Here is a 57,671-nt window from a genome sequence, read left to right as displayed (position 1 = left end):
TGGAAGCGAGCCATTGTTTAGAACTGTTTCTGTAAAAGCCTTCTTATCAAACGCTTTACTGATTGCTAATCTTGCATATTTATTTTTTAACACTTCATTTTTTTGGTTCAAACGTAAAAACTGCATAGTTACTCCAGGGCGCTCCTTGAAGTCAGGACTCTGTCTATATTTGTCTACAAAATCTCCTGTTAACCCTACACGATCTATTTGACCCGATTCATATAAATTCACTTCTGTTGACTTATCTTTTATAATATCGAAATTAATTTCATCTAATTTAACTGTTTGAGCATCCCAATAGGATTTATTCTTCTTAAATTGAAAACCTTGTTCATGCTTCCAACTATCCAGCATAAATGCCCCATTATAAATTAACTGATCTGCTTCTAGACCATATCGATTCCCTTTTGATTTAAAATACTTCTCGTTTATTGGTAAAAACGTTGGAAACGTTGTCAAATTTACAAAGTAAGGGACGGGTTGTTCTAATTGCACTTCTAACGTTTTATTATCTACCGCTTTTACTCCTAGCTGATCTATAGGTAGCTCTTTACTATTTATTTTCTTTGCATTCTTTATGTCAAAGAATAGAAACGAGTATTCTGCTGCTGTATCAGGACTCACAGCTCTTTTCCAAGCAAAAACAAAGTCTTCAGCTGTAACTGGCGTTCCGTTTGACCATTTCGATTCTCTCAAGTGGAATGTGTAAGTTTTTTTATCTTCACTTACATCATAAGATTCCGCCACACCAGGAATTAATTTATTATCTTTCCCAAGTATATACAGACCTTCAAACACATTTCGCATTACATTCATTGATTCACTATCAGTTGCCTTTGTTACATCCATTGTTGGGATCTCCGCTATATACGGTAAATTAATGGATTGTTTTTTTCTTTCTTGTCAGTTGCCTTTGCTGTATTTTTAGTCTCTGTCTCTCCACTACTACAAGCGGTTAGTAGAAAACTAGCACATAAAACAAAAGCAACAACCGATGTAACCTTTTTAAACATCTTGCTTTCTTCCTCTCTACATGTACGGTTCATTTTATTAAAATATCTATATATCGGATTTTAAAGAATATTAGAAGAAAGTTTTTCATTCTCTAAACGTATTCCAGCACCTTTTCTCCTATATGTAGCATCTAAATAATAAACCTCATATTACTTTAACACTAAAAACGTAGCACTCTAGAGATTATTGTGTCAATCACTAAAACTTATTTTTAGTAAGGTATGTGAAATTATAGTTTAAAAAATCTATGAGGATATTAAAAAAATGTATAAAACCGAGACGGTCATGAACAATCTAATTATAAAGGAGTGATAATGATGATAAATGATGAGTTAAACTGGCAGAAAATATTAGAAATAGGAGCTAGTTCATTGGGTTCTTCAATAGGTGCAGCAGTAATTAGTGAAATGTTTCCATCAAAAGATAGTGCTACAGAAGCGGTGGAAAGAGCAGTAGAAGAAATTTGTGATAGGATACAAAAAATCATTGACCAAGAATTTTTAGATGACTATGTAGATAGGTGTAACAGTATTGCGAGACGTCTACAGGGCTATCCTGAGAGCCAAGATGAGAATATTTTACACTCAATATATGACGATGGTTCAGATTTAGTGGATCATTTAAAACGTTTTGATAAATTTGAAGGTATAACAGCCCTTGTTTACATTTGCACTTTGCATCTAACTGACATAAAAGCTCTTAGTGATATTATCCCTGGGTACAAAACTACTTTAAGTCGTTGTGGGAAAGAGTATGCTGATTTATGTGAACCACGTAGTGACAGATTAGTTGACTTTACAAATGTAAGTGTAGGCGAGGCAATGTTTGGTAATAGCGGCAACTACGATGTAATTACTGCTCCTACTACTTCTAATTCTTATCCTACACTCAAATACCGCTTTTATTTTGTAGATGAGTGGGATGAGAATTTAGATACTAGAGCTCATATTTATGATTCTGATCCCATATTATTAACAGATTCACTATGGTACACAGAATCTCCAGGTACCCCACGTTACAAATTAACCGAAGCAGGCAGAAATGCTCCATCTGTTCAAAGGATCTATCTTGATGCTAGATCTGATATACAATCACAGAGAGATAATTTCTTAAATGTCAGGTTAGATGTTGCAAATAGTATGCGTGAAAATATTCGTACAGCATGTGATGAGTGGCGAAAGCTTTAAATTCATAAGTATATACAGCAACCTATTAAATACATTCCTCATAAACGGATATAACAATTAATTAGTTTAAACCCAACAAAGAAAGTATATATTCCATTTTTAATAGAGAATGAGTGCACCGTTCAATGGGTGTACTCATTCCCAAAACTTCCACCATGATTTTTTCTTTGCTGCCGCTATTTCTTCCTGGGCTAATACAATAGTCCGTTTTGCTTCTTGGATCTCTCTGACCATCTTCATAAGGTTATCGTCCCTTAGCTCTAACCTCTTTTCTACCCTTTCTTCACGTTCCTTCCGATCCATCATATCTTCCATTATTAATTTATTTCTTTCTTTTATATCCTCTTCAATTAATTTGTTCTTTTGATCTATACGATCACCTAGTCTCTTTTCCATCTCTAATAAGTTTGCTTGCTGCACCTTATTAATTTCTTCAATCATAGCGCTATATTGTTGTTGGAATTGATATTGCATTTGATAAGGAACTGGATCTGTACCCTGGGATTCCTCTTTCTTATTAGCGATTCCAAACTGCTTTGCAATCATTTTCGCAGCTTTTTCTAAAGTCATGCCATCTTGCTTACTCAATTCTACTAACTGTTCAATAAGTACAACATCAAACTCTGTATATTCTCTTCTCCCTCTACTATTCTTTCTTACATCATAACCTTCACGCTCAAGGACATCCGAATACTTTCTAAGTGTGCTGCCGCTTACCCCTAAACGACTATAAACCTCATTGCTGGTATATACTATTTCCGCTTCTGACATAGCGCTACGCCACCTCCTATAAGTGGAATTCCATATTGAAGGAATAATCCCTTTTAAAATCCATCGACGAAGCTCGCACGGTCTTTGCTGTATTTTGTCAGAATCAAGATTAGAACACTTTCAAGATTGAAACACTTTATATAAGTTACCTTTATAAGAAACATATATAATTCTTCTTAACTATATAATGTTCGGATGAATAAGAATGTAGTAAGACAACAAATCTATTTAATTTTAGAAGTGCATACAAACATAACCCTGTTCTAAATTTAGAACAGGGTTGAAAATATAGCAGTTTAAAAATCTAAACTCCATACAATAATAGTTACCGATTATTTACTTAGTCTCAAAAAATATTTTACAATTCCCTTTATTATTATTTCTGAGCACTTGCCATTGACCATTAGCAAATCTTCGTGCTGCGTCAATATCTTCAAATCTATATTGATCATAGTTATGAACTTGTTGGGTGTCGTCCAACTTTGAAAAATAATAATCCATTACTACAAACATGTTAGAAGCGTTGATAATAGTAATTTGGCGTTCTTTATTATTAAAAACACCCCAGCCAATTAGTTCACCAGGAATAATTGGATATTTTTCTTGGTATATTTTAACTTGAATTGGACGAATAATTCCAATACCTATACCGATAATAGCAAATCCAGTAACAACTACATCCTTTAATCCGTAAATATGAGAAGATATAATAAGTGCTACCGAAAGTATAATTGCAATCCAATAAAAAATGTTATTTTTTTTAGGCGGTCCATCATCAAGTGCTATGATGATTGAAGAGGAAATACCTACACCAATACCTGTAAAATACAAAGCACCCCAACTATTATATTGTATTTTTGATTGGTCAAATACTCCAACAGCACCAATTACAGCTAGCATAGCCCCCATTCCTATGAGGAAAATCCCAATACTAACACCGTCATTGAGAGCCAACTTTACATATCCTTTTTTCATATCATTTAGTATTTTCATTTTCTATTAACCCTCCATTATATAGCCAGTTCTCATATATTAAGAACTCAGTGAATTATATCTTCTACTCTATAATTTTTTCAATACTTGATAGCATTTCTTTTTTATCTACGACTAAGGGCAGCGAAAACACAGCTGTATTTTCTAAGTCTTCTCTTCTATATCGTATTAATGATTGTACTTTTATCTTTGGAACACCTTGTTGCTTCAGGTAGCGATAAACCATAACTTTATACCGGAATTTTATATTAAGATCTTCTATACCATCTAATAGATCTTTGAGACTATATAACTTTATAGGAAACTCACTAACCACAAACTCTTTAACAACTTTATTCATTAATTCCGTTTTCGAATACAGAGTATTTGTCTGCTGTAGCGCTATAGTTTCAAACATCTTAGAAGTAGTAGTTTCTTTTTCTTGATTTCTGGCTAATTCCCCCAACTTCTTCCTGGCTTCGGTGTTTAACTCATTTAAATAATATCGTTCCCGATCAACTAATAAAACCGACTCTTTTAATATAAATTGTTGAAAACCATTTCGAGAAAACAATTTGCGTTTCGTGAACAAATCTATATATTTACTTTGCTCACCATGTGTAAATAACGCTTTATTTGCTACAGAGTTAATATATACATGATATATGTATGGCGCTATATTCCTTTGAACATAATCATAACTACAACAAAGATACACAGCCATTTCATCAATTGTCATATTAAAATCATCTTCTATCAATTCTAAGTATGAAAATGCTATTTCCTCCAATGATAGCCCCTTACCTGGGATACTAATTAAAAACTCACTTCCCATTCATCTTCCCCTCCCCTAAATAGTTATATAATCTAGCATAGCATATCAAACCTATTATATGTTACGTATAAAGGTAACTTAAAAGCACAGTTTACAAATTCTTAAAAAGGGATACCGATTAAAGCACCGAAAATATAAATTGAGAACCAACGAAATTCTATTAAAAATGAACATGAAGATTCTTATAACAAAGGGGATAGAATAATGTATTTTGCAAATGAAGAACATGAACGGAATTACATTAGATTATTAGATGCAAAAGGAATTGAACCTGGTGACGATCCTGAATATGAAGCAGCTTTCTATATTACTGCACATCCTGATATACACAAGTGTTTTGATTGGTCTTTATGTAGGATAGAATACTCTTCATTAGGTGAATTACTATCTCCTGAAGAGGATATTAAAGGAGTAAATCCTGGCGCACTTACTGGAACAACTCTACCACTCGTTAAGGCTGGTCAATCATTATTTAACGGATATAAAGTAGATCTATCAGATTTGCCCTTATATAATGAGGAGTTTTTCCAGGTGTTCTTCCAGGCGGCGTGTAACTTTATAAGATATAAAAACTCCATTTAATAAAAAATTGAATGGAGTTTTTATTAAAATGACATATATATTTATATACAGAAAATACGATTAATGTTTTTTTAAAAACCCGAATCCACTCATCATTTTCATTATTTTATCATTTTCACTCTGTGCTCGTTTCGAAGATACGAAATAAGGGTGAGAACTGTTCAGGGAATCTGTAGCTCGAATTATCACAGCAGAGTTTTGATTCTCCTTTAATATTGAATGAGGTAATATTTCAATTAACTCTTCTTCCTCTTTAGAATCCCATTTATTTTCTTTCCAACAAACTAGTATAAAAATCGCATTCATTAGCCTTAAATAATATGTTGCTTCAACATTTTCATTCTTGTATAATTCAAGATCTTTCCCAAACTGTTTACCTGTTAGAAAGATCGGTAGATTTGCTGCTACTTCAAACGGCAGCGCTCCAATGTCTGTCAATTGTACATATGAGCCCAAGAATAAGCTGTACTTACTTGTAGATTCCGAACTTTCTCCTATCATATATTTTGCATTCCTCCTCAACCAATTAGAACTCTCTTCCTTCCGCATTCCATTGTATAAAATTTTCATTACCCATTTACTTAATATAAGATGATTATACTCAATACTTTTTTCTTCATTTTTTGAAATATCTTCAGAAAAATATTTAAGAATAAAATCATTTCCATAGTCATCTAATTTTCCGAGAATATCATTATTACACTTTTCACATACATCATTAACGACCTGTTTGCTAGGAGATAATGGTATAGCCTTTTTTTCTCCTGGTTCACCCTTTTTATCTTCCAAAAAAGCATGGTCAAATTCAGGGAATTTAGAGATGAGACCATTCGGATATATATGTTCTCCCGTTAATTTCCCAGAACTAGAATTACAATAAGCACAAACTTTTACCATAGAATTCAACCCCTTATTTTTGTTGCAACCAATAATTAACATTGCAACTTCTCACTTAATTATAAACTTTTTTATTATATTTAAAATCCCCCTTCATAAAAGAACGTAAGTTCGTGTATAATAAGAACATACGTTCTTTATTTAAGGAGGAATCACAGTGTATGACTATTCAATCCTACCGAATAGAATCATCTTATGTGTGGATCTACGGAGTTTTTACGCTTCAGTTAGTTGCATCAAAATGGGATTAGATCCTATGCATACAAAATTGGCTGTAGTAGGTGATGTGAATAGAAATGGTTCAATCGTTCTAGCGGCAACCCCACCATTAAAAGCATTAGGTGTAAAGAAGATGGCAAGATTATACGAGATTCCTCGCAGAAAAGATATTCTTGTTGTAAATCCAATTATGAGTACTTACATTAAATGCTCCAATTACATAACAAAATTAGCTTTGCAATACGTTCCTATTGAGGATTTCCACCAATATTCCATTGATGAATTCTTCATGGATATTACGGACAGTATTCATTTATTTGCCCAAGAACCTCATGAATTCGCAATGAAATTTAAGCGTGAAATATACGATCATACACGAATTGAATGTACCATCGGAATTGCTCCTAACCCACTCATGAGTAAGGTTGCCCTAGATATTGAAGCTAAGAAAAACAAAGATGGAATTGCTTTTTGGCAGTACGAGGACATACCTACAAAACTATGGAGCATACGCCCCCTTAATAAATTTTGGGGCATATCATATAAAACAGAAGAAAAGTTAAATAGAAAGGGAATATACTCTATTGGAGATTTAGCCAATTATCCCCTTAAATACTTAAAACAGAGCTTTGGCAAGATTGGGGAAGAATTACACTTACATAGCCACGGAATCGACTTTAGTCGCATTTCAGAAAAATATGTTCCTTCCACAACTTCAATTGGGAAAAGCCAAATTTTAATGCGTGACTACACAATAGAAGAATTTCCGATTATTTTACTGGAACATATAGAAGAAGTTTGTTATCGGCTTAGAAGACAAAATAAACTTGCCCAAACCGTTCATTTTTCTGTCGGTTATAGCAAGAGTTATACCGGTGGCATTAGAAAAACACATACTTTAAACCGCCCAACAAATTTAACAATGGATATATATCATATCTGTACATACTTTTTACATCAACAATATACTGGCGAACCCATTCGCAGCATAAACATATCCTTAACAAACCTAATTCAAGAAGGAGAAGAACAAATTTCTCTTTTTGATAATGTCACGAAACGAGAACAAGAAGTTAAGTTAACAAAAGTAATGGATGAAATACGAACAAAGTTTGGGAAGAACAGTATTTTACGAGGGATTTCCTACACGCATAGCGCTACAGCTAGACATAGAAACACACTAATAGGAGGACACAGATCATGAATAATGCTACTATGCCAAAAGGAAGAGGTATGGTCAAATGGTCTCCATTCGCAGCGATGCCTGAACAGTTTGCTGGCATCCGTGAAATCATCAAGGAGAAAAACAAAGTAACTCGGCCAATCTTAACAGATGACGAAAAAGAATTAATTGAGAACATGTTGTTATGTTCCTTATTATCTGAAGAAGAAATACTAATTACATACTACGAAGATGGTTATTTACTCTCTAGCTATATGACTGTTGTTGATATAGATCCATCAAATAGTGCTGTTATATGTACCGATGCTTTTTATAACAAGATAAAACTACAATTTTCTAATATAATAGGTGTAAAATAGAACACATTAACGTTATCAAGTTAGGTTCATTTAAGGGAGTGTAAAAATGCAAGGGAATCAATTAAAGAAGAACACAGCAGGAGTCGTTATTCATAATGATATTAAAAAATATCCCTTCCTAAATATACCTATGATTATTAATGAGGAAGACGGAATGGTTTATGAGGTGTTAAACGCTGGTTTTTACACTAATGATGCAGTAGCAATTATAACAACAGATGATTTTACTACAACCAGGGTAAATGCACCAATTATAACAGTAAAAAATAACGATGGTAGTATTCAAGTATATCGTTTACCTTTAGAACTAGAACATTGGGTACTTTCTTGTATGCGTGCTGCTTCAGTAGAAAAAAATCCATTTCCGTGTAAAGTTGCTTTTGGAATCATTGACACTAAATTTTATGTAGAATTCATGTGAAAAGGAGCAAATGATTTTGCTCCTTTTAGTATTACTGATGTCGAAGGCACCCTAATGAATAATCTAATTTAGTTCATATAATTTTGAATGTATTACTTTAGCATCTATATTGAATTTTTCAAGAATAACTTCTACTACGCTCGCAAACCAAGGAGGTGCATCAGGTGAAATATATATACTTTCAATTAATTCATTAAGATCCACTTTGAGATTTATTCCATGTATATCTTCATATTTTGTTGCATCATCCCAAAAACCTTTTTCATCAAGAGCTGAATAAACTACTCTTACCTCTTCTTCATGCTTGAATGATAGTCTTTTTGTAAAGAATGGCAGAATCTTATCTCCAATATAATTTTCTTCCTTTAAATGATCTATGTATCCTACTTTCCCAATATATATATCCTTCCCACAACAATTCAAACTTCGTTTAACTCTTCCGAAAGTAGTTTGAACAGCTATCCCTTCACCACTTTTAACATATAAATCCCACATTGCAGCTGATTGTTCTTCATTTAAATGCCAACAATTTACAAATACATTCTTTCTTATGAATTCCGCTGTTTCTAGTTTTACTTTTGAATAGTCATCATAACTTCCAAATACAAGACTCCTACATCCACCTAAATCATCATTTCCCAAGAAGTAACTGTTATCCATTATCAAATTCTGATTCTCTATAACTTTTTTCACATTTTCCAAGCCAAATAGACGCCCTTCGAATACATCTCTAAATTTATCTGACCTACATAAATATAATGATTCATTAGATAATAAACTCACTAATTTAGCAAAATCCATATAGCGCCATAGCTTGGCATCCTCTTCTATATTTGAATTAACATCATCATGATCTACTAACAAAGACTTTCACCTTCCCCTTAACATTACTTTTTTCTTCTATTATATAAAAACAATAATATAACAAGCTATTTTTTTGGAAAAAGAATATTCATAGCTTCTATTGTTAAAATCCATTCTCCTCGTTGTTTCTCTTCAGGTTTGTAGTATTTCAACTTTCCCTCAACAATCAGTTTACTCACCAAACCATCCTGTTTAGATCTCTTTAACTTCATCCTCAATGCATCTTGTGTTATCCCCAGCGATTACACGCTTCTCTCGGTGTCATAATTTCATCTAGCATAAATAACATCCCTATCGCCTCATTTCATTGCTTATAAGTAACATTCAACCAAATACAGTAAAAATATGGTACGATTGTTTACAAAATATATACAAGAAGGAGAATCAAATGGATAACCAATTAATGTCACTATCTTTCTCAATGGAAGCAAATAAAGGTGTGTACGCTTTGCTATTAGGTTCAGGAGTATCCTATTCAGCTAATATTCCTACTGGGTGGGGAATACTTAAAGAATTATGCAGAAGAATAATGGAGTTAAAAAAAGAGAATCATGATGATCCAATTCAGTGGTATGAAAATTTTTTCAAGAAAACACCAGCATATGATGAAGTAATTGAATTTTTATCTAACACTGCAACTGAAAGAGTAAGTTTATTAGAAGAATTTTTCGAACCAAACGAAAACGATGAAGATAATACGAAAAAACCAACAATAGCACATAAACAAATTGCAAAGTTAGTTAAAGGTGGCTATATCAAAGTAATAGTAACAACAAACTTTGACCGATTAATGGAACAGGCTTTAGATGAATTAAAAATTCCATACCAAACTTTATATCATGATTCGGACATAAAAGGAATGAAACCCTTAGCACATGCAAATTGTACTATTTTAAAAATTCATGGAGACTATAGGGATACTCGATTTAAAAACGTTAGCAACGAGTTAGAAAAATACTCTAAACCCCTTTCAGATTTATTACAACAGGTATTTGATGAATATGGAATCATTACATCTGGTTGGTCTGCTGAATGGGATACTGCATTAAGAGATACTATAAAATCAGTGCCATCACGCCGCTATTCTTGGTATTGGCACGCTTATAACGAAACACTAGGCGAGCAAGCTGAAGCATTATTAAAATGGCGAGATGGAATCAAGATAGTAGATGGTAATGGAGCAGATAGCTTTTTCAATTTACTTGCTGAAAATGTGGAAAGCATCTCTAAACTAAAAAAAACTGACCATCAAAATATTCAAGTTAAGATAAATAAATTAAAAAAATATATAACAAATGATTTAGAAATAGAACTCCGTGAGATGCTTACAGAAGAAACACAGAACCTAGTTCAATTTGTAAAATCAGTTACTCTTCCCGATAATCCTACGACTGAAGATATGAAAGAACACATTGAAAACATCAAAGAAAAAGCATGTACGTTAGCAATAATGTTAACAACACTTACGTATTATTCAAAAAAAGAAACACACGAATCAATTATTTGCGAAACTTTACAAAGACTCACTACTGCACAAAGTATATCAGGCACAAATTTTTATCTTTGTTGCTCTAAATTACCAGCAGTTATCGGACTTTATAGTACCGGTATTGCCGCAGTCATGAAAAAAAACTACAAATTATTAAACAAATTATTTACAGGAGTTAACATCAGAACAAATATATATTATCCAGAAACTTTCTTAGAATTCACTAACTCGTACGGTGAAATACATAGAGCTTTCGAACCTCTATATATAGAAGAGAACTATACACATCTTTTCGAAGAAGCATTTATATACCCTCTCATGTCTGAAACCTATAATAATAGTAAGCTTGTTTTTGATGAACAAGAACTAAATGAGTATTATGATATCTTCGAATTATTACTAGGCTTAAAACGTAGATTTGTAAGCAATATCGGATTTCCTATTGGAATTTTAGCTACCAAACATGATATATCACACATTCAACAATTCTTAAAATTAGGATCGGCGGAGAAAGAAAACTGGTTAGTCCTAGAACTATTTGATAACAACATGGAGAATTTCCGGAATTCTTTAGAAAAACTAAATTATAGAAGCGAAAGATACATTAATTTCGATATAAATGAATTACTAAAATTCTATCCTAACACTATGCAGTCATAGTATTTTTAAATAAGTAAAGAACCCTTTTTTAAAAGGGTTCTTTACTTATACCTAAGTGTTACTATATTAATCTTTAAATATCCAAATCAAAATTCTTACTGCTATTTCACCAAGTCGGATTCCTCGATCAATTTTACGATTTCTTTTTTCCTCCAATCTCTTTTTTTCTTCTTTCTCACACTTCTTTTTTGGAAATGTTTTTTTGTGATTTTCTTTTTTCATAAATCTCAGCCCTTTCTTTCCAACTATATTCCATCTATGTATATCCACTTCCCCACCAGAGAAATTATCAGACACAGTGTTGCTTTTCTCTTATTTGTATTAATTTCTAATATAAGAATCTAATTTAGGGAATTCAAAAGGTACAAGTTATAAAATTTCGTGATAGAATTATTTGTAAATAAAAACCACAGGGGTGAGGTTAATGGAGGAAAAACAAAAGGAAAATAAAATAATCGAATTTAGCAATATACTAAGTGAAAAAGCAAAACTAACTTTTGATAATCTTAATTTTTTTAAACATTTTACTGAATTAGATAAAAAGGTTTCCGAAGATGAAAAAGAAAAAGCAATCAAATTATTAGACACTATAAATAATATGAAAGACGATAAAACAAAAGCTGAAACATTAAAAAATTATATTGATTCAAATGACCGGAAAGAAATAATCCAGAAGATAATTTACGCCGCAAAATATTTGTGCAGTTCAGTCGCAATAATTGTAGTTGCTGTACTTTTAAATCAAAATAATAATAAAAATCTTTAGTTTCCTTCGATTAAAAAAAGACTGTTAATTAGACGGTCTTTTTTTAATCGAAAGTCCCGAAAGGTACAGCTTTAGATATAGTATATTCTTTGCAGCGTAAACTACTTCAAAAGGTATCAAAATATACATAAGACATACTTCATAAGTACACATACTTTTTGAGGTGTGTTTATTGAATGATTTCATGCTTATTGGAGGGAGAATAGTGCCCTATCAGTTGGGTACACCGCAGAGAATCTCCTTATTGTGATGTTTATTTGTTTATATATAATCTGGTATGTGAAATTTTACAATTGAGTTCTCCTATACTATTCCTTTAAAATTCTTATAGCATTCTATACGAATCTTATGGTATTATAGGGATAGAAAATTTGTTTCCATTGTTTATACTCTATTGTACGTAGCGTGAAGGACAAACCTTACGCCCAGTTAACTCGGGCGAGGTTTGTCCTTTTTTTTACTTTAAGGAGGAATTTACTATGAATAAAGGCTACAAAATTGGAGCAATTATTACCACATTATGCGTTGCTTGTGTCTCTATCTTTACTTTAACTAAAAATGAATCTGTTAACCCAGAGACTGTAACACCAAACAAAACAATTGTATCAGCTGCAGAAACAAAAGGATCACCCGAAAATATTAAAGATATTTCAAAAGAAGAATTAAAGCAAAAAATACAATCCCATGAAGAGTTTATCGCGTATTACTATCAACCAACTTGTCATTATTGTAAAAAGGCAGCACCAGATATCAATAGTATGTCAAAAAAGCATGATAGAACCATCTATCGTATTGATATCTCTACGCCAGAAAATCAAAGTGCCTTTCAAGAGTTCGACATTCCTGGTACTCCAGTTGTTGTAGCTTATAACAGAGGCGAAGAAATTGAACGCCTAGAAGGTGCAGTGTCAGCAGCTACATATGACGGATTCTTTGCGAGACGTAATTCGAGCGCTAGTTAATATAGTGCTCGTTTTTCTTTGTAAGAAAGGAGAATTTAAATGCAACAAAGCGCCCGTATTTATTCTTTAGACATAATAAGAGGTATTGCCATACTATGTATCCTATTTGCTAATCTACCTACTATGACGGGACTAGATCCCTTTAATCAAGTGGGTTACTCCGGTACAGATAAAGTGATTCGTTTATTAATAGATTTATTTATACAGGCAAAATTCTATACTATTTTTGCGTTCTTATTTGGAGTAGGGTTTTATATCTTTATAAAAAATGCTGAAGCAAAAGGCTATTCTATGTATAAGCTGTTTAGCCGTAGATTGTGTATCTTACTACTCTTTGGTTTACTCCACTTTATATTTCTATGGTATGGAGATATTCTACACGCATATGCCTTAGCTGGATTTATCCTATTGTTCTTTTATAAGCGATCTACAAAGCTTATTTTTATAGTTGGCTGCATCTCTCTATTTGTTAGCTATACACTACATGCTATTTTATTTACACAAGCAGGTTCTTCTATTTCTGCCGTACCAAGTTACTATCAATATATGTTTACAGGCAACACTACCAATCACACTGTAAATCTATTTACACATTATTCACATCAAGTAAAAGCTCGTCTGTTCTTTTTAATGATCGAGGAATTTCAACAATTACTAGTAGGAATTCCGGAATATATAGGCTTATTTTTAATTGGTTTATGGGCTGGTAAGAAGGATATTTTTAAAAGGGTACCAGAATTAATAAAAGAAATTAGTTTTATCCAGTGGAGTTCGTTATGCATTTCATGTCTTCTCTCTTGTCCTATTATCTACTATTTTATAAAAACGGATGTCTATTACTCTCAGGATATTAAACTATGGATTCTATTTGGAGGGAAAACGCTAGCTATATTCTATGTTTGTACTCTACTTAGGGTTTGTGAGAATAAAAAATATATAGAGCGGCTGCAACCCTTTATGAACATAGGCAAGTATGCTTTAACGAATTACATTAGCCAAAGTATACTAACTCTTGTCATTCTTTCGTTGTACTTTAAAGATGTCTCACAGGTATATTACTGGCAACTATGTATCTTCGGGATTTTAATTATCTTTGCGCAAATTATATTCAGCAAAATTTGGAGTAAATATTTCCGCTATGGTCCCATTGAATGGATATGGAGAAAAGGAATTTACAAAAAATAACCTATTTTTCACCAGTTTCATGCAATTAACTGAAAAAAATGATAAAATATTATATGAAAGATTAAAGATATATTTGTGATTGTAAAATGATGCTATTAAAATGGTTCAAGTCAGAGAAAGGCACCTTAAGGTGCCTTATCTTTATGGGGGAGCAACACATACCCATAAAAATAACGGAACAGCTTGCCCATATCCATCAACTTAATAATTTAGAATTAGCCCAAAACGGAAATTACACATTACTTGTTACTATCATTGCTATTATTTATAGTGGGAGCAATTAGCTCAACAACATAGGCATGTATAGTAACCTCTAATAAGATATTTTATTTAAAAACGCAGTCTATTTTTTCTCTATCGTAATCTAGAATCCAGTTATTATATTTTTCATAAATACCTTGGATAGAATCAATTGAAGCGGCTATCAAATCCGCGCCTCTATCATCGTAAATATGAAAAATAGTACCTTTTTTGATATTTATAAAAAAGACATCGTGGAGAATCTTTGGTTTTATTCCCATATCTTGATTACAAATTGCTTTTATCATTGTTGCGTGTTTAATATCAGATACTTTACATGTAAGAACAAACCTATGTGTTTTATATTTACCTTCTTCATCATCTTCCGGAAAAAGATAAGGGACTGTTATCCCATTTAATTTATACAAAACTTTTTTAGTTTTAATATAAGGAGAAAATATTTTTAGTTTATGTTTGAAAACTGATTTATCCCCAAAATCATCCACATTAGATACGATAATAATGTCATCTTCAGGAGCATGCAAGGAATTAAATAAACTAACTGCTCTTTCGTATACCTTTAGTAAATATGGACTTTTTGCATAGGCATATTTCACTTCATAATTTACACCCAACTCAAATCTAATTCCAATTTCCCAATTATAAAACAACGACGGTTTTAACTCCAATTTAGGGAAATGTTCATTCATATAATCTTTTAGTAGCATATTTGCACCTCATATTATTCTATATTTCTATAATAAAAGTACCGTAGTAATAGAGAGAAAGTAGGTAACCTTCAGATTACCTACTTTCTCTAAAATAATCAATCTCTAAGGATCTTTCCATTTTTATCTAAAGTCGCTATTCTTTTACCTGCTTTATTTAATAATTTGTAAAAACTTCCACCGTGAGGATTATTACCTCGGTCTCTAACAATCATCCAACCTGATTTAGGATCTTTTAATCTTCCAGCAGTTTTAATTGTAAATTTCGATAGATTTACAGATTGTTGCCCTAATCTTATAGCAGCAGGTACTATTCGTAAAATTGCCAAAACAATCGCTGGAATTACCGGTGCTAGGTACATTACATGATCTTGAACAACTTCAACTTCATTTGGATCAATATTTGCCATAACTTCTTCATAGGTTAATTCTACTTCATTAGTGTAATTATATTCATCAGCATATCCTTTCGTAGGGGCTAATGACGTAATACCTAATGATAAAACTGAAGCCATAAGTATAGATTTGATAAATTTTTTCATTTATATTTCCTCCAATTACTTTTTTTTACTATACACCCAAATATTAATTTTAATAGAACTTAATTACAAGTCTAGTTATCTATTCATTTTTTTGTTATGATTTATATGTAGAAAAATGGAAATTTAACCAAGTTTATAATTACAAATATTCAGAAAATATATTTTAAAAGAGTAATTATCTTTTTCTTATACTTGGCTTCACCATACATGCCAACCACCCTAAAGTTTCGTATTACTCCCAAAATGTAAGTGTTCTTACTCTACAGTTAATTATTAGGGAAAATCAGCTCTTTTTTACAAATTAACACAAATTTTCGTTCTGCGAATACTATAAAATTTTTGCTTGATGGCAATGTGAGACGGTATCCTTATATATATAAAGCCTCACATCATCCTATGTTGAGAGAACGGCGCTCCTAAAAAATAAGTTAAATTCCCATAGATATTAATCTAATAGTTAACTATTTACCCACTCCATAGTATAATAATATCTATATATTAAACTTAAGAGTTAACAAAAATTCATACGCTAATAAGCAAAACACAAAATCCCTTATAATAGCTCCATTTATCTTTTTTCATTTTTGTCGTAACTGCTATACAGAATTTCACAAAACCAAATTTCTTTTACATAAATTTAGGAGGTATAGCCTTCAACAGTTTCATGTTATTTGTAGCAGCTAAAGTATTAATCAAAAAAATTAAAAGCTAAGTATATACAACGATAAAATAAATTTCAGCTTATTTAAGGGTATCGCTACCTCACGATTATACTAATAAAATCAAGATGGAGGATTCAACATGAATAAACTAAAAAATTTCTTAAACGAGAACCTTTTCATTAAATATTCTGTATATATAATATTAGGATCTATAATAATAAGAACAGGTTATGAATTTGGCTATTTCATTACAAAACTCATGTTATAAAACAAATAAGAGAATCATCTGAGATACGTGTATAAATAGGCTATAGGCTGAAATTTACTTCCATAATATAAACTGTTTATTTTTATACAGGCACAGTTTTTTCTAGACGTACCGTCATATACCCAACAAGCAAATAAAAACAAATACCCCAAAACAAGAAAATTAACATCTACAGTTGAAAATCTACAATTTTTCTGTTTTAAATTCTATAAAATTTTTGCCAAATATTAATGGGAGATATTCCAAATTGCAAGTACCTGATGAGTATAAGCGTTTCTATAACTCTACTAATGCATGTCCTACAATAGAAAAAGCTCTCACAATTGATGTGAGAGCCTTATAACTGAATTATACAATTTCATTCTATTTTCAATCTCATCCCTGGAATTGTACAATTCGTTAATCTGTTGGCATTTCTTCTTGTTCATATAAAGGGGCGCCTGCTCTGTCTAATCCTGGCGCAACGGTTTATATAAATTGCTCTCTCTTTCTCTTATTCCGTTGTACATAATGACTCCTAAAACAATGACTAGAATTCCCAATAAGATCATGAACTCCTTCAACGTATTCTTACTCATCTTTGTTTGCCCAGCTCTTCTTTACTCTCTCCTTACGTACAAATTTTTCATCAAGACATTTGAAGCATAACCACAATTAAGTTCATACTAGCATGAACAACAAATGATACGATTAAACTATTGGTACGCACATATACTACAGCAAGTATAATTCCAATTAGAAAGTATCCAAATATAAATGGAAAGTCAAAATGCATAATAGAAAAGAAAAATGAACTTATTAACACACTCCAGGTTTGTTTAAACTTTCGATTTAAAATATTTATGGCCGCGTAACGAAAAACAAACTCTTCAACTAAAGGGGCAAGAAGCACAATTGAAATAAGAGCTACCGGAGATATAGTTGTAGCAGCGACTGTACTAGACGTATTTGCTGATTGCGTAGTTAGCTGGAATACAGTCTTATCTAAAAGACTACCAACCATCTGCGCAAGGAATACAAATACGGTTCCAATTAAAATCCATACAAATGAACTTCTTGATAATTTAATCGATAATTTTGTATCATTCATTAATTCTTTTCTATATATAAGAAAAAAGATTATCAATGTAAGTGAATATCCAATTAGCTCCCAATGTACAATCAATTGTTGGATTGCCGGCTGCTGGTTTCCCTGAATATCATACCATCCTGTCTTAGCTAGTAATTGCACTCCTATTATTCCAACAAATTGAGTCATTATAAAATATATAAGTATGACATAACCTGATTTATGTAAGTTACTATTATTCATTTTATTATATTCACCTTTTCTGCCTTCAATTTCTCTTTTAATCTCACAAACGTTTCATTTGAAAATCGGACGGCTTGTTCTGATAAAAATAACACTCTAATCCCTCCCAAAACAAACAGTTAATTTTTATATAAAGATTATACAATTATTCATTCAGCATAAATTTCCTTACTACTAAACTTATGCTGCTTGCAAATGCTTTAACCCAATCTCTAACGCACCTGTTTCCCCAAAACCCTGATTAAATAAAAGTGGGACATCATACTTCTTTGCGTATTCTTTTGCTACATCAATAGAGACATGACCACATGCACCTTTCTGCACTACAATAACATCACATTTTTTTATAACACTACGAAACGTTTTCTTTACACCACCATGATTTTTCCCATCGTGAAAAATTACCTGACAATCTCTTTTTTTCGCTAATTTCTCTAATGTTCTACCATTTGAACCACCTAAAACTAGAATTGTACTCATTTCCATTCACTCTCCACATCTTTAGTTTTTTTATATGTACTTGGTGATACCAATAATACGATTGTGCAAATAACAATATTCAGGAATACCACACTTACTATTAATACAATTGCAAAGACTGGTAACAATAGCATGAAAATAAAACCACTTACAAGCAGGCAGATGAATATAAATCCATTGCTCATGTCTTCATAACCATCTAATCCCGTTACAATATCTAAACTGTGCATCCAAACTGTGATACTATCCCAATTTGTGATCAACAGGTATCCACTACCTACTAATAAAGCCCAGCCAAATAATGTCCCTAAAAGTCCCGAACCTCTTCCAGAAGAATATCCTGCAAAATAGTTTGCTGCTGTTCCAAATAATAATCTCATTCTTTTTACCTCCACATCTATATCATTTCACTAATATATATAAATTTTATTTAACCACAACTTTATTATATCAGAAAATTATGAATATTCAATAAATATTTTAAGGTACTCTTTATATTTTTTAATAAGGGTTGTGATTTTTATTCACAACCCTTATCTTTCAGTTAATCCACAGGTACTTCTTCTTGTCCATGTGGTATTTGTTCAATTGGTGTTACAATTTGTGCATACTGATTTACCTGAATTTTAAATTGTCGTGGTTCCAAGAAGTTTACCTGTTGTATTAAAACCTCTATATGAAATGTATCTACTTTTTTCCCACGGTCAATTTTGGTAATACGTGCATTGTAAAATTTATCCCCATTTAGGAAATATCTTTGAACAGCTTCTGTAGCAAGCATACGTTCATTACTTGTCATTTTCATTGGTTCAATACCAAATCCAGCCTTTGAAAACAAATACGGAACATCATAACTACTATTAGAAATTTTTAGTAGTAAATCCTCTACAGTTTTTGTTTTCGCAATATATTCTTCTTCTTTTGTATCAAATCCCTTTGGTTTATCTCCAAGTATCTCGATTTCATCTTGATTTACTTGTTCTTCCTCTTGCACTTGTGATTTCAGCATATAATCATGAATGGTATTATAGGTGGCAACACCTGCCACTAGTACGATAATCCCCAATATGACCAAGTACTTACGAGGCATATTGGATAAAATGTTGATTATTTTCTTCATCTACTCTCGTCCCTTATCAGTCTATTACATTACGGATTTGCGACATATGTTGTCCTCTTGCCGTATAGTTTAGACCTGTAATTTGTACACCTTTATTATCACCAATATGAATCATTTTTTGATTCCCTAAATAAATAGATACATGGTTAGGATTTTCATAGAAAATTAAATCTCCTGGTTGTGCACGACCGATATCTGGCACCTGTTTTCCTTGTCCAATTTGAGCACCTGTCCAATCTCCTAGCTGGACACCTATACTAGTTTTAAACACATATTGTGTGAATCCAGAACAATCTGCACTACCTGCAGCTGGATTTCTAGCACCGGATACATAGCTCACTTTCCCTGGTCCAACCCATTTTTTTGCTTCTTCCAATACCTTTTGTCGTTTAGCATTTGCCATTGTAGGAGAACCACCAGATGATAGACCTGGATCATCATTTTTCTTAAAGAACTTCATTGGATCCGTTGGTTGGTCATTAATACGAATTTGGAAGTCTAAATGAACAGCGTATCCACTCATATTAAGGAAACCAGTATCTTTATCGTAGTTAGAACCGCCCATTTCCCCAATTATTTGTCCTTTTGTCACCATAGTTCCAGGTGCAACTGATATTTTACTCAAATGTAAGTAGCGAGATACAATACCATTTCCGTGGTCTACATAGACACCTAGACCGCCACCGTTTACATTTCCTGTTTGCTTTGTTACAATACCCACTTCCATCGACCATACGGGGTCCCCGGCTTTTCCGGCGGTCATGGCCCCAATATCTACAGCATTATGTTGTTTTCCACCACGAACTGCATCAAACGTATCTGTAATACGACCTGATTTCGTTGGCCATTTCCAACCTTTATCAGAAATCCATTCGCCAGATGCATCTGCCACACACCCTAAATCTTTGTAATACTTCAAAACTTTAGAAACGTAGGTGTAATCGCCGTAGCACGCGTTAACCTTTGTCCTGAAGTTATTCGGATCGGAGCAACCAGCTGGGTTTAAATGATTCTTACTTCTTGAGAACTCAATGGCTGTTTCTTCTGAATAACCACCCTTCGCTAATGCATAGCTAATGAATCCTGACCCGAAATTATAAGATTGTAAGGCTAGGGCTATATCACCATTCGACTGCCCTAAAACATCTTTAAATTCTTGTACGCCTGCTTCAATAGAAATATTTGGATCTTTAATACATCCTACACGTGCATTCCCTTTTACACCTATACAAGATGGGCTCATGTCTCCATAATGCCCCTCTGAAGCCTGCATCGGGTCATTTCCTGCTCCACCTGATTCCTGCATCATTTGGGCAGCCAAAATACCAACATATTGAGCAACACCATGTTTTTCTGCCATTTCTTTAATTTTAGGAAGGTATCCTGTAACTTTTGCATTAAGGTTAACAGGCTCTCCACCAGGACTCACATTACCTACACACATACCACCAATAAATCCACCAGTAGTAGGAGCAAGATGTCCATATAGACCTTCTAACATCCCTGCGGCTAATATCTCACGAGCACGATCTTTTTGACTCTCACTAAATTTTGCAAGTTCCATCGCTTTCTCTAAACCGTGAGAAGATACTGTTACCTTTTTACTTCCGCTTGCATTAATTTCATCTATTTTTTTCTTAAAATCTGTATCTCCCAATATCTTTTTTACATCTGGTCCGGAATAACTTTCAGATTTGTTTTTTTGCATCTCCTTTTTCTTTTTTTCACAAGGACCATTCGGCCCTGCCTCACATACCGCTTTTTCTGTATATTCTTCATATTGGATATCCAAGAAATATGATATAGCATCATGCGGATCTTTACCAGTCAAATCGTTATCATAACGTGCCATATCAAAAGCGACAACCTCTTTCCAGTCTACATTTAGCGCCATTGAAATTTCCATATACTTTTTTACTTGTTCTTCTGTTTTACTTTCATCATCGGTAAATGGTACAAAAGATGCTAGAATCACACATACAGTAATAATAAGAGCCATAATGAGAGCAACAGGCAATCCTACTGCTCCCACGATAGCTCCTACAATTTTCACTATACCAGCTCTTAGCAGTTTGGCAGCAGCTTTCGCTGCCGCCCTCCCTGCTTTTCCTGCCATTTTTGCCATTTTCCCACTTGCCTGCATCCCTTTTTTCTTAATAAAGTGAGATGTCGCATCTTTTAAAGGGTTACTTTTCTTCTGATTATTTGGATCGTTAGGATTTTGACTCATAGACTTGTCACTCCATACTTTCCATTTTCATTATTTCTGCTTCTTCGCTGTGCTAGGCGAGGGTTTGGCGCAAATGGAATCAGGTTTTGTGGATCATGTTCTGATAAATTCAAATGTGTCTCTGTGCGTACAACTTCTTCCTGTGTATGAGTTACTAGGATTTCTTCTCTAGGTTTAATACTGCTATCTTGCACTTCACAAACCCTTTCAATCCTTTGATTTGCTTGTAATCGCGTATCTCCTTTTCCGAACGGAGAAATACGTGACACTGTGCCATCTGTTGTGGTAGCGACCATATAACTACGATCTCTTTCTACCACCATTTGCACATTCTGGTATCCCCCTTGGTCTAAATCAGACATATAGAAGTGACCATTGTCTACCTTATGACTTACTGTAAGTGGCGGTTCAGTAAATACTGGTTTCTGTTGTAAAGGTCTTTGATTTTGATTTCCTACTAATTGATTTGGATTAATATTGATAGAACGATTGATACTAATTTTCCCGCCACTAGAATCTTGAATATACGCTGGCATAGCTTTCATACCATTACGATGCTGTGTTAATTGACCGTCTGAAATATTTAAATCTTGATATACCACTTGTCCCGAACGAATACTACTATCTCCACTACCATAACGAGATACAACTTGTGTCATTCCACTGGAATCTTTCGCTTCAATCCATGATTTATTATTTGTCGTAACAAGACGTACTGCACCTTGAGCAACTGATTGTCTTCCAGTAGCATCCGTTGTTGTTGGTACCATTTTCAGAATCTCTTGAATTTCTGTTGCCTCTGCTTGGACAACTTTGTTATAAGGATTATGTTTGCTTACCGTACGTGCAGTTGCTTGATAAGCACCTACACCACCAATTACACCTGCTGCATAGCTTAATCCTTTTGTCGTATTGTAATGGCGTTCTGCTGCATTACCTCCTAACGAAGTATGAACGGCAGCTGCAGTTCCACTCATCACTCTTTGTACTGCATTTCCACCAGCCTGCTGAACAGCACTAGACGCATTAAAGTATGCTTGTGATACATTTTCCATACCTTTTGTATGCACGAGATGTTTGGCACCTTCCATCATACTTACACCAACCATCTTACTTTGCTGTGTCATACGTCCCACAGCTGAAGTTGGAATCGTCATTTTCCCAGCACTTTGCGAAATATTTGCTACACTAGCTGATGCATCTGCATACGAGCGCTCAATTTCAGAAACAGACAGATTTCCTGCACGCGCCATACTTGCTTGCGTTTGCGTAGCTGCAAACACAGCTTTATTGATTGCACCACCTGTCGCAACACCGTGTGAACGAACACCTTGAATCGCACTAGTAATTCCAGAACCAACTTGTTGACTCACAGTTCCAAGACTAGCATGACTTTGTAAACCTTTCGTCAATTGTGAAGCAAAGGCACCTTTATTAATATACGATTGATTATGTAGACTATTACCACTCGTATCTTTTGCCTGTATGGGCATCGCACCCGCTTGTACCGCCGCTTGCTGAGCGACTGCTTTAAATTCATTACCTTTATCATTTAAATGAGATTGCCAAGCTTCTACTTTTTGCGTTTGAGACATAGTTGGAGACAAGTTTTTCATAAAGTTTGCTTTGTTCTCTGCTGCATATCCTTGTTTAAAGGATTCTGTAGATGCTTGAACTAAATTCCCGACATTACTTACACCTTTTTGTTTCTGGTTTCCATATCCATTTGCTAAACTATGTGTTTTTACACCATTTACCGCTTTTTGAATGCCAGATACACTAGATACACCCATTGCATTTATATTTGGATTGTTTTGTAATTGTTGCGATAGCTGAGAAGCAAAAGCTTCCTTATTAGCATAGCTAGTCCCATCTTTTTGTTGCACAATCCCTGCTTGTTCGGCAGCTTTCTGAGCATGATTTTTAAATCCTTGCACTTTTTGACTCAAGTGTTTGTTCCATGCAGCCTCTTTTTCTTGTTGTGGTACATCTGCAGGTAATTGCTTCATGAATCCAGCCTTATGATCTGCTGTATATGCCTTTTTAAATGCAGCAGTGGACGCACCCACAAGTGAGTCTACTTGTCCCATATTTTGATGACCACTCTCTAGTGTTTCTCCTTTTACTCCTTCAACTGCTTTCCCAACTTTTCCGAGTGCAAGTTGAGAAGCAAAGGCATCTTTATTTACATAGGACTTATCAAACAGGTTGTTGCCTTGCTTATCTTTCGCATCAACCGGCATTGCTCCAGCCTTTGTTGCCGCTTGTTCTGCATGATTTCTAAATCCTTGAACTTTTGAGTTTAAATGGTCATTCCATTTTTTCTCTTTCTCTTCCGCTGACATGTTTTCTGGTAATTGACTCATAAACGCATCTTTATGGTCTGCCTCATATCCTTTTTGGAATGCGTTAGTTGCAGCGTTAACTAAATCTCTAGCGTTTCCATATGGTGTAGCATTTTTCTTCATATTTTGTAAATCTTGTTTTCTCTGATTTTTGAAATGAGACATTTGATCACTATTTGTTTTTGCTACTTTTTTTGCAATCTCTGCATCGGATGCACCAGGGAATGCTTGTTTCAAACGACTCGCAACTGCAGAATCAGGGTTATCCGCTTTCCAATTTTCAAAATCCTTCGTAGCTAAGTCTTGTGCAATATCTTCATCTGTTAACTCTGGATATTGTTCTCCATTTAACCCTTTATACGTATCTAGACCTTTCTTCACACTGGAACCAATATGCTTCCCAGCACTAGTAACTCCTTCAAGTCCAGCTGCCAATGTTCTTCCTGTTACTGCACCAGGAACTCCACCTGCTTTACTTCCAGCAAATGTTCCTACTGCCATTCCTTCTGGTCCAAGTCCTGCGCCCATTGCTAATCCTGCGAGTCCACCCGTTGCTTTTCCAACCATGCTTCCAATTTGACCTGATTTTAACATACGAGCTGCACGAGATGTTGTACCTATATCTGTTCCTAAATTGGCTCCTAACGCATTTTTAGGATTATCAGCATCTTCTTTTTTATCTTCCTCGCCTTCTTTTCTAGCTTTTGTCTTCTCTTTATTACTACGATGGTCATCACGTATTCCTTTAATGATGCCCGCCATACTTGCTAAGGCACCCATTCCAAGCATCGTACCTGCTCTATTTACTGCTCCCACCGTATTTGTACTTAAACCAATGAATCCTTTTACAATTTCGCCTATAGGAATAAACATAGCAAATAAGATTAATTTAATAATGGTATTATCTGATTTGCCTACTAGTACAAAAATCAACCATATAGTAATCGCATGGATACCTTGGATAAGTACTGTACCGACAAATTCACGCATCCAATATAGAGTTTGTTGTTTTTTTTGCGGAAATAGCCACATACCAACCATAACCGGTCCCATTAACATCAAAATATAAAGAGATACCGCTCGCATTAAATAGAAGAAGTTGGCCCAAAGTGATAATCCTACCTCAATCAACATCGCAAAAATTTGAAATAAATAATCATCCTTATTTTTATCCATAGACAATTCGGTAATTGTCTGACCTGGTTTAAAAACATCTAGCGAATGTTCTCCTATTGCTCTTTTAAACTCCGATGCTACCCAAGTATTCATATCAAATATAATGTTATAGAAGAAATCTAAATGCCATATACAAATAGAAACGATCATTAAATCCTTCGCATATTCAATGATATATGTTCGATTTGTTGGATTAATGGCAGCAGCTGAATACTTTGCACCAGCAATTACAGCACTGACTAAGACTAAAAAGGCTGCAAATTTAAACATGACTGGTAATCCCGTATTTAATACACTCCCAGCTGTGTCGTCTTTAAATAAAAAATTTAATTTTGCACTATCCCCACCAAAAATTAAATCGGGGATAGTATCAATTAATTTATAGATTGGAGAAAGAAAGGTCTTGACCATAGAAACAATTAAGCCGCCGACCCATCCTATTATCTTATCAAGCATAATTTCACCTTCCTTTTCAAAGGTACGCTATTATCCTGCGTACCCTTGTACTTTCTTCATATTATTTAAAAGCTCTTGCAGTACGGCTTCATTGGATTCAATGAACATCATTTCTTTATCTGATGGATCTGTTTGAATCCAAACTGAACTATCTCCTATGCGGAAAATCCCTTCACCTTTCCCTGGATTGTTGAGAATAATGTCAAGCTCCCCAGCAGTTAAGTTAAAGTTCTCTTGGATTTTTTTCTTATCAATTTTATTTTGCTCTAAGAAGAAATAAGAGAAAGTAGATTGCAAGATACCACGTGCTTTCACATTTTCTAAAATACGAACAAAGTCCTGACTTGCCCAACACATACCAGCATTTCTTTTACGTGAACGACGTGCTACTTTTTCTAAGAAGTTAACCGTTTGTTCATAGTCGATAAACTGCCACATCTCATCCACATATAACACTTTTCGTTTGATAGCGTGTTCTGGACTCTTAATCCAATGCTCCCAAATATAGTTCAGGATAACGTGGAAGGCGATTGGCTTTAAGAAGCCCTCTTCTAAATGACTAATATTAAAGTTAACAACACGTGATTCATTTAACTGTGTTTCTACACCGCGTCCAAAATTACTTTGTCCATCAAATAATGGTTTTGAACCATCACGTAAGAACGGACGAATCGCAGCAATTAATTCTTCTGCTTTCACATCATCTCCATGGTTTTCCACTATTACATCATAAATTTCTTTTAACTCTGGCTCCGGCTTTCTCACTTGAGACTGAATTAATTGTCCATCTACTTTCTTCACTTCATCCGTATATAAAGATGATGGGTGAGAAGTAATACCATGATTACTGAATACTTCACGAATCGCATCTTCTAACATTGTGCGCTGGAATACATTTAATCCTGGTTGATCAAAATCTTGTCCGCGAATAATAATGTCAAAGAATCCTAGTATTTCATTGATTTTCTCTAAAATAGGCACAAATCTTACATACTTCACGCCATCACGCTCTACGAGTTCTTTCTTGTCATATTGTTCAAGCGCTTCTAGCTCTTCATCTTTATCCGTAATCTGAAGTTCTGTTACTGCAATTGCACAAGGGTTAATAATGATATTACTTTCAGGTGAAATATTTAAGTTAATACCACCTAATCGTTTGGTGATTTTTACGAATTCTCCCTCTGGATCTATGATCATCGCATGTGTATCTGCAAGTGATGTTTCACGTGCTAGCTTCATTTTTAAGAGTAAACTTTTACCGGAACCTGAAATCCCTGTCACACCAATGTTATAATTTGGTGGACGATAATCTGCGTTACCAAATGAATTTAAAAATTCTACTTGGCCAGTAATTTTGTTCTTTCCTATTGGTATACCACCGTTAAATCTTCCGGAACCTGATACAAAGGGAGCGAATGTACATAGAGCACGTCTATCGATATTTCGATATGTATCTTGCAGAGTATTTGGTGCACCTAGTGGCATAACCGCCTTCAAACCACTCTTCACACGATTCCAAGTACTCGCTATTTTAAAGTGAGATGCTTGCATTTCATCTTCGATATACTCACATAAAACATCTAATTCTTTCTTTGAGTCAGCATACGCAACCGCCATCGTACTTACCATATAGGAGTCATTCTCATTAAATTGAATTTCATCCATTAAATTGTTTGTATCCTGAATTTTTGCATCTAAATCTTTTTCTTGGTCAATATTTCCACGTGTACGTTGGAAAGAAAGGTTCGAACGTAACATCGTCAGCTGCATATCTAAAGATCGCATCGCTTTTGCTTTTGGCTCTTTATGAATATCAATCATGACATCAACCTCTCCAGCTGAAGTTAACATGTTCAGCCAATTGGTCTGCATCATACGAGGGTATCCATCGCGTGGAATATAAAATGGACGGAAGAAAGTATTACTTCCTAATGACTGCTTAATTACCCCATAGTCTTCTGCATCAATTTTCATTCCTTCTGGGGCAATGACATCAAATACAGTTGTTTGATTGTCTAATTGAGGCGATACTTCTTCTTGTTCGTACTCTTCCTCATCTAGTTCCAATTCATCATTCTTTTCAGCCTCTAATTTCTTTTTTTCTTTTTTCTTCTTTCCAAACAATTTCATACTTATGCCACCCCATTATTTGATTTTTCAGCCTTTTCTTCCGCTAGAACTTTCTTCATTAACTCTAGTTTTCTCTCATTTGTTTCACCTGTTGAATACAAAGAGAAGTTCTCATTTTCAATTAAATCTTGGAAACGTGCTTTCACCGCTTTACGACGGTTAAACGCTACGTATAAGAGTTCTATTAATTTATCTTTCGTTAACATTTCCACACTAATTTTTGCTTTCGATAGTAGATTTCGGGAAGCATTATAGCGACGATATAATTCGTTAAACGCTTTATCTACAATCTTTTCTTCCAATTCTTCCTCTGTATCAGCTGTAATCGTGCTAATATCCACTTTGTATGGATAAATTAAATATCGCTTTTGTTCATATCGAGGCTGCGAACGTTGCCAGTACTCTAAGTTATCGATAACTTCTTGTCCATAAAGTACTGTCTCTGGTGTAAGGTCCTTCGCACCTTTCATTGTTTCTGTCATTTTTCGTACAGGATCTGTTAAATCTACAAATTTACTTTGGATATATACCTTCGTATTAAACTCTAATGTGGTTAGCCATGATTCAATTTTGATATCAATCGCTTCTTGTTCCGCATTAGAAAGCAGGTAATAGTTAACTGGGTGTGCCTCAGCGATTAGGACAAACGTATCATCATGATAACGAATCATATGATTTTCAACTTCCTTAATGTCCTCTACAAAAGCACTAAAGAAATCCACATTATCTTCATCAATTTCCTCTGTAGCAGGCGTATTCTTTTTATTTTTCTTTCCATTTTTTTCAGCAGTACGTTTCTCTACGCCGCCCTGACTTTTCCCCTTTTTCTTAGAACCAAACATCGGTTTTCCATTCATTTTCCGATAAAAGAAAAAACCTACAATGGCTACCAACGCAAAATATATCATTTCTAACATCTATACATTCTCCTTTACCCATGTAATTGGCTCGTACCCTTTCCTCCACTTGCCTTTTTCAGAACGGCTACGCATTTTGATAAGTAAATATTTATCTAAATACATGTGTTGTTTTTCTTTATAAATAAAGGCAAACGTTATTACAACTACAACTGTTGGTATTGCTAAAATTAAGCAAATAAAAAATGCTACCGCCGCATTAAAAGGTGCAAATAGCCGCCATAAGAATGGTACATATAAATAAAGGGATGCTCCGCCACCCAATAGATAAATCAATTGGCGTTTGCTCAGCACACCTAATAGTGTTTTTTGTTCCGAAGTCATATCAACAGGAACGGTTACTTTTCTCATTTGGTTTCCTCCCTTATATAAGAGAAGCTCTCCCCAAATAGAGGAGAGCTTTTACAAACTCTTATGTTAAATTTTTGTAACCCAAGAAGCGATGTCGTATGCTTTGATCATGACAAAGCCTCCAATTGCCGCACAAGCTAAACCAATCATGGCTTGTGTACGGTTTTCAGGGTTTTTACCTTGTGCACCAGATAGTTTAATAGCCGCAAATACAACGCAAGCTGCTACCCAAATTCCCCCAAAACCAATTAGTGTTGTTACAAGGGTATTCATGCTTTTTTGTACAGTATTAGCATCCGCCCCACTTGTGTGCCCTTGAATACTCTTCGAAAAACTATTTTTTGCTAGTAGAAAATCTCCTACCGATGTTGTCATAAGTTTTGCAGACAACCAATTCAACATAATTCCTGCACCTCCGGGTGTTTTTGATCGCAAAACGCAAAAAGACCCCAATACACGCACACGTCCCCTAAGGACATGGCGCATATTGAGGTCTTCTCTTATATGCGAACTGATTAATTTTTTATTTTATTGTTAAATCTTATTACGTTTATATTATAGCAATACGATTTTAAAAAAACAAGCCTTATTTACACCTAAAAAATAAAATTGGACTTTTCGTGTTCCATTTTACTTCATTTCTTTTTATCATCTTTGTTTGGATCGTACCATACCATTTGAATTTGAAAAATATCACTGTCCTTAAGACCTAAAACATTCATTTCCTCTTTCAATGAGCGCCATGGTTCTATTTTTATCGATTTTGTACTTTTGTCTCTAAGCGTATACACATGTACATAATATGCTTCTTTTTTCTTTTGCATAATAACCTCCATTTTACAGAAGTATAACTAATTGTATATCTATATAAAAATTACATAATTAATAATCACATTGCTGGGTAATATACCTTGATCAGTCTGCTATTCCTTTATAATATACCATTATCTATTTCCAGTAATTAACAAGCTATTATAACACATATACAAAAATTAAAATGAAAGATAGCCCCACACTCCCCTCCAAAAATGTATAATAAAATTATCAGCATTAATAAATTCTAAGCGTCTTAAAATAATAATTATGATTGATTTTGCTACTCCTTTTCCGGAAAAATACATTATATAGGGGATTTAAGATGAAAGATAAAAGAAGAGATTATCATTTTGAAAATAATACGCTTAAACTAGTACCTTTAGATGAAAACGAAGAATTTTCAAGAGAAAATTGGATTCAAAAAAATCGCGATATTAGTAATTGGTTAGAAATATCTATTCCAGATGTTTCTCTTATAGAATTTATTGGATGCGGTGCAAATGGCATTGTATTAAAGGCCAAAGAGAGTATTACTGGAAGAATATGCGCTCTAAAAATATGGCTACCAAATACAAATTCTAGACATTACAGCGTATATTTTAATAAATATCAAGAAGAGATTACTAAGATAGCTAAATTAGATATGCCCTCTATTGTAACAATCTATAAAGCTGGCATAACCGATACGGGTTATTGTTATTCAACAATGGAATGGGTAGAAGGTATAACATTAAAAGACTTCTTAGCAGATAATACAAACCTAAGAGATGAGCTAAGATATAAAATTTTGAATGACATTTTACTAACTATTAATGAGTGTCATAAAATTAATGTTTTGCATGGTGACTTACATGACGAGAATATCCTATTAGAACCACTTGATTCACACAAAGGTAATTACAAAGTGAAAATTTTAGATTTTGGGACAAGTTTATTAAATAGACATAAATCTGTTCCCTATAGTAAGCAACGTGAATCCGCTCTATTATTACAAACTGTATTAAAATTACTTCCTGTAGAAGAAAAATACAACCTATTAAACTTCAAATTTTATAGTTTTCTTAACCAAAGTAGAGTAGCTATTAAACATAATGATGATGTTAGAAACATGGAACCAATTATAGTTAGTTCAGCATTATTACAATTATGTAAAGTCTATGCTTTGGTAGAAATGAATTATTTTAATGATACGGTATTTATAGATATGCTAACGCATTTATTATCCTCTACTCAATTAAACGCTAATAAAGTATGGGAATATATCTACATTAAAGGGACTGAGTCAGAATTAAATATAAAACACCTTTTAAATATTTTATCAGAAAGAATGGGTAGTTTTATATTCGAACCACATTTTCGCCACGTTGATTTACAACAACTCGAGTTAACTTTTAGTATATATGAGCTATCAAAAAACACTAGTAATTTACAGAAATATGAGGATTTTAATTTAGATGATTTTGATATAAATAATTTTGATTATAAAAAAGTTCTTAATTTAAAATCCATAGAAGACGTAATAGAATTTCTAACTTTTGCTAAGTATAATTCATATGAAGATGAATACATAAATTTTTTAACCGAATTATATGAATTATTAAGTGATAAATATGCCAAGGAGTATGAACCTACTAATGGGTATAAAAGAGATCTTGATTTAATATTTAAACTAAATGAATTAAGATTAATAAGAAACTCTTCTATAGAAGAAATATTAGATTGGGAAGAAGTATGATAGTTAGTAACAGTAAAATTATTATCTTCATCTACTAATAGTATTATAATTAAAAAACAGATAATTACGATATAAACGTAATTATCTGTTTTTGTTTCATTAGTTATTTACTTTTTAAAATCACAGTAACCTCTTCAACACTTAATTCAGCAGCCTCTGCAACCTTCTCTATAGGTACACCTACTTTAATCATGTTTTGAATTAGTTGTATTTTTGCTTCTTTTGCAGCTTTTTCTTCTGCCGTTTCTATTTCAGATATTCTATCTTTTATTTCTTTTTCTCTAGCCCAATATAAGCGTAAAAATTCCTTATCGCTACTTAAACGCTCCCAATCCTCTATCGCTTTTTTCAAAACTGGATCTTTTTCCATTGCTATCGCCTCCAGGATTGTTGTTAATCTCTCATCCTCATGCGCAGGAAATAGTAGTAACCAACGCGCTAAAGAATCTTCCCATGGATCCATTCGTTCTCCTTGCCATTCTTGAATCACTTTTGGAATTTCAAGAAAATGCAACTGCATATTTTCGGTAATGATGCGCTTAGATTTTATATTCATCACTGTATTAACATTATGAAACTCTTTCTCTTCTGGAAACAAAATGAAATCTACTATATTAATACAAATGGTTGGTCTTAATTCCGTGTATTTCATCCCTTGGGTCATTTGGGAATAATACATACCTGACCAATAGAACAAAGAGCGCTCTATCATATCTTTTTTGTCTCGAACTTGAATCTCTATATTAATTTTTATACCACTATTTAACGTAGCTCGCAAATCTAAAATAGACAATTTATCATCCTTCTGCTCTCTTGGAAGATGCGGATCATCTAAGTGCAAAGATGTAATTTCTTCATCAATAGATGATTGTAGTACCGCGTTAAGAAACCCAATTAATATATCTTCATTTCCTTCTACTCCAAACAAACGCTTAAAAGCATAATCAACTCGTAAATTTACTAGATTCTTTTTTACATATACACTCATGTTCTCCCTCTACCTTTCTCGTATTAAAATTATATTTAAGAGCATAAAAAAAGATAGAATATAAATTCTATCTTTTTCTCCTCTATTCATCTCACCAAATATGGCTACACTAGTTACTTACTATATAAGAAATATCCTCTTCACACATATTTGTCGCATTTGCAATTATCGTGATAGAAACTCCCTCATTATAAAATCGTTGAATGAGTTCCATTTTTTCTTGTTCCCTCGCTTTTTTATCTACGTCCATTAATTGTTGCATAATATCCATATACTTAATATACACCTTTCTTTTATATATAATCCCCTAGCTAAAATGTTACGATTTATTATATTGTGCGGAAAACTGGCTTGAAAGAAGCTTGCATCGCATCATCCAAACCTTTCCCTTGTGCTGGGTTCCATGCTGCAATAATTACGTTATAGCCCTCTTTCTTTAACTCTGTCGCAAAAGCAATTAAGGCAGCTCTTACTTTTTCATTCTCTACTAAGTCAGCATCAAATGCTAAATATACATTTTCTACGCCCATATCTTTTAATACTGGCATGACGATTCTCCATGCATTTACACCTGGAATCGCAAGAACTGTCGTCCCTACTTTAGCTATTTCTTCTTTATTTAGTCTTTTAGGAAGTAAATCGGCAATCAAATCCGCCTTCATCGGCCCTTCTGTAATCATTACTGATTTTGTTTTGTGCAGTGTACCAGACTTCCAATGTTTCAAATGTGAGCTTGGTACCGCTACATGTACAGGTAGTGGATTTTCACTTCCTCCCGCACCGGTTCCTTCATTTTTGTTTGCTGAAGAGATCCATAAATATTTTTGACCTTTATGTATCTTTACAACAACTTTTTCCCCACCGATTAATAACTCTTTATTTTTCCCTATTTCTAGTTTTCCTTCATAGATACAATCACCGTTTTTTGTTATTTTCACAACATTAGGCTGTTGTACTAGTTCGGCTTGTATACCTGTAGGTCCAGATTTCACATGAACAGAGTTCTTTACTTCATCTACACGTACTTGCCAACCAACAATTTGATTATATTGGTTTCGGAACGGAATCATAATTCCTGGAAAACCTGCCATTAAACGAAGAGAAAGTTGTCCTTTCTTCATTTCATAAAATCCAGGTATTCCCTTCCAACAATCTTTTTTGCCAATTTGTTTAAATAACTTTTCCCAAATAGTTGTGTATGTATTATCATCTTCCAACACAATTTGTTGCTTTAAAAAAGAACGATATTGACGTATCTGTACTTCTTCTTCAGTCATTTTTCTATCTTGCAGTAAATGTATATGGTGCTTCTCCTCTAACGGCAAAAATCCAATTAAATTACGATTAAATGCATCTAATTCTTCGTTACTACGCTTACTATGCCCCTTTACCACATCTACATCTGGTAATTGGTATTGCTTCTTACCATTTAGATAATGGATATAACTTGGATTACTTGAATTTTTACCGTATACCCACTTACTTTCCACACGGGTACATGCTACTTTCTCCTGTGAAACATGCAGCATACAGTTTCCAATACCATTACAGATTGGGCATGGAACACGATAAAATTCCCACCAACTTCCTCTTGGATGTGCAGTTGTTAAACGAAATTGTCCTTTTTGTATGTTATAATTCATCATTTCCCACTCCTTGTATACTATTTATTATATATGGAACAGCTACTTCCATTAAACTCTTTATACTTCTATTTAGATGTTCTCTTTGTTCTCCTAACGGATATACAAAAGAATATGTATCACAAACTAAATAATCGTTTCTATGTTCTTGATCTAGCAAAGCTGATTCTACATATGCTTCAAATGCTCTAGCAAACATCTCATGATTTGTAGACCAATATTTTTTAGTCCTCTTCTTATCTAACTTAATGGCTGTATCAAAATATATAGACCCTTTCACTAGATAGGGTATTTCACTATGTTTTTCGCCAGTTTTTTTATAATGATATGCAGCTAACATTTGTGCGGTTTTCTCAAATTCATTTTCAATTTTACGCTCCATACGTGTCTTTGTTGCTCCTGATAAAGTATCAAGCTTCCTACACAAACTAGCATGATGTGATTCTAAAATGTTTGAAAGATTTCCTTTAAACACATCATAACTATCGATAACACCACCATAGAAATACCACTTTCTACTATAGGCATTTTCCACGTTGATTACTCTGGCTACTTTTCCTTGTTTACAAGCATCTAACACAGCTTGCATCTTTTCTTTTATAATAGCAGGCAAGATATTCCCAATACTCTTCCCGCTTGATAAGAAAGCAAGACTACCATTTTGAAAATCATGACTACAATCATATAAGAAATGCTCCAATGCATGTCCCCATTCATGACACAATGCCCCGACTCCATTATCACGAGTTAAATTAATGACTTTGGTAGAAGGTTCATAATGTGCTAATGCATTGCCGCTTCCTCTTGCACCAATCGCAAGTCCTAAGCGTCCTCCTAACCCTATATACTCAGGTGGAATTCCCAATATACGAGCTAAATCATGCAATGCTTCAGATACATGCCCAATATGCTCTTTTGCATATTGTTCTGTGCAATAATGACCAAATTGCATCCCCTTCAACCCAAACATAGCAACTACGTCTTCAGGTTTGGTAGCAATTTCTACTCCTGGTCCTTTTCTTTGCAGAGTATCTGGCAGTTTCCTACTCCAAGCAGCTGCGGATTTCTTACGAGTCGTAACCTTTTTCGTAAGTAAATCATTCCATGTTAGTTCATGTGATACACGAAGATACGTAGAATTAACACTTTTTGAATTTGTGCAAAGTGATATGAATTTCTTTCCTAATATTAATAATTCCATACCATCTGCATCAACAAACTCATCAAAATATTCCTCTACCATTCTTTTAAATGTGAATGTTACATTCTTATTTTTTCTAAATGTAGACCAACCATTGTTCATTTCCATTCCATAAGAGACCACAAGATCTACCCATTGTTCTGAGGTATGTACCGACTGTATATCATGCCATATTCTTCTACATGCTTGAACATATAGTTTCCTTGCAGTCGGTGTATCTACAATTGGCTTCTTATTAATTCTGCCCACTAGCAACTGCTTTAACTTTGCAACACGTGGTGGAACATCATTTTCTTTTTCATGTTCAAAAGAGAATGGAATCAATGTATTTCGATCCAATGCATTTAGCGCCTCTACTGGAGATTCTTTTTCAATTTCAGCTAAAATTTCTAAAGAAAATGATACTAAAAATGATTCTTTTAAAGCTCGTATCTCTTTCTTTGCTCCCACTAATTTCTCACCTACATCATAACTGTATCGATTGCGAACTTGTTTATCTGTTCTCACATCTTGTACCATTACGTCTTCTCCAACCTCTAAACCAAACAGTTCAAATAAATTCATACTAAAATCCTCCTGAATAAAATAAAAGACAGAAATTCATAGTCATTTTGCACTACGGATTTCTGTCATTCCCTCTGTCTGAACACTTCCATATAGTTATGTAAATTACTCATTACGATACACTCACACCTGTTAAAGAGAATAGATCCTCTTTTGTCGGATTTAGTGCTTGTAACCAGCTATCTACCTCTAAGAAGTTTACTTTTTTTAATTGTTCGCCTTTTTCCGCACGCTTAACCACCTCTAAACCTCCATGCTGATGCACAATCATTACAAGATCATCTTTCTTGAAAATACAATCTACATCTGCAGAGTTTATGTGGTGGTTACGTAGAATTGGTTTCCATTTCTTAAGTGAATAACCTTCTACACCTAAAAAACCACGGATAGCAGTAAAGCGAAAACTCGTCCCTCTAAAACATCTTTCCAATAAAAAAAGGAAATCCCGTACACATCCATTAAAATGAACATGATACAAATAGATTTCCCCTGCTTGTTTTGCTGCTCGCTGTGACAAGTTTGATGGTTTAATGAAAAACTGATAACAATCTCGTTCCCAAAATGCCCCTTCTTTTGTAACTCTCATTCGTAATGCACGTAAACTTGGAATAAGTTCATTTGGATGCGCAGAACAAAATAAAGATACTTCATAACTGATGTTCATAAATAAATCCCCCTAAATAATAATTTTTGCCCAGTGTAATAATGGGTTCTACTAATCAAACAGACTTGAAAACAACACAAAAAAGGCTTCTTCAAGTCGATTAAAAATGTGCATAGCAAAATAAGCTATATACACTAATCGGCTCAAAGAAGCTCTTTCATAAATGAAACAAGACGCAACTTGCTTCTACAACTCAACCACAACACAATAAGGTGTGGGAATAAACGGAATCAATTAAACAATAAATATACTTCCATATTAATGAATTCATACAAAAATTTCAATAATTTTATGTATCCTTAAAATATCCAGCTCATTTTTTTAAAAAATTCATACGCTTTAACGCTACCTTGGTTTCTTCATCAAATGATATAATTCCCTCCTCGATAATATTTCATTTAATATTGAAATTCTCTAAATCTCGATGTATTATATTTTTGTATTTTTCTCAGTTCCCTAGCCGAGAATACATCATCACTTCTGAAAGAACCCGTACTCCAACGGGTTCTTTTTTATTCCTCTTCTTGTAAATCCAATTATTTAAAAATAAAATTATAAATAAGTTCTAAAATTTTGAATCGAGGTGAACATCATGAAAAGTTTTGGTATGTTAGTACTCTCTACTGTCTTTTCAGTGCTCCTAGTATATTATAATGTCATCTCCTTTTATAATAAGTTTTCATCAGGAAATACATATTATTGGTTAAACGGTATCCTAGCTGTTGGATTCCTTATATCCTTAATTATCAACATAAAAGATATCATCAAGAAAAACTACAGGACCTCATAATAATAGGAGTTGATACATATGCGGAAAAAGATTAATAATTATAAGTTTCATCTAAAAGATTTGAAATTTATGACTTGGCTATTTCCAATTGTCGGTTTGTTATATGCCTATGAATTCTTTTCTGGGCTAATGTACCACCAGGAGGTTCGTTGGCTTAAGTTAATATGCATGGCGATAATGATTATAGGATTTATGGATATTAGAAAAAAGCTTAAAAACAAAGATTATAAAGCGGCTTAAATCACCAAATACTCTTGAACTCATTTTCGAATTATTGTATTATATTTTCGGATCTTACTTCATAAATCATTATCAAGAGAATCTGCAGGTTTGCAGGTTCTTTTTTGCAAAATTGATGTACCTTTTCGTTCGTTGTGTTCGTTTGTTTTGGTAGATGTTCAATCAAATTGAAACTGTATCCTTTGGTTTAATAAGTCCTAATAAAAACATAATAAAAAAAGAGTGCAATTAAGACATGCACTCTTTCAAAAGACTTTACCAATCTCGATGATCATCATGATTACAATCGCGTTCATGATTACGTCTACGACGACACTCATCACAATCGCAGTCACGTCTACAATGACAGTCGTTAAAATCGTTTCTTCTTCGTCTACGGCCGCAACCGCAAAAGACTAAATCATCCCAAAATCTATTACAATCTCGAGAATGTCCAAAATTATTATCCCATCCCATAGATATGATTCCCTCCTCTAAAAATAGAATTCATCATATTCTATGATTAAAAGGTAGAAATAGTTTGTTTACTAGCCTATGTTTCAAACTAATAATATTTCAATTTGCAAGTCTATCTCACGCCTTATCTTTCCTTAACAGCAAACAAGACGTCACCCAGATCACGGCAGCGCCTACGATAATTGCTATACACTTAATCAAAATCATTTATCCTCACATTATTTATTTCTTTGCTTCCATACCCCATTCTCTTTACGATAAATATTCTTGCCATCCATGAAGTCAGCTGTCTTACCCGAAATGTTATATTTCTTATTCTTTTTCTTAGCCTTCTTCTTCAGCCTTTTCTCTTCTTGAACAGCTTGCAAATCCGCCTTCCATTGCTTCAACAAATCCTTTTCACGTCGCATCGAATTTGTACCCCTCAGATTAAAATGTAAACCAAATAATTAGATTCTACCTATTTATATAGAATCCTTTAATCCAAATGTACATTTTGTTCAATAAAAAAAGAACACTATAAAGTGTCCTAAGCTTCTGAGTATAAAATATACGACAATGCCTTGCCATTTCTAATGGCGCAACCTAAAAGAGCTTTATAGCGGAATATATATAGCTCTCGGAAAAGGAATAAGTTGGTTGGCATTGATTCGATATTGTATGATGAAAGCCTCCTTATGTGCAAACGAAAGAGAGCACTCCCCCAATAAGTGCTCTCTCTTGAAAAAATATAGGGGAACATGTCGGAAACCGTTCAGTGTCATTATATGATACTCATTCCCGACTATGCCTAAGTCATGTATTAAAGGGACTTAATGTGTAATTTCTCTACAACAAAGAAAAAAGCACCCGAATGGATGCTTAAATTAAACTTATTCATTATCAATATCTCTACTTTCATCATTAACTGATTTCGGGTCTAACATGATTCCTATATCCGGTGGCAAAATTAACTCTATACCAGCTACTGGTTGATTGTCCTCATTAAAGTAATACTTCTTTATCTTATTCAACTCTTCATTTTTCTTATTTTCACTCATATTATCCCGCCTTTTATGTATGATATTAAAAACTTTTCTTAATATGTACATTGAAAGAGATATTATACTATTTTTCAACTCTCACAAAACCTATAATAAATATCAAAGTCTGCTCTCGGTATAGACTTCTTGCCCTTTGGTTGATGAGACATCTTTACATAAGATTGAATAACTGATAGTGGCACTGCGAATACTGACTTATCCTTACTAAACTCAATAAGAAAAAAACATATCGCTCCCATCTTCTCCGCTTTCTCCAGGTAATCCAATTGATGCTGCGCAATGTTCTTTAAATCAAAACGTGTATCTTCCTCTGTAGACTTCGCTTCAAATGCTACAGCTCTCCCCTTATATACACCGTCATAGTCTACTGTGCTCTTTGCTTCATAGAATCCATTTAGTACACGGCCACCTTTGCTCTTTAACACCTTCACAGGAGTCGGACGTTTGTTAATAAGCGCCACTCCCCCTCTTTGATACATTTCATTCGCTAAATTGATAAGCATTTCAAATGCCCTTCCACGGTTACCTTGTCCCAATGTTATTCTTCACTTTCTCTTAAAAGAATTATTTTGTTGAATTTTCTACTACCAATCATTAAAAATATCTTATAATCGTTATATGCAAACTTTTTAAGGAGTAGATAGAATGCCAGTTACACTCGAACTTATTCTTTTCATTCTTATAGCAATTAGTGCTGTTGGCTATTTGATAAAAGAATCTCAAAAAACTAAGAAAAGAACCCTTGGAATTTCACTAGAACTTTTAGTTCTTTTCTGGTCAATATGGAGAATATCAACTATCATAATTCAAATTTCAGAATATAATCTCTCGTGAATAAAATTCAATATTCCGTCAATACTGTATATGACATCAGATTTTCTCCTTGTTCCCCCTTGGAGAACCTAGCAGTTAGCTTTTGCTAGCTGCTCTTTATTTGTAAGAAGCACTCAATTAACTGGACTCACATATAATATTCTGAGTTCCTTTCTTTATAAAATAGTCGTTATAAAATGAGGTTCGTCACGAGAGCACTTTACTAAGTGCTCTTTTTTGGTTTTAAAATAAAACAAAATGAAATTTTTATTAAGAAAACTTATTTATACCTTTTAGTTGATTGTTTTCTAATTCAAGTTCACTTATTCTTCTTTGTAGCTTTTTAATTGTGTTTATAGCCATCAAAGATATATCTTTAACTTCTTTTTCGTTTTCTTCATATTCTTCTGTGGTCATTAATTCGGTGTTTAAATTTCCTCTCAAATGTAAATGCCATAGTTCTGAAAAAGTTTTATCAACTCTCAATTATTCACCCCCGTTTTCTATTAAAATGAAGTTTTCTCAATATCTACAACCTGGAAATATTTTTCCTCTTATGGTAACATATTGGTAATCCCATAAAATTCTATTGTTCCATTAAAAAGGACCCTTACCCCTTTTCCGGGTCCTTTTTCAACGTTTTCTACTAAAATAGCGTTTTTTATTCAAATTGATCCCCTGCTTATTTGGACACATTTACCAGTATTTTTACCAAAAAATTCATGATATGGTTAATTAGTCGAGTACGTCATTACTTGACACATACCCTTAGAAGCCCCGTGGATAATCGGGGGGGCTTTTATTTAGATAACGATTTTATCTTAATTCATTCACTAATCTCATACTTTGACATACAATAATAGTGCCTTTCTGTATAATGTGAGTTCGTCACTTTCGTTATAATTAGGTATAAGGAGCGCTCTCGATTAGCGCTCTTTTTATTTGTTGTTAAATAAGGATTTTGTTTAAATTTCTTTAACCTTATTAATTCCTTTGCATACAGTATTATCACAAGAAATTCAATAAGTGCTCCGGTCTAGTTACCTTGAATTTCTTGCAAACCTTGTGGGAAGAATCCGTTTATAACAAACGGATTCTTTTATTTATCCATCATAAAATAACTATTTTGTTATATTCCTCACACATTTAAATGAGGCAAGCATATGTTGTAGTATTATGTTTCATCGCTTATAAGGTTCTCCTTTTTTCAAGAGTACATATTTGATATGTACTCTTTTTTTCATGCCCCTTTACGAGTAACCTTTTTTACATTACACATACTACACTCTTTCAAATCGGAGCTTTACCCCTCCGGAATGTTTAGTTGGTCAATTACCTGCTATTTTCGATTAAAATAACTATTTTGTTCACTTTTTTGATACATTTACGAAACATTCATATGTTATCTTCAGTAAGTTCTTTTCTTTTCATAACATTGTGTGAGTTATACCAACACAAGAAGCCCTAGATCCCTAAATCTAGGGCTCCTTCGTTTAAATAACTATGTTGTTTGATTTGATGTATAAACAACTGTATATTTATATATTAAATTATAATTTTGCTTCCCACTTGGTTTCACATACGACTTTTTTTCTTCAGTTATGGGGTTCTTACGTAATAGTAAGAACCATTTTTTTATTTCAATAAGCATTTTATTAAAAATTTACATATACATAGCTTCCTTTAATAATTTCAATTTCTAATAAATCTATGTCTGTGTTATCAAATATTTCAATCACATGTAAAAGTTACGTAAAGATTGCTATGAGTCAATCCTTTCACCCCAGAAACGTTATATAATGAAATTGCAAACATTAAGTTTGTACCTTTCTGTACGACATAACTCTTTACTAGGGGAAACCCTAGCTTTTTTATTTAGTACCCATAGCCAGTAAATCCGAATCCCATATTTCTCCTTTCTGATTCCGATAGTCCTAATGTTTCTACTGACGCTATGACGCCTACAGTTGCCTCGTTTAATCAAATGAGTTTCTACCCTTTAAATACATCATAACGCTATGTCTCCTAATCCAAATTCATTATCTCTTCTAAGGTTCTATCAGAAATATACGTGGTGATAATCTGTATCTTTCCGTATTTCTTTTTAGCCATTTCTATAGCTTCGCGCTCGAACTTCGCCTCAAACCAACGAAGCTTCCACTTCTCGTCTTTGTCGTAAAACTCTACTGAGTATGTCATAACGCTATTACGCTTCAGGAATTTGTTCACGGTACTTGTTGCGGTATAATCAAAACTTCCGACTACATCCTCAAGTGTTAGTTGCTTCATGCCTCTAACCCCATTGGACGTGATTTGATTTTATTCTTATCTGCCTGATCCATAATTAATGCGGCGATTTCTTCATGCACTTTCCCTGCTGCAACGCCACTGTGTAATTCTCCTTTTCCAAATCCGATCCAATTCGTGGCATCCCATTTTCCCTCCAGCTGTAATTGATGAATTTCTCTTAACTCCGCAATAACGGCATGACGTCTTCTATCCACTTCGGAAGGACGACTTTAGATTGAATATTATCTAACATAGGTCTTTCACTCCTTATTTACTGAGATAAAATTCATGGTATAATAGAGGTAGCTAATTTTAGGGAATGTTTTCTCTATAGCGATCGTTGCCATCGAGCGTTTTTTATTTTTCAATAGCTAACTTTCTGAAAGTTTGTTAAAATTTAGTTACCGATATGTGTAACAACTGGCCTGTGCTTCTGTACGGGCTTTTTTGATGCTTTCACACATCGGAATATCCAGGAATCTCTCAATAAAGTGGAGAATCCCTATTAAATCCCTGAACATTCAGACAAGTAAAGATTTGTCTACTTTCATAAATCTGTAAAATCTTTATATAAAAATTTAATGAATTATGTGTTAAACTTATTACATTCCAAGAAGTCCTTTACTTTTAGAATCGACAATTCTTCAATACCCTTAGTCTTGCCCTGCATCCCCTTGCAGGGCTTTTATCATTTAACTAGAGTGTGATATACCTCTTGTATGTTTCCTCAACCTTATCTGCGCTGTTATGTACACCCTTTGATCTTAAATCCTTTATAATCCACAAGATTTTCTTACGTTTATATTCATCACGCTGCTGTTTATTTGTCATTCCGTGACCATCCTATCTTTTTGTCCCAGACATCTATTTGGTGTACCAGGTATACAAATACACATATTGCTGCTGATACAATTAACAGTGATAATGTGCTTTCTTTCATAATTTAAACCGCCTCCCTATCCATTTCTGAAATGATTCCGCGTTTCGTTAGAAGCTCGTTACACATGCTTCCAAGTCTCATTTCTTACAACCTTCCCTATAGTTGAATGTGATGTTCCGAATGTTCTAGCCATTGCTCTAGCTCCATACTTAGAGTGGCCTGGTTTGTATTGTTTTCTTATCCATTCAATTTGTTCTTCAGTAAAAACAGCTGTATATCAATGCTTTCTCACACTTACGGATAAGGATATGCAATAGTGCATTGTTCTGTATGAAGTACCCTGATGCCTATTTTATCGTATTGACCAGTGAAAGTTACGCCTCTCTTTTTTATTTACTCTTTTTAAACTAGAACCTTTTTATACAACCTTCATAATATATATGGGACAACCTTAAACTCTTTTTTGAGAGGAATGATTAGATATGGCAGATTATTTCTGTAAAGATGGAAAGAAATATTACAAGAAAAAAGATAAATCATGTAACTCTTCAAACTCCAATAACTGTTTCATAGAGACATTTACAATTTTCGGCTCTGAAACTACCCCTACAAGTCTTGAAATTCCACCAGGTTCTACAATTACCCTATTTGAAAATTTTACAACTAATCACAATAAAACTCTAATTCGCTTTAATTTTAGCCCTGTATTTGCTGCTTTTGTTACATTGACTATTAGAACATTTAATTCCACAACTCCACAAACAATTACATTAACACCAGGAGATAGAAAAACTTTCTTATTTGAGGATGTTCAAAGTATTACTTTCTCAAATGCCACTACAGCTAACGCTGAACTTAGTCCATTATTTATCCAACAAACAACATGCATCTGCTGTGGTAATTCAGATTCATATTATTATGAATCTAGTGGGGATAATTATTGATAAATGATTTTAGAGGGCTTCGGCTCTCTTTTTTATTTTCCTTCGACATAATATGACAATATAATAATGTTTGTTTTGATAAGATTGTCCAGAAATATTACATTTTATATATCTTGGAGGAATTAAATTATGAGCAAAAAATTATTAATGGCTTTAGCATGCAGCGTGTTACTTATGGGATTGGCTGCTTGTGGTTCAAATGAAAAAGCAAGTACATCAGAAGAACCAAAACAAGAAACTAAAAAAGAAGAGGAACAAAAGAAGTTAGATGAGCAAAAACAGGAAGAGGAACAAAAGAAAATAGAAGAACAGAAAAAGGCCGAAGAACAAAAGCAAGCTGAGGAACAAAAGAAGTTAGAAGAACAGAAAAAGGCTGAAGAGCAAAAGCAAGCTGAGGAACAAAAAAAGGCTGAAGAACAAAAGCGATTAGATGAACAACGCAAACAAGAAGAGGCTCAAAGACAACAGGAAGAACAAAAGAAACAACAAGAAGCAGCTCAAGCAAAAGAGCAGGAGCAACAAAAAGCTGCAGCTAATACAGCACCTCAGCAACAAGCTGCACCTAAACAAGAGAAAGTTCACTTTGCAAACTGTACAGATGCAAATAATGCTGGTTACTATGATATAACTCCAGATAGCCCAGCTTATGCTTCACATTTAGATCGTGATGGCGATGGCGTGGCTTGTGAACGAAATAAAGGACATAAAAAATCTAGTAAAAAACATTAGATTTATGGATAAGCACTCTTATGAGTGCTTTTTTATTTCTATTCGACAAAATATGACAATATACAAATAATTCGTTTGCTAACATAAGATGAGAAATCTTACATGTTGGAGGGGACAAGTAAAAATGGGTAATAAAAATAAAGAGAAAAAACCTAGCGAGTCGCAACTTGCCAAACAGGCGATAGCAAATAAATACCAAACTTCGCCTATTATCGTAGAAGCTAAGTTCAGTTCAACTGATCGTGGCTATGCTGCCATAGATAAAGATCATATTCAATTATTTAAGTACAACAAAGAAACACAAAATATTTCTAGTGTTGGCACATATAATTTCAATGAATACGACACTGTTACTATTGATAAATTCGCCGTGAAAGCTGTTATGGAATTTAAAGGAATGAATAAAACATTCGTATTTACACCAACACAGCAAACTAATGATATTGAACGCTTAATCCAAACAAATACTTCAATTCAAATCAATAAAGTGGAGCGTAAATTACATAACAAGATACTCGGTTTCCGATCTAATACTAAATGGAAAATGGTTGTAGCTAGTGCTGTTTACCTATTTATTGTTATTGCTGCAATTAGTGGCTTCATGGATAAAAAAGAGAATAAAGTTGCTTCTAGCACCCCAAAACAAGAGGCCAAGATAGAAAGTCAATCTGATACGAAAAAAGAAACTAATTCTAAGCCTCAAGATACAGTTTTAAAAATGGACGATGGCCGTAATGTTAACATGGAGATTTACAACAAGTACGGTGTTAAATATCAGTCTCATGAGCCAACTACAAAGGATAAGGATGCAATGGAGCATTTTGAAAAAATGGCTGAGAAATATAACATGTCTGTTCCTGAGTACATTTCCAAAGAAGATGAAATTGTAGCTGCTAATGTTCAAAGGAAAAAAGAAGAAAAACAAAAAGCTGACGAAGAAAACAAACAACGTGCTGGATCTAGTAGACCAGGTTTAACAAAAGTGAAATTCAAAAACATTCAAAACGGTATGACATATGAACAAGTAAAAGAAATTATAGGTACCGATGGAGAATTAATATCTGAAGGTGGAGAGAAAGGAACTTAATTCTACACAGTTATGTATATGTGGGAAGGTGTAGGCTCACCGGGCGCTAATGCTAACTTTATGTTCCAAGGTGGAAAACTAAATAGTAAAGCACAATTTGGATTAAAATAAAAAAAGCGCTCATTTGAGCGCTTTTTTAAATTCCTAATAATTGCTTTTTCTTCGCTTGGAAATCTTCCTCAGTAATAATTCCTTGATCTAGCAACTCTTTATACTTCAATATTTCATCTGCCCCACTTACTGATGCAGCAACTTGAGACTTACTTTTATTAACTAAGATACTCTCAATGTACTCTTTAATTTCTTCGGCCATTTTTTGTTCTCTTTTTGTAAACATAACTGTATTTTCATCTGTAGCTGCAGCCATAACTCCTCTTTTACTTTCTTGGCTACCCATGAAAATAAATTGTATGTAACCATTTGTGAAGAAATTGGCTTTTTTAATTTGAATACCAGTCATATTGTTGATATCAATAGTTTTTTCACCATCTAGTCCATGGTTTAAAAAATTCAGAGCACCTTTTCGCTTCAGACGAATAAAGTTACCCTCTATTTTTACTATTGTTTTCCCTGCCCCTTTAAACTCAAATATTCTATCCAATCTCTCCACCCCTATAATCTTATAATGTATTACTTAAATATTATAACTCTGATTCTTTATTTACAAAATATAGATTTTTTTCACTTTAACGATACATTTATGGAACATTAGTATATCACGTTATATAAGTACTTTTTTGAATCATTTTCATTCTGTCAAAAAGTCCTAGCCCCTCTAGGGCTTTTTACGTTCAAATAAAGAGGTATACCAAATTTCTCAATGTACAATACAACTTAACATGGTAAAATAATATTTGGATTGGCGTCCAATACATATTATTAAAATTAAAGTGGTTCAAGTCGGAGAAAGGCGTTTTAGGATGTCTTTTTCATGTAAAAATGGACTCCTAAAACGCCTTAAATTAGTAAACTTCAATATTACTCTTTTTTATTAGTTTATTTTAACTTAATATATTAATATTAGATTAAAAATTTAATATAATTATTTGCTAATTATATTAATTAGATAGAGAGGATACAATATTATGGGTTATAAATTTCGTAGAATTATCCAGTTTTCTCCGGGTGTGAAAATTAACTTTACATACACAGGCACGGGAGGAAACTCCATTCCACCTGAATCAAGAACAACAACTTATATACCTGGAACTGGAATCTCGTATACACCACGAATAGCTGAGTCAAACAACTATTATATACAACGAGGGTATCAAGGACCAAACACTTCCTATCCCACTATGGATGAACAAGATTACAATACGGTAAATGCATTTGAGCCAGTAAAAGAAACCCAAACTTACCTTGTTACTGCTTTTCGTAAAAAGGATAATCAAGTAAACTCCGTAGGTAGAAAACTCATGAAACCACTTTCCATAATTACAGGCGTTTTCGCGGGCCTATTCTTAATTATGATGCTTATTATACCTGCTCTAATCATGGCATTCTTTTCTTTCCTATGCTATAAAAATATAAAAACACCATTTGCAGTTGTATGCCCAGAATGTGATGCTGAAAATCTATTCATTTTTGAGGAAGAGAAGATTACTTGTCGTAAATGTGAGAGCACTCTTATAATCCAAAAATAAATAATTATCAAATTAACGGCTTTTTTAGTAGACAAAACAATAAAAATCTAATTATAAATATAAACAGATAATAGAGAGGCAAGTGAATATCATCATTAATTTTGAAGCGTTTAATCCAACTATAAACGACTTAGCTATTAAACTTGCTATGGTACTGTTTATACCGTTATTCTTAGCATTGATTGTCAAAGTAATACTTATAAAATTTATGAAAGAATCGATTGCTGGCAGATTAGCAAATCTATCTTTGTTATTTTTTATGTACTATGTATTTAAATTTGTTACAGCTTAAAAGGCACCTTATGGTGTTTTTTTATGTATTAAAAGACCTACCTATTTCCCTAGGTAGGCCTTTTGTGACTTTGTATTTACAAACGATGATATTATGAGAAAACCCCCTAATCCTCAAACTCTCTAATCGTTCTTCTTCAATACACTTAAACTGGTTCTATGTATACTAGTCTAAAGTACGAGCAGCTGCATAGAACGATCCAGAACCACTATTTCTGTGAGTAACTTTAAGCTTATATTTACCTTTTGAAAGAGTATTGTACGTATTTGTAAAACCCTTTCCTGCTGCTAACGATCCAGAACCAATAACATTACCTTTTGAGTCTTTTAAAGACCAGTCAAGTGTACCTTTAGTATTGTTCGTCATATGAACTCTCATATCCGCTTTTTTTACATGCTCGAACGATACTTCTCTTTCACCATTTATCAGACTGAAATCATCTTTAAGTATTTGGGTACGTTGGACAATTGGTGCTGAATTTTTAGTATTATCTACACCTTCTGTACTTGCTGATGCTGCTCCAATCCCTCCAGTTAATGCGATACCAGTTGCTAATGCTCCAACTACTAATTTCTTAAACATAATAAATCCCCCTTAAATATTTTTTATAACTTGCACCTTAAATGTATCACTTTTGTAACTTTTGTAAATATTTTCAATTTATATAAATATTTATTTAATTATTAACAATATTGGGATTTCATTTTATCAAATGGAAAATAGAGGGATTTACGATGATATGTAATAATGCATAATAAATCAAGCAAATATCATGATATACTCTCAAAGAGCTGATACAAAATTTCTTTAGATTGGAAAACTAAAGTCTTATCTACCTAAAAGAAAGGCGCCTTATGGCGTCTTTTTTCTATTTTCAAAAGGACCTGCTCAATTCATTCTTGAAAACATAAGGTAAAGTGAACCCATTAAAATCCATGGAATGAACCCTAGTTTTACCCTCTAATCTAAAGGAGGCACTATTATTATGGGATATGGTGGTAGTTGCGGCGAAGGCTGCGGTTTCGCTGGAGGATTCGCTTTATTAGTTGTATTATTTATTCTATTAATCATTATCGGATGCAGTTGTTTCTGCTAAAAACTATTGGAAAAGGCACCCTTATATGGGCGCCTTTTTGTATATTAAAAACCTACCTATTTCCATAGGCGGGCTAAATATAATTTTGCACAATTGAGTTATAGCAAAATCATTTATATTGAAAGTAATTAAAATTAACTTAGTAATCCTAATACCTTAATAATCTCAATTGTTTTATTATCTTTTATTTTGAAATAAAGCCTTTTCCCTATACGTTCACTAATTACAATATTTCCAGAGGCTAATTTACGCAAATGTTGTACAATCAAATCCTCTGTAATTCTTGTTTGCTTACTTAAATCAGAAACTGACAACGATCCATATGTAATCAATTTACAAACAATTGATAAGCGAGTAGAATTCCCTAATAACCCTAAAACTTTTATACTTTCGGTATAGAAACTAAAATCCATATGAAAAGCATGTAACAGATCTTCCAACCTCCTAAAATAAGATGAATATCAACCAAAATATCTTAACATAAAAACAGTAAAAAACACCCTAAAATATACCAATTATTCATTGAGAAAAATAATACTTGAATGGGAGTCCAATACATATTCTTAGAATTAAAGTGATTCAAGTCGGAGGAAGGCACCTTTGGTGTCTTTTTTTTATATTTATAACTTTTTTTAGAAAATATTTGAAATATTATACAAATGATTATATCATTATATTGTAATTAATTATAATTATAGAAATATTTAGGGGGATTTCTTGGTGAAATTAGGAAAATTAGCATTAGCCGGAGCATTAGCACTAGGTGGATTTACAGGATTGGCAGCATTGGACGCAAAACCAGCAGCGGCAGCATCAAATGTGCAAGCGGCAGTATCATATGACGACTGGGGAATTACAAATACATCTGAATTGTATCAATTTATTCCAGACTTACCGTATGAGTACAAACAACAATTCAATTACAGCTACAAAACAGGAGATTACTTCTCAATTATTGGAGCATATTCTAACTCTTTAGGCTCTGATGACCAAATTAAGATTTTCCGAGTAGCAGACAATGGTAGCGGTGAATTAACTCGTTATAAAACAATTAATTGGCATACGGAATCCGCACTCCCAGGTAAAGCAATTTGGGATACTCAAATCACAGATAACTATGACTCAGGGCAATACGTAGCAGTCGCTTATCTGTATGGCAAACATTATAAATCTGGATTCTTTGTTATTAATAAGTAATGCTATACCGTCCTAAGCAAGACGGCATAAACTGCTCTCATCTTAGATACTACAGTGATGGTTTCATACATAAAATATAATGATCAAATCAGAGGAAGGCACCTTAAGGTGTCTTTTTTTTGAATTTATAACTTTTTTTAGAAATTATTTGAAATATTATACAAAATAATATATTATTATATTGTAATTAATCAAATAAAAATATTTAGGGGGATTTTTAATGAAATTAGGAAAATTAGCATTAGTTGGAGTATTAACATTTGGTGGATTTACTGCAGTAGAAATGATTAAACCCACTTCACAAGCTGCAGCAGCTTATGAAGAACCATATTCTGATCCATATAATGATAGTTGGGGATTTTCATCACCAAATAATTTTGAATATCTATCCAAATTTCCAAATGCACACATGGTTAAAAAATCATATAGAACTGGAGATATCTTAAATTACTCTCTTAGCTCAATAAAAGATGACTCAGGAGCTGTTATGAAGATTTTTAAAGTTGAAGCTGGAAAAAAACCTGTACGCTATAGAACAATTTATCCTCAATTTGATGCTAATTACCAAAACCCTACTTGGTCAACTGTGATTACAGATGTATATACTCCTGGTAGCTATATTGCTGTTATAAAACATGTCAATGATTCAATAGGTTACGGCGTAAGTGATTGGTTTACAATTAACAAATAATAACAACTATCCTTGTAAACACCATCTTTATTGTAATAGTAAAGTGGTTCAAGTCGCAGGAAGGCACCTTTGGGTGTCTTTTTTTATGCGGAATAATCGTATACAAAGAAAAAAGCCTCAGATATCGAGGCTTTTTGGAAAGAAGTTTAATATTTTATTTTCTACCTTCATAGTGCCCATAATTACCGCTATGCCCCTTAAAATACCGCTTGATTCCTTCGTCCTCAAAATAATTTGCAAACTTACCTGTTGGACTGTGGAAATTAGTAGTAATATATTTACCACTTTGCGGTTCATATACGTAAGTGAAACCATATTTAGCTGATTTTTTAATTTCTGAACCTAATTTTTGAACTGATTCAATCTTCGCAAAATTTTTAGTGTTATCTACATTTTCTGTACTTGCTGATGCCGCTCCAATTCCTCCAGTCAATGCAATACCAGTTGCTAATGCTCCAACTACTAATTTCTTGAACATAAAAATTCCCCCTCAAATATGTTTTATAACTTGCATCTTAAATGTATCACTTTTCTTATTTTGTAAATATTTCGAATTTGTAGAAACATTTATTTAAATATTGTTAATATTGTTAATATTGGTAATATACTTTATCGAATGGAAAATAGAGGGATTTATGATGATATGTAATAATGCATGTTCATTTAGAAAAAAATCGTGATAAAATCTAAGCACCTGATCTATTTTTTCAGTTATCTTAGAAACCTTACTTCTTATTTCCCCAAATGGGGGGCGCTTTATGGCGCTTTTTTTTATTTTCAAAAGGCCATGCTCATTTAACCCATAAAAACATAAAGTAATTTGAATCCATTAAAATACATGAGTGACTCCTTATTTTTCTCCTACTATTTAAAGGAGGAATTATTATGGGCTTTGGTGGTAGTTGCGGTGGCGGCTGTGGCTTTGCAGGAGGATTTGCTTTATTAGTTGTATTATTTATTTTATTAATTATTGTTGGAGCTTCTTGCTTCTGCTAAAAACTATGGGAAAAGACACTCTTATTTGGGTGTCTTTTCTTTTTTCTCAATTTAAGAGCTATAAAGATATGCTATGGTTTTAATAGAAATTCCCTTTTGTGCAATGAGATAAAAATACCCAACAAAAAACCCACCTATTTCCGTAGGTGGGCCTTATCTTTATTACACAATACCAAATTATACTCTCATTTTTTCATAAACTTTATGCAATTATACATGTTCATAAAAATTACACTAAATAAATATTACATATAGTAACATATAAATTGTGGATACATTCTATAAAGCAGATTCTTTTGAAAGGCGTAACATATCGATAATTATAAAAGGTGTGGCGTCACTCTAATACTGAACTCAAATCTCTTGTACTTTGTGAACTAACAATCTGGTGTATATTGACGATTCTGTTTATAGGATGTGTTTACACGTATAACAAAGGGATAATACGGATGGGTTTATACTAAATGAACGTGGTTCAAGTTAGAGGAAGGCACCTTAGGGTGTCTTTTTTTATAGGAGCCCGCCAAATCACCATCAACAAAAAAATAAGCGCCCCCAAAACGAAAAAGATGAGCTATCTTCTCAAAGTAACTACCTGTAGAGAAAGAAGATTTCCGTTTAGGGGAGACTTTAAAATCTTAGCTTGATAGCGATGTGGTGCTACTCCAATATTAACTTTATACCAAATGAGTATCAGTCCAAATTACATGTGCTATCACACTCGTATCGTTTCTTGTCACATCAATATAGAATTGATCTTTTGCTTTTATATGGCATTTTTGTTTTGCTGCAGTGCTGAAATGTATTTCGTATTTCCCATCAATGTTTACTATCTCTATATCCTTCCACATAGTGTTCTTTTGAAAACCAGTACCGAGTGCTTTTACTGATGCTTCCTTGATGCACCACATGATTGAATAGTTGATGTAACTCTCTTTAGCCCACATTACTTCTTGTTCCGTGAATAGTTTTTGCAGTATCTTTTTATTTTTCCATCTTTCAATCTCTGTAATATCTATACCAATCCCTTTAATCATTAAGGGCAACTTTCTTACTTGAACTTGCTGGTTTTGAATTAGCAATGTATACCCCAATTAGTACAAATATCATACCAATTACTTCTTTCCAACTCATGACTGATCCATAGAACACTACAGAAATTAAAGTCGTCACGATTGGTGTAAGATTTAGATACATACTCGCTTTACTTGCACCGATTTGCTCTACACCTTTGTTAAAAATAATATATCCAACAAGCGTACCGCATATAACCATATAAAACATTTCTAACCAGCTTTGTGCAGACATACTTGGTACTTTGTCCCAGCCACCTTCATATAAGGAAGAGATTGCTAGAAAAACAGAACCCATAACAGTCATAATCGTAGTTGCAAATAAAGGCGAAACATCTTTCATAACAGCTTTACCTACTAAACCATAAATAACGCCACATGCTAAAGCAGCTAAAAATAGTAAATCTCCCACATTAAATGCTAAAGAAAGTAACATATCAAGTGACCCTTTTGTAATAACAATAATCACACCGATTAAAGATAGCGATAAACTGATTCCGACCTTGCTGTTCCATTTTTCATTTAAAAAGAGAATAGAACCTAGTGTAACGAAGATTGGCATTGTTGCAATGATTAATGAACCATTGATTGCAGATGTATAGTGTACACCTAAAAAGAAAAGAGCATTATACCCGAAAATACCAGTTAACGCGACTAATAATAATCCTTTCCATCTTTTCTTAATAGATCCCATATCCCATTCTGCTTTAATTGTTAAATACACCATAAGGATGACACCCGCGATACCGAAACGAAGTGTAGCCGCAACTAGAGGTGGAATTTCTGTTACGACATGTTCAGCTGTTGAGAATGAACCTCCCCAAAACAAAGGAACTAATAAAAGTAAGAAATAAATTTTGTTTGAATGATTTTGGTTTTGCATCTTTGTACCTCCTATTTCTTAAAAGTGCACATAACATGTTCATGCGTTCAAACTTATAAACATGTTAATTAAAAAAATTAATATCCTGCTTCAATCGCAGATACTAATTCTTTCATATAAATTACAAAATTACTGGTTGTCAAAGAGTAATATACTTCTTTTCCATGTTTCTTTGATCTAACCAATTCTGCCTGTTTTAGTATTTTTAGATGATGAGATACTGCAGGTCTAGAAATTGACATTTGCTCTGTTATTTGAGTTACATTTAATCCATCTGTTTTAAGTAAAATCATAATAATTTGCTGCCGATTTACATCGCCCAATGCTTGGAAAATGGGAGTCGCCAAATTAAATTGTTCGAGAATGTTTTCTCTGTTTTTGCATTCGTAATTCTCCATGATTCGCATCCTTTTTAATTAATATATTTATAATGATACCATCAGTTTGAGGTAAATGAGGTAAATGAGCTAATATTACTGATGGTATCATAACTATCTGTATGTATAAGTATATCATCTTTTACAACGATAGTTAGCAAATATAGGAATTAAAATTTAAAGATTTCTTTAGCCTCTATTAATAAATCAACTACTTTTTGACATTCTTCAATCGAGTGGCTACTTGTAACACCAATACGTAATCGACCCTTATTTACAGGAACACCTGGAGAAATGAAAGCTGCTGTAAACAATCCTTTTTCCATCAACCATGAAGTGACGCTTGCTGTCTTTTTATCATCTCCAACTAGAACAGGGACAATTTGGCTTACAGTATCTAATAAATTGAAACCATTCTCCTGTAATTTATCAATTAAGTATCGTGAATTTCTCCAAAGGTCTTCTCTTAATTGTAAACCGTGTTCTTCCATATATGTTAAAGAAGCAAGGGAAGCCGCTGCAACTGCTGGCGTAGATCCTCTTGAACTCGTATATGATGGTGCATAATATCTTATACCTTTTTCAATTTCTTTATTTGTTACAATAAATCCGCCAACACTACCTACAGCTTTACTCATTGTTCCAACAACAATGTCTACCTGGTCTAAAACACCAAAATGCTCCGCAACTCCTAGTCCGTTCGGTCCAACAACACCAAATGAATGTGCTTCGTCAACCATTACAATCGCGTTATATTCTTTTGCAAGTGCACATATTTTATCTAATGGCGCATAATCTCCATCCGCACTAAATAGGCCATCTACAACGATGATTCTTTTTCCTTTGTCCATGCTTTGTTTTAAAATAGATTCTAGCTTCTTTACATTATTATGTGGGAAGGATCGGATTTGCGCACCTGATAACTGGCTTCCCATGAAAATAGAAATATGATTTAATCTGTCATTTATAATGACATCGTCTGGCCCAGCTAATACAGTTAAAACCCCAATATTTGCAGTCATACCAGATGGGAATATAATTCCAGCTGGCTTATTGTATAGTTTAGCAAGTTTATTTTCTAGTTCATTATGAATCGTTGTATGACCACAAAAGATTTGTGCACCATATGTATTTGTACCAAAATTCTGAATCGCTTCGATGGATTTTTGTTTTAAATAATCATTCTGAGATAATCCTAGATAATCACAAGATCCGAACATCAACATTTTACCGTTTTCTTTTGTTGTAATGTAGTTGTCAGTTGTTGATTCAACTGTTGGGAAGAATGGATAAACGCCTTCTTTCTTCCAGTCTTCAAATTTTTCTACATCAAATCGAGTACGTGTATCAACTGTAGTCGTCATCTTATTAACTCCTTCTACGAATCATAATTTTCTTCCACATTAAGTTTGATTATAAAATCTGTTTATTAATTTAAATAAATTAAAACAAGTTTAAACTATTAAACTTGTAAACATGTATAAACTGCCTTTACCAAATCGTTAACAGTAGGCTTTGATTCTTTAGGATTTAAGTGCTCTTCTACTTCCAGCTCTTGATCAAATTCGTCTTGTAATACGATCATAATTTCTGCGAACAATAATGAATCCACATCTAGATCTTGTAAAGTTGCATCTAAAGCTACTTCATCTACTGAAGCTTCTTCTTTAATTACAGTGATGATCACATCCTGCACTTGTTCATAAGTAAATTTCGTTCCAGTTACGTTAGTCATAACGCACAACCTTTCCATATTTTGTATTTATTTCTTTTACAATTAGAAGTTTATTCCAAAAAATGAGAAATGTAAATATTTTTTTCTAAAAAAAATTCCCTTTTTTTAGAAAACTTAGCTTTTTCTGCTTCTAAATACAGACTAAAGTGTTGTTGCATTCGAATTGAATATACTCTTGTTTTTGTAGTAATTTCTCATGTATTTGCTTTAATTCTGACGCATACGAATTGTCTATTAGCATAAAAAGCTCTGTTAAATGAATCATAATCTCAATATCCAATAAGATTTTTTTTAGCTCTTTCTCAACCTGTTTTCTATCTCCACAACCTTCCACTCTAATAAACTCGTATGTGCAAAATTGCAATTTTTCGTTTAAGTTTTGAATAAAACAGCTGGTTTTTGCATCCATCATCCTCACCCCGCCTTCTGATACACATGAGAACTAATAAGATTATATTCAAATATAAAGAATTGCGTTTATAATATTAGCACAAAAAAACAAAACATGTTACATATAATAACAATTTTATCCACAAATTAACAGTTGTTTTTTCTTCTCTGTGTAATATTTTGCTCTATTCTACTCGTTATCTCAGTCGTGGCATGAGTTTTCTTACAGTTGTAACAGGATATGTCTCCTATATTCATTTGAGTAACATATGTAGAAAATGATTAAACTTTTTTATAAAAAAACGAGTCAATCAAAAATACTAAGAGCGTATTTACATCAATCTTTAATTTCTAAGTTTTTGACAATTGGACCCTATCTCATTTACATGTCATATGAGCAAGCAACACATTTGTATTCACTGTTATTTCAACTATTTTTTCACAATCATTGTATTGTATACACTTAGTAATATATTTTAAAATTTCTTTTAATCTATCTGAGTTATTATGAATCTTAAAAAATGTTTTCACGTGCTACATTAAGCAAAGCAAAAATTTTCAAAGTTGCTTTTGTTTCCTCCAAATGACTAGCGATTCGAATTGTTTTTATTCCAGCCTTCTTCCCTGCACATATATTCGTTTCTATATAAAAAATAAAACATCATTTTTGGTAATTAAGAAATAAGAAGACCTATCCGTTGAAGATAGGAGTCCAATGCATTCTGTATACTTGTATCCATGTTTTAAGAAGTAATTGTGACAGCAGCTTTTGTTCTTTTATCGTCTATAGAATTAATATTTTTCTCTTTTCTCCTATTTTTTCACAATATATGACATTAACTACATTAAATCTATACTACAATTATAAAAACATACGTTCTTTGAAAGGGGGAATTTCCATGTTCAAAAAGTTTAAAAACGATACAAGAGATAATGAAGCAACTATTATGATGGCTGAAGATACATTCGATATTTTCTTATTCCCTACTAGCCGAGAAAACCAATATCACCTAGTTACAGAAAAATTCCACAATATGGGTTGCAATCATTTTTTATTATTCGTCGACAGTGAAAATCATACATTACACAT

At 33.3% G+C, this 57,671-nt stretch carries 63 protein-coding genes and 4 pseudogenes (2 of these 67 only partly in view); 24 read left to right on the top strand and 43 right to left on the bottom strand.

Annotated features, from left to right (window positions below; translation table 11 throughout):
- Positions 1-1,013 (bottom strand): annotated as a pseudogene (locus AU379_RS24665) (peptide ABC transporter substrate-binding protein); it reaches 630 nt to the left of the window's first position.
- A 318-nt stretch (positions 1,014-1,331) separates the two neighbouring features.
- On the opposite strand from AU379_RS24665, the gene AU379_RS24660 reads away from it, so the two are divergent.
- On the top strand, positions 1,332-2,201 hold the full coding sequence (locus AU379_RS24660; protein ID WP_061139940.1) for a hypothetical protein: 870 nt from the start codon (positions 1,332-1,334) through the stop codon (positions 2,199-2,201).
- A 135-nt stretch (positions 2,202-2,336) separates the two neighbouring features.
- On the opposite strand, the gene AU379_RS24655 is transcribed toward AU379_RS24660, so the two are convergent.
- The 3 genes from AU379_RS24655 to AU379_RS24645 form a co-directional block, all read right to left on the bottom strand.
- Positions 2,337-2,972, bottom strand: a complete 636-nt coding sequence (locus tag AU379_RS24655) for a DUF3967 domain-containing protein (RefSeq protein ID WP_061139939.1) — start codon at positions 2,970-2,972, stop codon at positions 2,337-2,339.
- A gap of 336 nt (positions 2,973-3,308) precedes the next feature.
- The gene (locus tag AU379_RS24650) at positions 3,309-3,965 is read right to left on the bottom strand and encodes a hypothetical protein (protein ID WP_061139938.1); all 657 of its coding nucleotides are present in this window, start codon (positions 3,963-3,965) and stop codon (positions 3,309-3,311) included.
- Positions 3,966-4,029: 64 nt separating this feature from the next.
- A complete protein-coding gene (locus AU379_RS24645) occupies positions 4,030-4,779 on the bottom strand; it encodes a hypothetical protein (RefSeq protein WP_061139937.1) in 750 nt (249 codons plus the stop codon).
- A gap of 204 nt (positions 4,780-4,983) precedes the next feature.
- Between AU379_RS24645 and AU379_RS24640 the strand changes: the two genes are divergently transcribed.
- Positions 4,984-5,361, top strand: coding sequence for a hypothetical protein (locus AU379_RS24640; protein ID WP_061139936.1), 378 nt, complete (start codon positions 4,984-4,986; stop codon positions 5,359-5,361).
- A gap of 60 nt (positions 5,362-5,421) precedes the next feature.
- On the opposite strand, the gene AU379_RS30805 is transcribed toward AU379_RS24640, so the two are convergent.
- On the bottom strand, positions 5,422-6,300 hold the full coding sequence (locus tag AU379_RS30805) for a hypothetical protein (protein WP_198303770.1): 879 nt from the start codon (positions 6,298-6,300) through the stop codon (positions 5,422-5,424).
- A 115-nt stretch (positions 6,301-6,415) separates the two neighbouring features.
- On the opposite strand from AU379_RS30805, the gene AU379_RS24630 reads away from it, so the two are divergent.
- From AU379_RS24630 to AU379_RS24620, 3 genes are read left to right on the top strand one after another with little or no spacing between them, the layout of a single operon-like run.
- On the top strand, positions 6,416-7,681 hold the full coding sequence (locus tag AU379_RS24630) for a Y-family DNA polymerase (RefSeq protein WP_061139935.1): 1,266 nt from the start codon (positions 6,416-6,418) through the stop codon (positions 7,679-7,681).
- On the top strand, positions 7,678-8,019 hold the full coding sequence (locus tag AU379_RS24625; RefSeq protein WP_061139934.1) for a YolD-like family protein: 342 nt from the start codon (positions 7,678-7,680) through the stop codon (positions 8,017-8,019). The genes AU379_RS24630 and AU379_RS24625 overlap by 4 nt, the downstream gene beginning before the upstream one ends.
- 46 nt (positions 8,020-8,065) lie before the next feature.
- Entirely contained in the window at positions 8,066-8,440 is a 375-nt protein-coding gene (locus AU379_RS24620) for a hypothetical protein (RefSeq protein ID WP_061139933.1), read from the top strand.
- Between the two features lie 63 nt (positions 8,441-8,503).
- Here the strand turns inward: AU379_RS24620 and AU379_RS24615 are convergent, their stop codons facing one another.
- Positions 8,504-9,304 carry a hypothetical protein gene (locus AU379_RS24615; RefSeq protein WP_061139932.1) on the bottom strand — a complete coding sequence of 267 codons (801 nt, stop codon included), beginning with the start codon at positions 9,302-9,304 and terminating at the stop codon, positions 8,504-8,506.
- A 65-nt stretch (positions 9,305-9,369) separates the two neighbouring features.
- Positions 9,370-9,593, bottom strand: a pseudogene (locus AU379_RS30750) (MarR family transcriptional regulator).
- A 99-nt stretch (positions 9,594-9,692) separates the two neighbouring features.
- On the opposite strand from AU379_RS30750, the gene AU379_RS24605 reads away from it, so the two are divergent.
- Complete coding sequence (locus tag AU379_RS24605; RefSeq protein ID WP_061139931.1) at positions 9,693-11,453, top strand: SIR2 family protein; 1,761 nt, start codon at positions 9,693-9,695, stop codon at positions 11,451-11,453.
- A gap of 66 nt (positions 11,454-11,519) precedes the next feature.
- Here AU379_RS24605 and AU379_RS24600 read toward each other — a convergent pair whose 3' ends face one another.
- Positions 11,520-11,750, bottom strand: coding sequence for a hypothetical protein (locus AU379_RS24600; protein WP_061139930.1), 231 nt, complete (start codon positions 11,748-11,750; stop codon positions 11,520-11,522).
- Positions 11,751-11,877: 127 nt separating this feature from the next.
- Between AU379_RS24600 and AU379_RS24595 the strand changes: the two genes are divergently transcribed.
- From AU379_RS24595 to AU379_RS24585, 3 genes are all read left to right on the top strand, one after another.
- Positions 11,878-12,219 carry a hypothetical protein gene (locus tag AU379_RS24595; protein WP_061139929.1) on the top strand — a complete coding sequence of 114 codons (342 nt, stop codon included), beginning with the start codon at positions 11,878-11,880 and terminating at the stop codon, positions 12,217-12,219.
- Positions 12,220-12,698: 479 nt separating this feature from the next.
- Positions 12,699-13,181 (top strand): thioredoxin family protein, encoded by a 483-nt coding sequence (locus AU379_RS24590; protein WP_061139928.1) that lies wholly within the window; start codon positions 12,699-12,701, stop codon positions 13,179-13,181.
- A 39-nt stretch (positions 13,182-13,220) separates the two neighbouring features.
- Positions 13,221-14,366, top strand: coding sequence for a DUF418 domain-containing protein (locus tag AU379_RS24585; protein ID WP_061139927.1), 1,146 nt, complete (start codon positions 13,221-13,223; stop codon positions 14,364-14,366).
- A 326-nt stretch (positions 14,367-14,692) separates the two neighbouring features.
- Here the strand turns inward: AU379_RS24585 and AU379_RS24580 are convergent, their stop codons facing one another.
- Together AU379_RS24580 and AU379_RS24575 are read right to left on the bottom strand one after the other, a co-directional pair.
- On the bottom strand, positions 14,693-15,334 hold the full coding sequence (locus AU379_RS24580) for a DUF3885 domain-containing protein (protein ID WP_061139926.1): 642 nt from the start codon (positions 15,332-15,334) through the stop codon (positions 14,693-14,695).
- A gap of 98 nt (positions 15,335-15,432) precedes the next feature.
- A complete protein-coding gene (locus AU379_RS24575) occupies positions 15,433-15,876 on the bottom strand; it encodes a hypothetical protein (RefSeq protein ID WP_061139925.1) in 444 nt (147 codons plus the stop codon).
- 495 nt (positions 15,877-16,371) lie between these two features.
- On the opposite strand from AU379_RS24575, the pseudogene AU379_RS31065 reads away from it, so the two are divergent.
- A pseudogene (locus tag AU379_RS31065) lies at positions 16,372-16,588 on the top strand (hypothetical protein).
- A gap of 846 nt (positions 16,589-17,434) precedes the next feature.
- Here AU379_RS31065 and AU379_RS24570 read toward each other — a convergent pair.
- The 11 genes from AU379_RS24570 to AU379_RS24520 all read right to left on the bottom strand — a co-directional run bounded on the left by AU379_RS24570 (position 17,435) and on the right by AU379_RS24520 (position 30,147).
- Positions 17,435-18,118, bottom strand: coding sequence for a CPBP family intramembrane glutamic endopeptidase (locus tag AU379_RS24570; RefSeq protein ID WP_061139924.1), 684 nt, complete (start codon positions 18,116-18,118; stop codon positions 17,435-17,437).
- Positions 18,119-18,298: 180 nt separating this feature from the next.
- Positions 18,299-18,604: a DUF2325 domain-containing protein gene (locus tag AU379_RS24565; protein WP_061139923.1), complete on the bottom strand. Its 306-nt coding sequence runs from the start codon at positions 18,602-18,604 to the stop codon at positions 18,299-18,301.
- Positions 18,595-18,978: a hypothetical protein gene (locus AU379_RS24560; RefSeq protein WP_061139922.1), complete on the bottom strand. Its 384-nt coding sequence runs from the start codon at positions 18,976-18,978 to the stop codon at positions 18,595-18,597. Before AU379_RS24560 ends, AU379_RS24565 begins: the two co-directional genes overlap by 10 nt.
- Before the next feature lie 164 nt (positions 18,979-19,142).
- Positions 19,143-19,718, bottom strand: a complete 576-nt coding sequence (locus AU379_RS24555; RefSeq protein WP_061139921.1) for a hypothetical protein — start codon at positions 19,716-19,718, stop codon at positions 19,143-19,145.
- A gap of 16 nt (positions 19,719-19,734) precedes the next feature.
- Positions 19,735-21,948 (bottom strand): lysozyme family protein, encoded by a 2,214-nt coding sequence (locus AU379_RS24550; RefSeq protein WP_061139920.1) that lies wholly within the window; start codon positions 21,946-21,948, stop codon positions 19,735-19,737.
- A complete protein-coding gene (locus tag AU379_RS24545; RefSeq protein ID WP_061139919.1) occupies positions 21,945-25,925 on the bottom strand; it encodes a hypothetical protein in 3,981 nt (1,326 codons plus the stop codon). The genes AU379_RS24550 and AU379_RS24545 overlap by 4 nt, the downstream gene beginning before the upstream one ends.
- Positions 25,926-25,955: 30 nt before the next feature.
- Complete coding sequence (locus AU379_RS24540; protein WP_061139918.1) at positions 25,956-28,055, bottom strand: DUF87 domain-containing protein; 2,100 nt, start codon at positions 28,053-28,055, stop codon at positions 25,956-25,958.
- Positions 28,056-28,057: 2 nt separating this feature from the next.
- Complete coding sequence (locus tag AU379_RS24535) at positions 28,058-28,972, bottom strand: hypothetical protein (RefSeq protein ID WP_044797360.1); 915 nt, start codon at positions 28,970-28,972, stop codon at positions 28,058-28,060.
- Positions 28,973-29,323 (bottom strand): PrgI family protein, encoded by a 351-nt coding sequence (locus tag AU379_RS24530; protein WP_061139917.1) that lies wholly within the window; start codon positions 29,321-29,323, stop codon positions 28,973-28,975. It lies immediately after the preceding gene.
- A gap of 66 nt (positions 29,324-29,389) precedes the next feature.
- Positions 29,390-29,809: a hypothetical protein gene (locus AU379_RS24525; RefSeq protein WP_044797361.1), complete on the bottom strand. Its 420-nt coding sequence runs from the start codon at positions 29,807-29,809 to the stop codon at positions 29,390-29,392.
- A gap of 149 nt (positions 29,810-29,958) precedes the next feature.
- Positions 29,959-30,147 (bottom strand): hypothetical protein, encoded by a 189-nt coding sequence (locus AU379_RS24520; RefSeq protein WP_061139916.1) that lies wholly within the window; start codon positions 30,145-30,147, stop codon positions 29,959-29,961.
- A gap of 314 nt (positions 30,148-30,461) precedes the next feature.
- On the opposite strand from AU379_RS24520, the gene AU379_RS24515 reads away from it, so the two are divergent.
- Positions 30,462-31,874 carry a protein kinase gene (locus AU379_RS24515; RefSeq protein ID WP_061139915.1) on the top strand — a complete coding sequence of 471 codons (1,413 nt, stop codon included), beginning with the start codon at positions 30,462-30,464 and terminating at the stop codon, positions 31,872-31,874.
- A gap of 103 nt (positions 31,875-31,977) precedes the next feature.
- Here AU379_RS24515 and AU379_RS24510 read toward each other — a convergent pair whose 3' ends face one another.
- From AU379_RS24510 to AU379_RS24495, 5 genes are all read right to left on the bottom strand, one after another.
- Positions 31,978-32,862: an Rpn family recombination-promoting nuclease/putative transposase gene (locus AU379_RS24510; RefSeq protein WP_061139914.1), complete on the bottom strand. Its 885-nt coding sequence runs from the start codon at positions 32,860-32,862 to the stop codon at positions 31,978-31,980.
- Between the two features lie 109 nt (positions 32,863-32,971).
- Positions 32,972-33,133 carry a hypothetical protein gene (locus AU379_RS30745; protein WP_172452158.1) on the bottom strand — a complete coding sequence of 54 codons (162 nt, stop codon included), beginning with the start codon at positions 33,131-33,133 and terminating at the stop codon, positions 32,972-32,974.
- Between the two features lie 58 nt (positions 33,134-33,191).
- Positions 33,192-34,505 carry a DUF3854 domain-containing protein gene (locus AU379_RS24505; protein ID WP_061139913.1) on the bottom strand — a complete coding sequence of 438 codons (1,314 nt, stop codon included), beginning with the start codon at positions 34,503-34,505 and terminating at the stop codon, positions 33,192-33,194.
- Positions 34,495-36,270 carry an LPD1 domain-containing protein gene (locus AU379_RS24500; RefSeq protein WP_061139912.1) on the bottom strand — a complete coding sequence of 592 codons (1,776 nt, stop codon included), beginning with the start codon at positions 36,268-36,270 and terminating at the stop codon, positions 34,495-34,497. Before AU379_RS24500 ends, AU379_RS24505 begins: the two co-directional genes overlap by 11 nt.
- A gap of 112 nt (positions 36,271-36,382) precedes the next feature.
- Positions 36,383-36,934, bottom strand: coding sequence for a hypothetical protein (locus AU379_RS24495; RefSeq protein ID WP_061139911.1), 552 nt, complete (start codon positions 36,932-36,934; stop codon positions 36,383-36,385).
- A 592-nt stretch (positions 36,935-37,526) separates the two neighbouring features.
- Between AU379_RS24495 and AU379_RS29965 the strand changes: the two genes are divergently transcribed.
- The gene (locus AU379_RS29965) at positions 37,527-37,724 is read left to right on the top strand and encodes a hypothetical protein (protein ID WP_071741338.1); all 198 of its coding nucleotides are present in this window, start codon (positions 37,527-37,529) and stop codon (positions 37,722-37,724) included.
- A gap of 18 nt (positions 37,725-37,742) precedes the next feature.
- On the top strand, positions 37,743-37,964 hold the full coding sequence (locus AU379_RS24490) for a hypothetical protein (RefSeq protein WP_061139910.1): 222 nt from the start codon (positions 37,743-37,745) through the stop codon (positions 37,962-37,964).
- Positions 37,965-38,219: 255 nt separating this feature from the next.
- Here AU379_RS24490 and AU379_RS29960 read toward each other — a convergent pair whose 3' ends face one another.
- From AU379_RS29960 to AU379_RS24480, 4 genes and pseudogenes are all read right to left on the bottom strand, one after another.
- Positions 38,220-38,420, bottom strand: coding sequence for a hypothetical protein (locus tag AU379_RS29960; RefSeq protein WP_071741336.1), 201 nt, complete (start codon positions 38,418-38,420; stop codon positions 38,220-38,222).
- Between the two features lie 218 nt (positions 38,421-38,638).
- Positions 38,639-38,830 carry a hypothetical protein gene (locus AU379_RS24485; protein ID WP_061139909.1) on the bottom strand — a complete coding sequence of 64 codons (192 nt, stop codon included), beginning with the start codon at positions 38,828-38,830 and terminating at the stop codon, positions 38,639-38,641.
- Positions 38,831-39,292: 462 nt separating this feature from the next.
- Positions 39,293-39,460: a hypothetical protein gene (locus tag AU379_RS30740; protein ID WP_001293569.1), complete on the bottom strand. Its 168-nt coding sequence runs from the start codon at positions 39,458-39,460 to the stop codon at positions 39,293-39,295.
- Positions 39,461-39,555: 95 nt separating this feature from the next.
- Positions 39,556-39,999: pseudogene (locus AU379_RS24480) on the bottom strand (Holliday junction resolvase RecU); the annotation flags it as partial.
- Positions 40,000-40,108: 109 nt separating this feature from the next.
- On the opposite strand from AU379_RS24480, the gene AU379_RS24475 reads away from it, so the two are divergent.
- On the top strand, positions 40,109-40,297 hold the full coding sequence (locus tag AU379_RS24475) for a hypothetical protein (RefSeq protein WP_001145518.1): 189 nt from the start codon (positions 40,109-40,111) through the stop codon (positions 40,295-40,297).
- Positions 40,298-40,546: 249 nt separating this feature from the next.
- On the opposite strand, the gene AU379_RS24470 is transcribed toward AU379_RS24475, so the two are convergent.
- The 3 genes from AU379_RS24470 to AU379_RS24460 form a co-directional block, all read right to left on the bottom strand.
- Positions 40,547-40,762 carry a hypothetical protein gene (locus AU379_RS24470; RefSeq protein ID WP_061139907.1) on the bottom strand — a complete coding sequence of 72 codons (216 nt, stop codon included), beginning with the start codon at positions 40,760-40,762 and terminating at the stop codon, positions 40,547-40,549.
- 1,539 nt (positions 40,763-42,301) lie between these two features.
- Entirely contained in the window at positions 42,302-42,565 is a 264-nt protein-coding gene (locus AU379_RS24465) for a hypothetical protein (protein ID WP_061139906.1), read from the bottom strand.
- Positions 42,562-42,780 (bottom strand): hypothetical protein, encoded by a 219-nt coding sequence (locus tag AU379_RS24460; protein WP_061139905.1) that lies wholly within the window; start codon positions 42,778-42,780, stop codon positions 42,562-42,564. Before AU379_RS24460 ends, AU379_RS24465 begins: the two co-directional genes overlap by 4 nt.
- 1,147 nt (positions 42,781-43,927) lie before the next feature.
- Between AU379_RS24460 and AU379_RS24455 the strand changes: the two genes are divergently transcribed.
- The 3 genes from AU379_RS24455 to AU379_RS24445 all read left to right on the top strand — a co-directional run bounded on the left by AU379_RS24455 (position 43,928) and on the right by AU379_RS24445 (position 46,205).
- Positions 43,928-44,389, top strand: a complete 462-nt coding sequence (locus AU379_RS24455) for a hypothetical protein (protein ID WP_061139904.1) — start codon at positions 43,928-43,930, stop codon at positions 44,387-44,389.
- 129 nt (positions 44,390-44,518) lie between these two features.
- Positions 44,519-45,118, top strand: coding sequence for an excalibur calcium-binding domain-containing protein (locus AU379_RS24450; protein WP_061139903.1), 600 nt, complete (start codon positions 44,519-44,521; stop codon positions 45,116-45,118).
- A 124-nt stretch (positions 45,119-45,242) separates the two neighbouring features.
- Entirely contained in the window at positions 45,243-46,205 is a 963-nt protein-coding gene (locus AU379_RS24445; protein ID WP_232487809.1) for a hypothetical protein, read from the top strand.
- Between the two features lie 136 nt (positions 46,206-46,341).
- Here the strand turns inward: AU379_RS24445 and AU379_RS24440 are convergent, their stop codons facing one another.
- Complete coding sequence (locus AU379_RS24440) at positions 46,342-46,815, bottom strand: DUF4429 domain-containing protein (RefSeq protein WP_236725812.1); 474 nt, start codon at positions 46,813-46,815, stop codon at positions 46,342-46,344.
- Positions 46,816-47,290: 475 nt separating this feature from the next.
- Between AU379_RS24440 and AU379_RS24435 the strand changes: the two genes are divergently transcribed.
- Together AU379_RS24435 and AU379_RS31060 are read left to right on the top strand one after the other, a co-directional pair.
- Entirely contained in the window at positions 47,291-47,851 is a 561-nt protein-coding gene (locus AU379_RS24435; RefSeq protein ID WP_061139901.1) for a DUF4236 domain-containing protein, read from the top strand.
- 82 nt (positions 47,852-47,933) lie between these two features.
- A complete protein-coding gene (locus AU379_RS31060; RefSeq protein WP_061139900.1) occupies positions 47,934-48,143 on the top strand; it encodes a hypothetical protein in 210 nt (69 codons plus the stop codon).
- Positions 48,144-48,308: 165 nt separating this feature from the next.
- Here AU379_RS31060 and AU379_RS31275 read toward each other — a convergent pair whose 3' ends face one another.
- Positions 48,309-48,725, bottom strand: a complete 417-nt coding sequence (locus AU379_RS31275) for a hypothetical protein (protein WP_061139899.1) — start codon at positions 48,723-48,725, stop codon at positions 48,309-48,311.
- Between the two features lie 403 nt (positions 48,726-49,128).
- On the opposite strand from AU379_RS31275, the gene AU379_RS29940 reads away from it, so the two are divergent.
- Positions 49,129-49,239, top strand: a complete 111-nt coding sequence (locus tag AU379_RS29940) for a YjcZ family sporulation protein (protein ID WP_000540371.1) — start codon at positions 49,129-49,131, stop codon at positions 49,237-49,239.
- A gap of 134 nt (positions 49,240-49,373) precedes the next feature.
- On the opposite strand, the gene AU379_RS24420 is transcribed toward AU379_RS29940, so the two are convergent.
- The gene (locus AU379_RS24420; RefSeq protein WP_053512726.1) at positions 49,374-49,652 is read right to left on the bottom strand and encodes a metalloregulator ArsR/SmtB family transcription factor; all 279 of its coding nucleotides are present in this window, start codon (positions 49,650-49,652) and stop codon (positions 49,374-49,376) included.
- A 307-nt stretch (positions 49,653-49,959) separates the two neighbouring features.
- On the opposite strand from AU379_RS24420, the gene AU379_RS24415 reads away from it, so the two are divergent.
- Positions 49,960-50,436: a DUF5065 family protein gene (locus AU379_RS24415; protein ID WP_061139898.1), complete on the top strand. Its 477-nt coding sequence runs from the start codon at positions 49,960-49,962 to the stop codon at positions 50,434-50,436.
- A 220-nt stretch (positions 50,437-50,656) separates the two neighbouring features.
- Positions 50,657-51,127 carry a DUF5065 family protein gene (locus tag AU379_RS24410; RefSeq protein ID WP_000765904.1) on the top strand — a complete coding sequence of 157 codons (471 nt, stop codon included), beginning with the start codon at positions 50,657-50,659 and terminating at the stop codon, positions 51,125-51,127.
- A 154-nt stretch (positions 51,128-51,281) separates the two neighbouring features.
- On the opposite strand, the gene AU379_RS24405 is transcribed toward AU379_RS24410, so the two are convergent.
- Positions 51,282-51,605 carry an LCI fold-containing protein gene (locus tag AU379_RS24405; RefSeq protein ID WP_061139897.1) on the bottom strand — a complete coding sequence of 108 codons (324 nt, stop codon included), beginning with the start codon at positions 51,603-51,605 and terminating at the stop codon, positions 51,282-51,284.
- A 407-nt stretch (positions 51,606-52,012) separates the two neighbouring features.
- Here AU379_RS24405 and AU379_RS29935 point away from each other — a divergent pair, with 407 nt between their 5' ends.
- Positions 52,013-52,123, top strand: a complete 111-nt coding sequence (locus tag AU379_RS29935) for a YjcZ family sporulation protein (RefSeq protein WP_000505681.1) — start codon at positions 52,013-52,015, stop codon at positions 52,121-52,123.
- Between the two features lie 677 nt (positions 52,124-52,800).
- Here the strand turns inward: AU379_RS29935 and AU379_RS24400 are convergent.
- From AU379_RS24400 to AU379_RS24375, 6 genes are all read right to left on the bottom strand, one after another.
- Positions 52,801-53,160 (bottom strand): 4'-phosphopantetheinyl transferase superfamily protein, encoded by a 360-nt coding sequence (locus AU379_RS24400; protein WP_061139896.1) that lies wholly within the window; start codon positions 53,158-53,160, stop codon positions 52,801-52,803.
- A complete protein-coding gene (locus tag AU379_RS24395) occupies positions 53,153-54,079 on the bottom strand; it encodes a DMT family transporter (RefSeq protein WP_061139895.1) in 927 nt (308 codons plus the stop codon). The genes AU379_RS24400 and AU379_RS24395 overlap by 8 nt, the downstream gene beginning before the upstream one ends.
- A gap of 77 nt (positions 54,080-54,156) precedes the next feature.
- Positions 54,157-54,477, bottom strand: a complete 321-nt coding sequence (locus AU379_RS24390) for a metalloregulator ArsR/SmtB family transcription factor (RefSeq protein ID WP_061139894.1) — start codon at positions 54,475-54,477, stop codon at positions 54,157-54,159.
- Between the two features lie 149 nt (positions 54,478-54,626).
- Positions 54,627-55,820 carry an aminotransferase class I/II-fold pyridoxal phosphate-dependent enzyme gene (locus AU379_RS24385; protein WP_044306993.1) on the bottom strand — a complete coding sequence of 398 codons (1,194 nt, stop codon included), beginning with the start codon at positions 55,818-55,820 and terminating at the stop codon, positions 54,627-54,629.
- Positions 55,821-55,918: 98 nt separating this feature from the next.
- Positions 55,919-56,191 (bottom strand): acyl carrier protein, encoded by a 273-nt coding sequence (locus AU379_RS24380; RefSeq protein ID WP_044306994.1) that lies wholly within the window; start codon positions 56,189-56,191, stop codon positions 55,919-55,921.
- Between the two features lie 130 nt (positions 56,192-56,321).
- Positions 56,322-56,603: a hypothetical protein gene (locus tag AU379_RS24375; RefSeq protein ID WP_082770004.1), complete on the bottom strand. Its 282-nt coding sequence runs from the start codon at positions 56,601-56,603 to the stop codon at positions 56,322-56,324.
- 877 nt (positions 56,604-57,480) lie between these two features.
- Between AU379_RS24375 and AU379_RS24370 the strand changes: the two genes are divergently transcribed.
- A protein-coding gene (locus AU379_RS24370) for a hypothetical protein (RefSeq protein WP_061139893.1) crosses the window boundary here: on the top strand, positions 57,481-57,671 show its start. It continues 265 nt past the right edge of the window; the window shows 191 of its 456 coding nt (coding positions 1-191); it begins with the start codon at positions 57,481-57,483; the stop codon falls past the right edge of the window.

It is taken from the genome of Bacillus sp. JH7, assembly GCF_001563515.1.
In the GTDB taxonomy this organism is placed as follows: Bacteria; Bacillota; Bacilli; order Bacillales; family Bacillaceae_G; genus Bacillus_A; species Bacillus_A cereus.
This window is presented reverse-complemented; position numbering and strand designations above follow the sequence as displayed.

What these genes read in the sequence shown, in the direction of transcription:
- AU379_RS24475 (WP_001145518.1), top strand. Translation starts at nt 40,109, where the DNA reads ATGCCAGTTACACTCGAACTTATTCTTTTCATTCTTATAGCAATTAGT.
- AU379_RS24465 (WP_061139906.1), bottom strand. Translation starts at nt 42,565, where the DNA reads ATGAAGCAACTAACACTTGAGGATGTAGTCGGAAGTTTTGATTATACC.
- AU379_RS24450 (WP_061139903.1), top strand. Translation starts at nt 44,519, where the DNA reads ATGAGCAAAAAATTATTAATGGCTTTAGCATGCAGCGTGTTACTTATG.
- AU379_RS24590 (WP_061139928.1), top strand. Translation starts at nt 12,699, where the DNA reads ATGAATAAAGGCTACAAAATTGGAGCAATTATTACCACATTATGCGTT.
- AU379_RS29965 (WP_071741338.1), top strand. Translation starts at nt 37,527, where the DNA reads ATGAAAAGTTTTGGTATGTTAGTACTCTCTACTGTCTTTTCAGTGCTC.
- AU379_RS24540 (WP_061139918.1), bottom strand. Translation starts at nt 28,055, where the DNA reads ATGAAATTGTTTGGAAAGAAGAAAAAAGAAAAAAAGAAATTAGAGGCT.
- AU379_RS24420 (WP_053512726.1), bottom strand. Translation starts at nt 49,652, where the DNA reads ATGGATTTTAGTTTCTATACCGAAAGTATAAAAGTTTTAGGGTTATTA.
- AU379_RS24605 (WP_061139931.1), top strand. Translation starts at nt 9,693, where the DNA reads ATGGATAACCAATTAATGTCACTATCTTTCTCAATGGAAGCAAATAAA.
- AU379_RS31275 (WP_061139899.1), bottom strand. Translation starts at nt 48,725, where the DNA reads ATGTTTAAGAAATTAGTAGTTGGAGCATTAGCAACTGGTATCGCATTA.
- AU379_RS30805 (WP_198303770.1), bottom strand. Translation starts at nt 6,300, where the DNA reads ATGTTAATTATTGGTTGCAACAAAAATAAGGGGTTGAATTCTATGGTA.
- AU379_RS24530 (WP_061139917.1), bottom strand. Translation starts at nt 29,323, where the DNA reads ATGAGAAAAGTAACCGTTCCTGTTGATATGACTTCGGAACAAAAAACA.
- AU379_RS29935 (WP_000505681.1), top strand. Translation starts at nt 52,013, where the DNA reads ATGGGCTTTGGTGGTAGTTGCGGTGGCGGCTGTGGCTTTGCAGGAGGA.
- AU379_RS24505 (WP_061139913.1), bottom strand. Translation starts at nt 34,505, where the DNA reads ATGAATTATAACATACAAAAAGGACAATTTCGTTTAACAACTGCACAT.
- AU379_RS24385 (WP_044306993.1), bottom strand. Translation starts at nt 55,820, where the DNA reads ATGACGACTACAGTTGATACACGTACTCGATTTGATGTAGAAAAATTT.
- AU379_RS24410 (WP_000765904.1), top strand. Translation starts at nt 50,657, where the DNA reads ATGAAATTAGGAAAATTAGCATTAGTTGGAGTATTAACATTTGGTGGA.
- AU379_RS24640 (WP_061139936.1), top strand. Translation starts at nt 4,984, where the DNA reads ATGTATTTTGCAAATGAAGAACATGAACGGAATTACATTAGATTATTA.
- AU379_RS24395 (WP_061139895.1), bottom strand. Translation starts at nt 54,079, where the DNA reads ATGCAAAACCAAAATCATTCAAACAAAATTTATTTCTTACTTTTATTA.
- AU379_RS24490 (WP_061139910.1), top strand. Translation starts at nt 37,743, where the DNA reads ATGCGGAAAAAGATTAATAATTATAAGTTTCATCTAAAAGATTTGAAA.
- AU379_RS24620 (WP_061139933.1), top strand. Translation starts at nt 8,066, where the DNA reads ATGCAAGGGAATCAATTAAAGAAGAACACAGCAGGAGTCGTTATTCAT.
- AU379_RS24380 (WP_044306994.1), bottom strand. Translation starts at nt 56,191, where the DNA reads ATGACTAACGTAACTGGAACGAAATTTACTTATGAACAAGTGCAGGAT.
- AU379_RS30745 (WP_172452158.1), bottom strand. Translation starts at nt 33,133, where the DNA reads ATGGATATTATGCAACAATTAATGGACGTAGATAAAAAAGCGAGGGAA.
- AU379_RS24655 (WP_061139939.1), bottom strand. Translation starts at nt 2,972, where the DNA reads ATGTCAGAAGCGGAAATAGTATATACCAGCAATGAGGTTTATAGTCGT.
- AU379_RS24560 (WP_061139922.1), bottom strand. Translation starts at nt 18,978, where the DNA reads ATGAGATTATTATTTGGAACAGCAGCAAACTATTTTGCAGGATATTCT.
- AU379_RS24565 (WP_061139923.1), bottom strand. Translation starts at nt 18,604, where the DNA reads ATGGAAATGAGTACAATTCTAGTTTTAGGTGGTTCAAATGGTAGAACA.
- AU379_RS24580 (WP_061139926.1), bottom strand. Translation starts at nt 15,334, where the DNA reads ATGCTACTAAAAGATTATATGAATGAACATTTCCCTAAATTGGAGTTA.
- AU379_RS24525 (WP_044797361.1), bottom strand. Translation starts at nt 29,809, where the DNA reads ATGCGCCATGTCCTTAGGGGACGTGTGCGTGTATTGGGGTCTTTTTGC.
- AU379_RS24405 (WP_061139897.1), bottom strand. Translation starts at nt 51,605, where the DNA reads ATGTTCAAGAAATTAGTAGTTGGAGCATTAGCAACTGGTATTGCATTG.
- AU379_RS24535 (WP_044797360.1), bottom strand. Translation starts at nt 28,972, where the DNA reads ATGTTAGAAATGATATATTTTGCGTTGGTAGCCATTGTAGGTTTTTTC.
- AU379_RS24575 (WP_061139925.1), bottom strand. Translation starts at nt 15,876, where the DNA reads ATGAAAAAATTTATCAAATCTATACTTATGGCTTCAGTTTTATCATTA.
- AU379_RS24495 (WP_061139911.1), bottom strand. Translation starts at nt 36,934, where the DNA reads ATGAACATCAGTTATGAAGTATCTTTATTTTGTTCTGCGCATCCAAAT.
- AU379_RS24645 (WP_061139937.1), bottom strand. Translation starts at nt 4,779, where the DNA reads ATGGGAAGTGAGTTTTTAATTAGTATCCCAGGTAAGGGGCTATCATTG.
- AU379_RS24435 (WP_061139901.1), top strand. Translation starts at nt 47,291, where the DNA reads ATGGGTTATAAATTTCGTAGAATTATCCAGTTTTCTCCGGGTGTGAAA.
- AU379_RS24555 (WP_061139921.1), bottom strand. Translation starts at nt 19,718, where the DNA reads ATGAAGAAAATAATCAACATTTTATCCAATATGCCTCGTAAGTACTTG.
- AU379_RS24545 (WP_061139919.1), bottom strand. Translation starts at nt 25,925, where the DNA reads ATGCTTGATAAGATAATAGGATGGGTCGGCGGCTTAATTGTTTCTATG.
- AU379_RS24650 (WP_061139938.1), bottom strand. Translation starts at nt 3,965, where the DNA reads ATGAAAATACTAAATGATATGAAAAAAGGATATGTAAAGTTGGCTCTC.
- AU379_RS29940 (WP_000540371.1), top strand. Translation starts at nt 49,129, where the DNA reads ATGGGATATGGTGGTAGTTGCGGCGAAGGCTGCGGTTTCGCTGGAGGA.
- AU379_RS29960 (WP_071741336.1), bottom strand. Translation starts at nt 38,420, where the DNA reads ATGGGATGGGATAATAATTTTGGACATTCTCGAGATTGTAATAGATTT.
- AU379_RS24390 (WP_061139894.1), bottom strand. Translation starts at nt 54,477, where the DNA reads ATGGAGAATTACGAATGCAAAAACAGAGAAAACATTCTCGAACAATTT.
- AU379_RS24660 (WP_061139940.1), top strand. Translation starts at nt 1,332, where the DNA reads ATGATAAATGATGAGTTAAACTGGCAGAAAATATTAGAAATAGGAGCT.
- AU379_RS24550 (WP_061139920.1), bottom strand. Translation starts at nt 21,948, where the DNA reads ATGAGTCAAAATCCTAACGATCCAAATAATCAGAAGAAAAGTAACCCT.
- AU379_RS24595 (WP_061139929.1), top strand. Translation starts at nt 11,878, where the DNA reads ATGGAGGAAAAACAAAAGGAAAATAAAATAATCGAATTTAGCAATATA.
- AU379_RS24585 (WP_061139927.1), top strand. Translation starts at nt 13,221, where the DNA reads ATGCAACAAAGCGCCCGTATTTATTCTTTAGACATAATAAGAGGTATT.
- AU379_RS30740 (WP_001293569.1), bottom strand. Translation starts at nt 39,460, where the DNA reads ATGAGTGAAAATAAGAAAAATGAAGAGTTGAATAAGATAAAGAAGTAT.
- AU379_RS24625 (WP_061139934.1), top strand. Translation starts at nt 7,678, where the DNA reads ATGAATAATGCTACTATGCCAAAAGGAAGAGGTATGGTCAAATGGTCT.
- AU379_RS24515 (WP_061139915.1), top strand. Translation starts at nt 30,462, where the DNA reads ATGAAAGATAAAAGAAGAGATTATCATTTTGAAAATAATACGCTTAAA.
- AU379_RS24485 (WP_061139909.1), bottom strand. Translation starts at nt 38,830, where the DNA reads ATGCGACGTGAAAAGGATTTGTTGAAGCAATGGAAGGCGGATTTGCAA.
- AU379_RS24455 (WP_061139904.1), top strand. Translation starts at nt 43,928, where the DNA reads ATGGCAGATTATTTCTGTAAAGATGGAAAGAAATATTACAAGAAAAAA.
- AU379_RS24375 (WP_082770004.1), bottom strand. Translation starts at nt 56,603, where the DNA reads ATGATGGATGCAAAAACCAGCTGTTTTATTCAAAACTTAAACGAAAAA.
- AU379_RS24510 (WP_061139914.1), bottom strand. Translation starts at nt 32,862, where the DNA reads ATGAGTGTATATGTAAAAAAGAATCTAGTAAATTTACGAGTTGATTAT.
- AU379_RS24500 (WP_061139912.1), bottom strand. Translation starts at nt 36,270, where the DNA reads ATGAATTTATTTGAACTGTTTGGTTTAGAGGTTGGAGAAGACGTAATG.
- AU379_RS24520 (WP_061139916.1), bottom strand. Translation starts at nt 30,147, where the DNA reads ATGCAAAAGAAAAAAGAAGCATATTATGTACATGTGTATACGCTTAGA.
- AU379_RS24570 (WP_061139924.1), bottom strand. Translation starts at nt 18,118, where the DNA reads ATGAATAATAGTAACTTACATAAATCAGGTTATGTCATACTTATATAT.
- AU379_RS24445 (WP_232487809.1), top strand. Translation starts at nt 45,243, where the DNA reads ATGGGTAATAAAAATAAAGAGAAAAAACCTAGCGAGTCGCAACTTGCC.
- AU379_RS24400 (WP_061139896.1), bottom strand. Translation starts at nt 53,160, where the DNA reads ATGATTAAAGGGATTGGTATAGATATTACAGAGATTGAAAGATGGAAA.